The organism is Bhargavaea cecembensis DSE10 (assembly GCF_000348905.1).
GTDB lineage: Bacteria > Bacillota > Bacilli > Bacillales_A > Planococcaceae > Bhargavaea > Bhargavaea cecembensis.
Genome location: NZ_AOFT01000017.1, coordinates 1 through 54,506, shown reverse-complemented (window position 1 = coordinate 54,506; position 54,506 = coordinate 1). Strand labels below are relative to the sequence as shown.

Genomic DNA, 54,506 nt, shown 5'->3' with positions numbered 1-54,506 from the left:
GTACCGGCGATTTCCCGCGAAGGAGTGAGATTGACTCCTGCAATGAATTCAATAATAATCTGAATAAATATAAAGTCACTAAGGGGAGACAAGGACAATGAGGCCAATCCGGGAAGAAGTAATGTCCATAACAAAAAAACTCGTTCAGCAGGAGAGCATCGTGAATACAGACGGGGAAGCTGCACTTGCCCGGTCACTTCACGCAATGATTGCCGGTTTCCCGTATTTCAGAGACCATCCCGGCCAGTTGATTCTGGCCCGGACAGCGGATGATGAGCGGGAACGGTACAATGTCATGGCGTATGTACGGGGGACGAAAGGGAATAGCGGACGCACCGTGCTTCTGATGGGGCATCTGGATACGGTCGGGACCGATGACTTTGTTCATCTCCAGGAAGATGCCTGCCATCCTGACCGGCTGATGGATAAGCTCCATCATGAGGAACTTCCCGATTCTGTAAGGGAACACCTGGATTCCGGCGACTGGCTTTTCGGGAGGGGCGTACTGGATATGAAAAGCGGGCTCGCGAGCAATACGTACCTGTTGAAGTATTATTCCGAGCACCCTGAAAAGCTGGACGGGAACCTTGTATATCTTGCGGAGTGCGATGAAGAAGACAGTTCCCACGGAATCCTGTCGGCTCTAAGCATCCTCAGGCAATGGAAAGAGGAACACGGCTTCAGCTATGTGGGAGCCATCAATGCAGACTTCGTGTCCCCCCGTCACACAGAAGATCAGAATCGCTATGTCTATCGCGGAACCGTCGGAAAACTTCTTCCATCGTTCTTCATCACCGGAGCCGAAGCGCATGTAGGCTCTTGTTTTGAGGGGCTGGATCCCAACCTGATCGCGGCAGAACTGACGAGGCAGATCAGCTATAATCCGGAGCTTTGTGATGAGGCGGACGGGGAAGTGACCGTCCCGCCGGTCTCTTTGAAACAGACTGATCTCAAGGAGAGCTACACGGTCCAGACCGCCTTGTCCGCGTTTGTTTATTACAATTTCTTCGTCCATTCATGGACACCGAAAGACGTTTTGGAGAAGTTGAGAGCGCAGGCCCTCACGGCATTTGAGAATGCCTTATTGATTTACGAAGAGAGATATCGCCAATACTGCAGCGCCACCGGAGAGCCGGTCCGCCGGATTCCCTGGGCGCCAAGAGTGATTACCTATGAGGAGATGGAAACGCTCCTGATCGCTGAGCACGGCAAAGCGTTCACCGATCATAAGGAACGATTCAAAACGGAACTTCTGGAAGATACCAGTCTGGACGTCAGGATGTTTTCTGTGAGGGTGGTGGAAGAGGCCTGGAAGTGGATGGCTGACCGGTCGCCGGCGATTGTCCTGTTCTACTCATCCCTCTACTCGCCAAGGGTGCAGATCACCGGGGAAACTTCGGAGGAAGCAGCGCTGAACCGGGCATTGGACCTGGCGATTGAGGAAGTGCAGCCGATGTATCCCCATCCGATCAGGGTCAGAAACTTCTTCCCCCATATTTCCGACATGAGCTTCGTATCGATCAGTGATGATGAGGAGGGGATCGGGGCGGTCAGGGACAACAATCCTGCCTGGGGGACCAAGCATTTCGTCGATTACGGAGCAGTTCGCGAACTTCAGATCCCGGTGATCAATATCGGGCCATACGGAATGGATGCCCACAGCAAGATGGAGCGGGCTGAAATGACCTATTCATTTGAAGTGGTTCCGGCGCTGGCCCGCAGAGTCATCGAACGGCTGATCGGCGCAGATAAAACGCAAACCACGGTTGCCTTGGCGGGACCGGAAACCCATTCGTAAGTGTTCCCGGCTTTCTTAAGCCAAGTGCATGAATCAGATTGACCAACTATTGCCTTTTCCTTTCCGTTTTCGTATAATTCGAATGTCGAAGTAAAACGGAAAGAGAAGGGCCTGTCCATGATCAACTGGCTGAACGAATGGAAAAAGAAGGTCTCGGGATTTAGCCGGAACGTCCGGCTGTTTATACTGGCCAATATCCTCATCCAGATCGGGATGGGGGTATTTGCCGTTATGTACAATCTGTATATCAAGGCGCTTGGCATGCCGGAAACCGTCAATGGAAGCATCATCTCGATGACGGCCCTCGCGACGGCGATCATCCTCATACCCGCCGGGCTGCTCAGTGACCGGTTCGGCCGGAAGTGGCTGCTGATCGGCGGGTCGGCGCTTACGATGCTGACCCTGTTCTACCGATCGGTGGAGACGTCGGAAAGCGCGCTCGTGGCGGCCGCGTTCGTGACCGGCCTGACAATGGCGTTTGTCCAGGTATCCGGCGTGCCGTTCCTGGCGGAAAACTCGACCGCTTCGGAGCGGGTCCACCTGTTCAGCCTTTATTTCTCGCTCGTCACCGTGGCCGGGGTGATCGGGAGCCTTGGCGGGGGAGTGATTGCAGACGTACTGGAGAAATCATTCGGCCTGTTCGAAGTGGAGGCGATCCGCTGGTCGCTGCTGGCGGGTGCCGCAATTTTTGCGGCCGGAATCCTGCCGCTGTTTTTCCTGTCCGGCGGGAAGAAATCAGATCAGGCGGAGGTGACTGCCGACCGGATCCCCGAACCGCCCGTGCCAGGGGAACCGGATGAGGCGGCGCTCAGCCGGAACGTCCGGCTCATTTTCCATCTCGGGCTGGCGAATCTGCTGATTGGCTTCGGTTCAGGGCTGGTCATCCCGTACCTGAACCTGTACTTTGCGAACCGGTTCGATGCATCAAACGCTTATATCGGACTGATCCTGTCTCTTGGATCCGCGATGACGGCCGTTGCGATGATGATCGGCCCGGCGCTCGTCAAGCGGGTCGGCAAAGTAAAGGCACTCATCTTCTTCCAGCTCGCATCGATCCCGTTCCTGTTCCTGACGGCGTATACGATGTCTCTCGGGCTGGCGTCGCTCGGATTCCTCATGCGCCAGGCGCTCATGAACGCCGGCAACCCGATCCAGAGCGCCATCTCAATGGAAATCGTCCACGATAAATACAAGGGCCTCGCCAACTCCGTCAACCAGACCGTGTTCCAGATGGGCTGGGCGGCAATGGGCCCGGTATCTGCAGGACTGGTCGTCGCATACGGATCCTACTGGGGATACGCGTGGGCATTTACGGTTACCGGTATTTTGTATATGATTTCATCCATCTATTATTACATGGTGTTTGGCAGGAGGAAGCTGGCGGGGGAATAAGCACTACGAGAAACCATGCTACTTCCAGGCATTTTTAATGACGGCAACAACCAACCAGATCGTTCCGAGAAAAAACAGATACATGATGATGAATGGCGATAGGGTCATGAACGTTTCTATTAATACCCCTAATTTGTGCAAGATGTGATTTGTCATATTTACTTATATGCAAAAATCTGAAATGACATGTTACAGCCCCGGCAGCCATTGTATTGGCTGACGGGGCTGTGAGTTGTCTTTGTCGGCGACGACCCTAACTTGACGGGGGAGCATGTGCAACTATGTGTTAGAATAGACTGAAAATATCAAGTTCTTGTATATGGTGTCATAAGGCTCAGGGCTATCTGAGTTGAAAGCAGAGATCAGAGAGTGTGGTTTGATAAGCTGTGTACATTCAAGGCCCTCAACCGGTTCGACTAATCATCTATGCCTCTCTCATTCTGATGTTCTTTACACTTAATCTCAGACCAGTTTTGGCCGCATCAGAGCAGAAAGAGTTGGAACGTACATTATCAGATTATCTAAAGGAACATCGGGAAACGGCAGTTGGCGTAGCCGTGATTGTCGTCAATGAAGATAAACTTTCGTATTTGATGGATGGGTATGCCGATATCGAGCGGCAGATCCCGGTCGAGGAAGAAACTGTCTTTGAATGGGGCTCTGTTTCCAAGATTCTCATCTGGATCAGTATTTTGCAGTTGGAAGAGGCCGGGTTGCTTGATTTGAATGAGGACATCGCAACATATCTTCCGCAGGATTTCCCGTTGTACGACCGTACCATTACATTGCAGCATCTGATGAATCATACGGCGGGCTTCGATGACAGTTATACGGATTTAGTGATCCTAAACCCGGCCGGAAAAACGTCACTAAGAGATGCGCTGGAAGCCGCGGATGTCCGGCAGGTGTATACTCCGGGTCAGGTCGTTGCGTATTCAAATTATGGGGCGGGCCTGGCTGCTTATGTTGTTGAAGAATTGAGCGGAATGGATTTCCGTGAATATGTTCAGATGCACATTTTCGCTCCCCTTCAGATGACGAGAACCACAATAGACGCCGAACAGGATGACCATCATTGGGTGAAAGAGCAACGGAAAAAAGTACAAGGCTATACAGGTGATCTGGAGTTGATTGAACCGAACAATTATGTGATTCCCATGTACCCGGCCGGAAGTGTGATGGGTGTCGCTTCTGATCTTCAAAAGCTGATGCAGGCGATGTTGGGTGAAGATGGAGCCCCCTTGTTTCAACATCGCCAAACACTTGACTCCCTGTTCCAGCCTTCTCTCTATTATCCGGATACGAATGTGCCCAGAATCGCAAACGGGCTGTTTTTCTTGCCGTCCCAAAGCAGCCAAGTTTTTGGCCACGGAGGAAATACCGTTGCTTTCAGTTCATCATTCTACGTGGACAGACAGACACGCACCGGTGTATTAGTCATGACAAATATGGGATATGAGAGTACCTATACACTTGGGATTCCAGGTATCGTTTTTGGTGAATTTAAATATAAAGAAAGACCTAATACCTTGGAGGACTCATCTAAGTGGAAAGGAATATACGAACCTGCTCGCGTGCCTCAACACGGATTCAGCAAAGTGTATGGACTGCTTCTGCGAAGCAAAGCGGAACCGGCGGGTGAGCATGATCTCACGATGAACGGCCTGCATTATTTGCAGGCAGAACCCGGAGTTTATCTGACCGAGGACGATTTCAGTGCCTATGCGTTGGATGTTTATTCAGTGAATTCGGGCAATGAAAAAGTGTTGTCTTCCGGACAATCGGACTTGATTAACATTCCCCTTTACCGACATCTTCTGGAATGGGGAGCGATTGTTCTGGGGGGCCTCGCTGTTTTGGCGTCAATTTGTTTCTTGATTTTCTCCGTACTAAGGAGAACACGGAAGAACCTATTTTTGCAGTTCCAGCATGTTCTAAATATCCTGGCGGCCTTAAATATCATCTGGATTGGCTATCAGACAGGATTAATGACTACTTATACATCCATTCAACCATTCTTGACCGCCAATTTGTTCTATGTGGCCGGTTCATTGGTGGTTAGCGGTTTCTTGCTTCTTCAGGTGAAGAAGACGAAGATGGAAAAACGAAGTGCATTAATAAAAGTCATAACGATCATGACCGCTGTCGTACTGAGCGGGAACATCCTTTATTGGGAAGTTTATTTATAAATGAAAGCCTCCACAGCCGGCTAACCGGCTGTGGAGGCTTTTGGCGTTTATTTTCTTTGATTGTCGGCAGTATTGATCATCCGGTTCTGCTCGTTCGGCTCGCGGGCCTTGTCCTTCATGGACTCCTGCTCGCGTCGCTGCTGTTCGTTCAGCTGGTCCTTCTCTTCGAAGTTGTTCTGCGATTTGCTGTCTGCCATCGGGAATTCCTCCTTCCGGTGATACTTGGAGTATTCCCGGCAGAGGGGCAAATCAAACGGTCCTGTTCTTTTGTGATGAAAGATCAGCAAGGTGGCCGGAAAGATCAATAAGAGTCTGCGGAAGATCAATAAGGTGCCGCGAAAGATCACCAAGGACTACAGCTCATTCGTACACGTGGAACGTCATGAGTTCGTGGATCATCTTCTTGACCTGATCCTCATCCGGCGGGGTTTCGCCGGCCCAGATGATCGAGCCGTCCTGGCGGTAGTCGCCGCTGTATCGCTTGTTTTTATAATGGAAGGAAAATGTCCAGCCCGGAAGCTGGCCTCCTTCGAACATCGGCTTGTACGTGAAATGCTGCAGCATGTACCTCATCCCTTTCATGATGGCCGCCCCAAACGCATACCTTGGTGGAAAGATGACGAAAGGATGCGACCGCGTGTTTACCGATCAGCTTCGCGAGGCGATCGAGGACGAGTACAAGGCGTACTACTTCTACAAGTCGATGGCTTCGCTCACGAATGACCGGTATTGGCTCGACTTCATCCAGCATGCGATGGACGACGAAAAGAGCCATTACGAAATGTTCCAGCAACTCTATTATATGCTGACGGGCGCCTACGTTCAAAGCCTCAGGAAGCCGGGACCGGTTGACAACCTGAAGGGCGCACTCAAGCAGGCGATCCGGGACGAGCTGGAGGCAACCGATAAGTATAAGATCATGATGCTGGAATCCCCGCTGCAGGAAGGGGTCAACCCGCTGTTTATCGCGATGCACGACGAGATGGAGCATGCCATCCGGTTCTCGATGATGTACAACGCCATTTAATCGGTGGCGTTCCTTTTTCTGTATAAGACTCTGTCTGTTATAATAGGGCGGACACCAACAGGAAAAGGTGAAGCGATTGAACGCAATACTGATCATCGCGATGATGGCTGTGATCGGTGCCATCATCGGGGGCGTGACGAACCATCTGGCGATCAAGATGCTGTTCCGCCCCCACGAGGCAAAATATATCGGAAACTGGCGCGTGCCGTTCACCCCCGGGCTCATCCCGAAACGCCGCGATGAACTCGCCAGGCAGTTCGGACGCATCGTCGTGGATTACCTTCTGACGCCGGATACGTTCCGCAACAAATTGTTTACGCCGGCTGTCCGGGAAAAGGCGGAGGTGGTCATCGGCCGCCTGATCGGCAAGCATGTATTCGGCGGGGACAAGACATTGTCTGACTGGCTGGACATGGCGGGTATGCGGGATGCCGACGCGAAGATCGAGTCGGTTGCACTCCGTCTTGTAGACGCCAAGTTCGAGGAAGCCAAAGTACGGCTCCTCACCGGCACGGTCGCGGAGCGGGTACCCGCCCGCTGGATGGAAGAAGCGGAAGAAAAGCTTCCTGAAATCCGCCGCTATATCCTGTCGCGCGCCATGGAATATGTGAACTCTGCGGAAGGCCGGCAAACGATCCGGAAAATGCTCGATGATTTTCTGGAATCCCGGGGAACATTCGGCGGGATGCTCCAGTCGCTGTTCGGCAGCTCAGAGACTCTCGTCGACAAGATCCAGAGGGAAGGTCTGAAATTTCTAGCTGCACCCGGGACCGCACGTCTTCTGGATGGCCTGATCGAAGGCGAGTATGAGAAACTGAAAAATCGTCCGGTCGAGGAACTGATCGGCGGGTTTGACTGGGCCGGCCTGAAAGAAGCCGTCCTGGGGTATGTCAGGAAAGAGCTGGCAGCAGGCGAGCGGCTGGACCGTACCCTTGCGGACTATTGGCAGGATGGAGAGGCATGGGTGGCGCGCAATGTCACGCCCGCCCTTACCGACTTCGCCTTTAGCCAGGCGGAAGCGAAGATGGAAGAGGCGCTTGGCCGCCTGAAGATTGACCAGATGGTAAAAGAGCAGGTCGACTCGTTCCCTGTATCCAGACTCGAAGATCTGGTGCTGGGGATTTCCAGGAGGGAGTTCAAGATGATCACCGTTCTGGGGGCAGTCCTCGGCGGCCTCATCGGGATCTTCCAGGGAATCCTGTCGTTGCTTATTAATTGATTGGAGTGGTGAAAGTGACAGTGAATATTTACGATGACATCAACCGGCTGGAAGCGACATTCCGCAAGATGGATGAATTTGCAGCGCTTGTCCGGGCGATCGAGAACGTCAAGGCGGACGAAGAGGCACTGAACATCTTCAGGAACTTCCGGAAGATCCAGATGGACCTCCAGCAAAAGCAGATGGCAGGCGAGGAGATTGACGGCGATGTTCTGGAATATGCGCAGAAAACGGCGCAGCTTGCACAGAACAACGCGAAGATCGCCGGGATGCTGCAGGCTGAAATGCAGCTGAGCCGCATCATCGAAGAAGTCAACCGGATCCTCATGAAGCCGGTGCAGTCCCTTTACGAAGAAATCTGAATAGCAACCGCCGTCCGGAGCGCCATGTCGCTTGCCGGGCGGTTTTTGTTTTAAGGACGAATGGGTGAGGGAGTGCATTTAGTTTGAGGGCGAGTCCCCGGCAGAATTCTGCTATAATGAACGGAGATTTTCAATCCACGGAAACAAGGAGAACAGCATGAAACCGATTTATATACAGCAAACATTCGAACAGGACTGGGTCCGCATGTTCCAGAACATCGCCAACTTGTTTTATGAGGAGACCGAGATGGTGAAAGAGGCTGCAGAAGACGGCGTCTCCATCTCGCTGGACTGGTCCGAGGAGGACGGCGTGGTCTCTGGCGCGGCCGTCCTTCACGACGGAAAAGCGGAATTCACGGCAAATTATGCAGAAGCGGCAACGCACGGCGGCGATCCGAAAGCGGAAAAACGCCAGCTGAAGCGTGTGCTTTCCCACGTTTTCCTCGATGTCCTCGAGCAGTCGACGGGACTGATCCAGCCATGGGGCATCCTGACCGGCATGCGTCCGACAAAGCTGTACCATAAGATGCGCCGGGAGGGACTCACGCACGAGGAAATTGCGGATCGGCTGATCAGCGATTACCGCATCACGCCGGAAAAGATCGAGCTCATGAAAGACATCGTCGCGCGGCAGCTGAAGATGATTCCGGATCTCGACCGGATCGGCGAGGAAGTCAGTGTCTACATCGGCATCCCGTTCTGCCCGACGAAGTGCGCTTACTGTACCTTCCCGGCCTATGCGCTGCCACGGCGCGGCAACCGTGTCCAGTCGTTCCTGGACGGACTTCACGTGGAGATCGAAGAAATCGGCGCATGGCTGAAAGAGCGCGGCATCAAAGTGACATCTGTCTACTTCGGCGGCGGCACGCCGACGTCGATCGAGGCGCATGAGATGGACGCGCTTTACGAAACGCTTTACAAGTCCTTCCCCGATATCGGGAATGTCCGCGAAATCACGGTCGAGGCGGGTCGTCCCGACACGATCACGCCGGAGAAGATCGATGTCCTGAAAAAGTGGAACATCGACCGGATCAGCGTCAACCCGCAGTCTTACACCGATGAAACCCTCAAGGCGATCGGCCGGTTCCATACGGTTCAGGAGACGATCGACAAGTTCCACCTGTCCCGCGGGATGGGGATGAACAACATCAACATGGACCTGATCATCGGCCTGCCTAACGAAGGGACGGAGGAGTTTGCGCACTCGCTCGCCGAGACGGAAAAACTCCAGCCGGAATCGCTCACCGTCCATACGCTGTCGTTCAAGCGGGCGTCCGAGATGACACGCAACCGCTCCAAGTACACAGTAGCGGACCGCGATACCGTCGTCGACATGATGCATATGGCACAAAACTGGACCGCGCGGAACGGATATGTCCCGTATTACCTGTACCGCCAGAAAAACATCCTCGGCAACCTAGAGAACGTCGGCTATTCCAAGCCGGGCGAGGAAAGCATCTACAACATCGTCATCATGGAAGAAGTACAGACGATCATCGGCCTAGGCTGCGGCGCCTCGAGCAAGTTCGTCCATCCGGAAACCGGCCGCATTACCCAGTTCCACAACCCGAAAGACCCGTCCGCATACATCCTGAGCTATTCGGAGTCCATCGACAAAAAGCTTGAGATGCTCGATGAGCTCTTCGGCGGAGCGGTACCCGCAAAGTAATTCGGCAATCAAAAGCGACCAAACCATTTTGAGGTTTGGTCGCTTTTCTCATTTATTCGGGTTTTCTCCCAGATGGTCCGGATGGAACGGCGAGTCCGGGTCTTCCTCAACGACGCTGAAGGTATTGCCGTCCAGATCGAAGAAGTCAAAGTACTTCATGCCGTTTTCTTCTTTGATCGGCGTGGTGACGACTGCGCGCGTGCTGAGGTTCAGGTGCAGTGCACGGGCATCCGGCACAAGCAGATTGAAAAACACATGCCGCTCTTTTTCATCCAATAAGAATTCCGTGCCCTGATGGGTTTTCGTGCGTACGAGCGCCAGCTGTGCGGAGCCATCCGGCAGCACGTAGCCGATGCCGCCTTCCCATTCGCCGACCCGCCGGAGTCCGAGATGGAATTCATACCATTCGGCGGAGTGGTTCAAGTCCGATACCGGGACAAAGATGCTTCCGATTTTCATTGTGAGTTCCTCCCTGAGAGCGTTCATTCCACTTCATTATAGCGAACGCAGGAGTTCTGTTGGTGGTTGACCTCTTTTGCGCCAGAATAAGTTTCTTATCAATTCTGACTGAAATAAAGGGAAACGCCTGAGCGGTACCGAAAGCCTATAGTGGTGAACGACTATTCATATCTATAGGAAGAGGTGTCGTTTTTGGCTTACGAAACAATCCGTCTTGAACGGGACGGCAAGCTCGCGCGTGTCGTGCTGAACCGTCCCGATGTGATGAATGCGATGAACAGCAAGATGATGAAGGAACTGGCCGATGTATTAGAGGAACTCAAAGAGGACCGCTCCGTCCAGGTCGTCATCCTGAAAGGCGAAGGCCGTGCGTTTTCTGCGGGGGGAGACATCAAAGAGATGATCGACCCGGAAAACCCGATGGACCTGAGCGTCGTCATGAAAGACGTCAGCCGCCTGGCGATCGCGCTTTATACGCTGCCGCAGATCACAATCGCTTCGGTGCATGGCGCCGCCGCGGGCCTCGGGTTCAGCATGGTCCTTGCATGCGATGTGATCATCGCGGAAAAGTCGGCGAAGCTGGCGATGAACTTTATTGGAATCGGCCTTGTGCCGGACGGCGGCGGCCACTTTTTCCTGAAGGAGCGGATCGGCGTTCCGAAAGCGAAGCAGATGATCTGGGCGGGCGACGTCATGCCGGCCGAGCAGGCCGCTGGCTGGGGCCTTGTCGACGAGGTCGCCAAGGACGGCACTGCGCATAAGGAATCGGAAGGGATGGCACAGAAACTGCTGTCCACACCGATCAGCGCGATGATCGCCTCCAAGGGTATTCTCCACACGTCCCGCCTCGAGGAACTCCGGAGCGTCCTCGAGCTCGAAACCGATGCCCAGCAGGCGATGCGGGAAACTGCAGACCATAAGGAAGGCATCAAGGCGTTTGTTGAGAAACGAAAGCCGGCATTCACAGGCCAATAAAAACGAAACCCGCAGCATCCGTCAAAATCGGATGCTGCGGTTTTTTTGATATCACGAATGGAACAGCAGCAGTTTGCCGTCCGGAGAGGCCAGGCGGTGAGTCTGCTCGGACAATTCCTTTTCTTCGAGGATTGCACGCCCCTTTTCCTTTGCCGCGTCGTCATGTTCCGCCTGGAATGACTCCTCCGTGATCAGTTCCCCGTCCTGCTTGTATGCCGTCAGCTTGTACGTTCTCATTTCAGCATCCCCCTTTCACTTCTACCCCCATTATAGAAGATATTCTGAAAAAATGAACGAATTTTGTAAAGGTTGCTTGACGCCGTGAATAAAGTAAAGTAGGCTTTACGTAAAGTTAGGTTTACGTAAAGGAGGCTTTACCTTGCGCATACAGCGTATTGCCGTGCTGAAAACACCGGGAAAAGGCGTCTTTACCGGACTTGCAATTTACCAGTCCGCAGTGGCGGGGCTGTTCATCCTTTCATCGGTTCTGTCGGGAGAGTTTCCGGTCGGGCATGAGCTGCTGCTGGCCTCCACGGCGATCATGCTGTGGTGCCTGTCCGCGCTGCACCCGCATTTTGCAGCAGATGATGAGCGCTGGAGAAAGATCCGGGAACGCGGGATGTTCTACAACTACTTTATCCTGCTGGTGTTCCTGGCGATTCTCCTGACTGTTTTTGCCCTGACACCATTGGAGATGAGCGGTTACCAGACCGTATCCGTCATCGCTTCATTTCTCATTTCATCTGCATTTATCACATTTGTCGCCTTGTCCAGGAAGATGTAGGAGGTGGACATGATGAAGCCCAGTGAAGAAAAGTTTCTAAAGTGGTTCTTGATTGCCCTGATGATCATCATCGGATTTTGGGGCTTAGCCAGAGTGATCAGCCAGCTCCAACACGGAGAGTTCGGCTGGTTCGCGGCACTGACTCCTTTTATGATGTTGATCCCACTGTTCTACAACTTGATGGTTTTCCCGCATTGGGACATGAAGGATGAGCGATGGCGCCGGATTATCGAACGTTCGTCTTACATCAGTTCCCAAATCTTCATCCTGGTGCTCGCCGGTCTGCTTCTCGTGTTGGCAACCTACCCGACCGATTGGACGGCGCTGCAGACTGTGCTTGCCGTCTTTGTGCTTTATGGATTGACCCACACAGTGATCACGATTGTCTTGACGAAAAGGATGTAGGAGGAAGCCATGAAAAACTATATCAGGGACAATCGGTCCGAGCGCGGGATGACGCAGGATGATCTCGCCGAGGCGCTCGGCGTTTCAAGGCAGACGATCATCTCGCTGGAAAAGGGGCGGTACAATCCGTCGCTGGAACTGGCATTCAAGCTGGCCGCCGTATTCGGCTGCCGCATTGAAGATCTATTTGATCCGGAGGAGGATTGAACATGCACGAAGGATTTGAACTCGGTTCGTTTCTGGCGGGCCTGCCGATGGGTTTCCTGGTCGCGGCGATCATCCTGTTCTTTAGCTGGAGGAAAGGGAAGAAGGAGAGGCGGTTTGATGAACGCTTCCACGCCATCCACAACTGGGCCCGGTCGTTTTCCTGGGTGGTCACGACCATTGTGCTTCTCGTAACGTGGGCGGTGGTGATGATCATCGAACCGGTCGGGACCGCCTTCTTCGTCCTGATGACGGTCTATATGCTGCATATGATTTCATATATTGTCGGCGCGGCCATTGCCTCCAGAAGGTATTAACTGAAACCCGCAGTCCGGATAAACCGTAAAGAAAATGAAAGGGGAGAGAACATGGCGCTCGAATTAAATCATGTAACCAAGAAGTTCGGGGAGTTTACGGCGGTCGACGATCTGTCGCTCGCAATCGGGGAGGGAACGATGTACGGCTTTCTCGGGGCGAACGGCGCGGGCAAGACGACGACGTTCCGCATGATCCTCGGGCTCCTCAATCCGACGGACGGACGCATCACCTGGAAGGGGAAGCCGATCAACTACGGGACGAGTCATGAAATTGGCTACCTGCCGGAGGAACGGGGCCTGTATCCGAAGATGAAAGTGGAGGACCAGCTTATTTTCCTCGGCGAACTCCGCGGCATGAAACGGAACGATGCAAAAGCGGCGATCCGGAAATGGCTGGACCGATTTGAAGTCCCCGAATATCTCAACAAAAAAGTCGAAGAGCTTTCCAAAGGGAACCAGCAGAAAATCCAGGTGATCGCGGCACTCATGCACAATCCGGAGCTCGTCATCCTGGATGAACCGTTTTCCGGCCTTGATCCCGTCAATGTCGAGATGCTGAAAAGTGCAGTCAAGGATGTCCGCGACCAAGGGGCGACCATCGTGTTCTCCAGCCACCGGATGGACCATGTCGAGGAATTGTGCGAACAGCTCAGCATCGTCCATAAGGGCCAGCAGATTGTCGAAGGGTCATTGCGCGATGTCAAGCGGTCATTCGGCAGGCAGAATGTCCGGATTCGCTCCGACCATGACCTGACAGGGCTCCAGTCCGTATCGGGCGTACGGAATGCGTCCTACGCGCTTAACGGGGCGGTGTTCCAGGTGACGGACGACGAGACGGCGCATCAGCTGCTGGAGGAGGCGCTGAAGACCGGCCCGGTCCGCCACTTCAGTATCGAGGAACCTTCCCTGCAGGATATCTTTATCGCGAAAGTGGGGAATGAACATGCGTGATTTCTGGATCATCTTCAAACAGGCCTTCTTGAGCAAGGCGAAATCAAAAACCTTCCTCATCACGACAGCGGTAGTCGTCGCAGGCATCTTCCTCCTGGCGAACATCACGACGATCATCGAGGCGTTCGACGATGGTGAGGAGGAAAGCACGGCCATCCCGGTCGTTGCGGACAATGAAGCGATCGTGGACCGTCTCGGCGAGCAGCTTACGGCAATGGGCGAGGAAACCGGACTTGAAGTGACCGGTGATTCCCGCGATGAGCTTGTAGGTCAGCTTGAGGAGGGCGAGATTGATTCATTCCTGATCCTCCGGGTACCGGGCGGCGATTCGATCGAAGCGGAGTATGTGTCGGAAAGCTCGGAGATGTTCGGCTTCCCGATGATGCTTCAGGAAGCCCTGCAGTCGATGCAGACCGAGATGCGGGCAGCCGAGATGGAACTCGCACCGGAACAGGCGGGCGCGCTGTTTGAGCCGGTGGCTTTCGAACAGACGACGGTTTCTGCATCCGGCAAGACGGAAGAGGAAATGAACCAGGCCCGCATGCTCGTGTACGTGCTCATGTTCCTCATTTACTTTGCGGTCATTATGTACTCCAACATGATCGCGACGGAAGTGGCCACTGAGAAGTCCTCACGGGTCATGGAAATCCTGATTTCCAGTGTCTCACCGGTGAAGCATATGTTTGCAAAAGTGCTCGGCATCGGCACACTCGGACTCGTACAGATGCTGCTGTTCGGACTTGCCGGCTACCTGGCAATGAAGTCGTCCTCTTCCGTTTCCGAGCTGTCCGAAAGCTTCTTCTCGGAAATGGGCCTCGGAGATATCCCGGCAATGACCATCATCTATGCGATTGTGTTCTTCGTCCTCGGCTATTTCCTCTATGCAGTGCTCGCAGCGCTCCTCGGGTCACTTGTCAGCCGGACAGAGGATGTCGCCTCGCTCATCACGCCGCTGACGATGATTATCGTTGTAGGGTTCATCATTGCGGCGATGGGGCTTTCGACGCCTGATGCGGCATTCGTGACTTATTCTTCTTACGTGCCGTTCTTCGCGCCTCTCGTCATGTTCCTGCGGGTCGGGCTGCTTGATCTCCCTTGGTGGGAGCCGGCACTCGCCATCGGGCTCATGGTGCTGACGATCGTGGTGCTCGGCTGGTTCGGCGCACGCGTCTACAAAGGCGGCGTCCTCATGTACGGCCCGTCCCGCTCGCTGAAAGACCTGAAAAAGGCTTTGCAGCTCGGGAAGGAATAATTGTTTTTTGCCTCCGCTGCGGTGGGGGTTTTTTCTATTGAGCGGTGAAAGTGACGATCGGGCGTGCGAAAGTGACGAATGGGTGCTTGAAAGTGACGAAAGAGCTTGCGAAAGTGACGAATCCCGTTTTGAAAGTGACGAACGGTCTGCCGGCGGCGTCACGGTGTGATTTTCACCGGAACTTCAACTGTAAATCTCATTTCCAAGCCCTCCCCTGATATGATAGAATAGGAACAAACATTCGCTTTAAAAGGAGGTGTCCGGATGACAATCCGATTCATCCATGCGGCCGACCTGCATCTGGGGAGCCCGTTCAAAGGCTTCGCCGGGCTGCCGGGGAAGATGGCGGAAGCTGTCCGCGAAAGCACATTCACGGCGTTCCGGAACATGATCAATTATGCCGCCGGGACGCGTCCGGATTTTTTGCTGATTGCCGGAGACGTTTACGACGGCGAGGACCGGAGCCTCCGCGCACAGGAGCAGTTCCGCCAAGGGATGGAAACGCTCCGCGAGGCGGGCGTTCCCGTCTTCGTCAGCCACGGGAACCATGACCATCTTGCGGGTTCCTGGGTCCGGTTTACTCTGCCGGAAAATGTCCGTGTGTTCGGTCCGGAAGTGGAGACGGCGGAACTGACTGTCCGCGGGACCACCGTGAAGATCCATGGCTTCAGCTATCCGGAGCGGCATGTGACTGAACCGGTCATCCGGCACTATCCGGAGGCAGAGGGGGAAGCCGTCGAAATCGGGATGCTTCACGGGAGCATCCGGGGAGATGAGGCGCATGACGTGTATGCCCCGTTCTCAAAGGATGAGCTCCTGGGCAAGGGTTATGACTACTGGGCGCTCGGCCATATCCATAAGCGCCAGGTTCTTCACGAACAGCCGCCGATTGTCTATCCGGGCAGCCTTCAGGGCCTTCACCGGAAGGAAAGCGGCGTGAAGGGGTTTTACGACGTGACAGTCGCGCAGGGCGCTGCTGCACTGGAGTTCGTCCCCGCAGGGGCACTTGTCTTCGGCAAAGCAGAAGTGGACTGCCGCGGCATCCGCCATGCGGACGAATGGCTGGACCGGTGCATGGACCGGATCCGGGCATTCAGGGAAGCGAACGGCCCCGGGCTGCTTGACCTTGGTCTTACCGGAATTGACGAAGAGTCGGATGCGCTGTTCGGCGAGGCACCCGAGTCGGAATGGATGGAATTCATACGTGAAGCGGCCATGCGTGATTGCCCGGATGTCGGCATCCACCGGATCACATGGGAGCGGGCTGCCGTTCCGGCAGTGCCGGGCGGACTGTTCCGTGATGTGCTGGATGAGCTCGAAGGCTGGGATAAGGACGGCTGGAAAAGCAGACTGTCGGACCTATACGGCCACCGGCAGGCCTACCGGTTCACCGGACGGCTGGACGAGGAAAGCATCAGGGAGATCAGGGAAGAAGCGGAGCGGCTGCTCACCGATGGGCTGATGAAAGGGGGACGGGCGGAATGATGACCATCACGAAGCTCGTCATCTACGGATTCGGCAAACATAGAAATAGGACGATCAATCTTCAGCCGGGCATCAATGTGCTGTACGGGCCGAATGAAGCGGGAAAGACGACGATCCGCCAGTTTATCCTCCACACGCTGTTCGGCTTCCCGCAGCGCGGGAGCGCCCTTCTCCGGTATGAGCCGAAGTCGGGCGGCGCGTACGGCGGTCAGGTGCATGTGACCGACAGTGAGTACGGAGCCTGTGTCATTGAGCGCATCGCAGGGCGGTCCGCAGGCGAAGTGACCGTCCGGTTTCCGGACGGCAGGGAAGAAGGGGAGGAAGCGCTCGGGCGGCTCCTGAGGGGCTACGACCGGCAGTCGTTTGAATCTGTCTTCTCGTTCTCTCTCCTGCAGCTCCAGGAAATCGGCAGGATGAACGAGGAGGAACTGGGACAGGCGCTGATCGCTTCCGGTACGACCGGTGCGGAGGACCTTGCGGGGTTCAAGGCACGAATGGAAAAAGAGATGGACGGGCTTTTCAAGAAGTCCGGCCGGGTTCCCGAGATGAACATCCTGCTGAACGAGCTGAAGGAAATCGAGGAGGAGACCGCGGAATATCGGAAAAAATCGGACGCCTACGCCCCCATGAAAGAGCGCGCGGCAGAAATCGCCCGGCGTTTAAAGGATATGGCGGAAGAGGAAGCCGCACTCGCAGCCGATCAGGAGCGGCTGTCCGTCCTGAGGCAGGCGGCCCCGCTCAAAATCGAGCGTCTGCAGGTGGAGGATGAATTGCGGACAATCGGTGATGCCCCGTTTCCGGCGGAGGGGATCAGACGGTATGAAGCGCTGAAGGACCGGAAGATTGCCGCGGATGCAACAATCCGGAATCTTCAGGAACGGATTTCCGCTGTCGGAAGAGAGATGCCGGAAGAGCCGGATACGGAACGGCTTTCGAGCCTTCGGACGGTCCTCGCAGAAGAAGCCGCCTGGCATGAAGCGCGGTCGGCGGAAAGCAGTGCGGAACAGTCGATTCGTGAGCTTGCCGGCATGAGGGATGGCCTGCTTGCCCGATTGGGCCTGGAGGACGGGGAGACGGCCGCCCGGGCGGATGCATCAATCCGGAAAGAGGAAGAGCTCCACGGTCTGTCAGAAGAGCATGGCCGCGCTTCCCGCGTTCTTGAACGGCTGGATGAGCGGATTGCAGAAAAATCAGCGGATGCTCAACGGATATCATCGGAGCGAGCTGCACTTGAGGCATCCGGGCCGGATGACGAAGAGATCGGGTGGGCATCCAAATGGCCATCGTTCAGAAAGCAAATTGCGGCCGCGGAAGCCAAACAAAGTGCAGGGCAGAGCGATAGCCGGCTGCCGATCCTGATTCTCGCAGGCCTTGCCGTAATCATCATCGCGATGGCCATCTTTTCGGAGAACTGGCTGCTTGCCGGTGCGGGAGTGGCGGCGGGCGCTGTTGCTGTGTTCCTGCTCTTAAAGCAGGATGGCAGTGAGGACGGATTGACGGATGACGAGCGCCAGCTCCTCAGCCGCTACTGCGGCAGGGAAGAAGAGCTGGACCGCAGGGCCGAGCGGGTCCGCCGGCACTTCACTGAACTGGACCGGCTCATCGAGGCGGAAGAACGTCTCCGGGGCGAGATCTCGGAACTTCGTACTTCCAGGAAAACCGCTGTTGCAGACCTGGATGATACGGAAAGCCGGCTCGGCAGGTTCATTGAATCCTACGGAATCACAGGCAGGCTGCCTGCACAAATCGTGCCGGAACTGTTCCGGCTGGTCCGGGAACTGCAGGAAACGGAGCGCCGGATCCGTTCGGAACAAGAAAATCGGGACCGGGCAATCCGGACAGCCGGTCTTATCCGGAGCCGGGCACATGAACTGATCGGGCAACCTGTCCCGGATGGGCTCATGTTCGCAGCGCTTAAAGAAGCGGAAAGGGAATGGTTGAAGGCCGCCGAGAAAAGGGAGCGCCTGCTGGAAGATCAACAAAAGATGGAAGAGCAACTGGCGGAAGCAAAGAGCCTCAAGGAGGCACTCGAATCCGAAATCGGGACGCTGTTTGATGCTGCGGAAGCAGGAGGAGAACAGGAGTTTTACGAGGCGGCCGGGCGTTCTGCAAGAAAGGCGGAACTAGGGGAATCACTCGGCCGCATCGGCGAACAGCTTAAGCAGATCGGTGCACCGAGTACCTCAGGCATCCCGGACATTGAGGAAATCAGCCGGAGGATCGGACAGAACCGCGAAGCCCTGCAGGCACTTTCGGAAGAACGGAACCGCCTGCTCAAAGAACAGGCTGAACTGGAAGCCGGAATGGGTCATCTTGTGACGGATACCGCATATGATGCCCTGTTGCAGGAATTTGAGGAGAAGAAGGCAGTTTTCAGGGAGCTTGCCTTGGCATGGGCTGCCAGGAAAGCGGCCGTCACGGCAATCGACGGAGCCACAGGCAGACTCAAGGAACAGAAGCTCCCGGACGTCATCGAACGGGCTTCCGGCTGGTTCCGTGATCTCACCGGAGGCGCCCACTCGGGGCTTGTGCTGGCTGCCGCCGGCCGGATTGAGGCGGAAGGGGCCGACGGTATGCGCTTCGGTCTGCATGAGCTGAGCCAGGCGACGAAGGAGCAGGCATATATCTCCATGAGGCTGTCGCTTGCGGCTTCTCTTCTGGATTCGGCCCCGTTCCCGGTCATCATGGATGATCCGTTCGTCCACTTCGACCGGGCCCGGCTGGGCAATATGATAAACTTATTGGAAGAATTGAAGATTCATCACCAGTTCCTGTATTTCACCTGCCACAAGGAGATGGCCGGCGCCTTCAGCGGGGCAGCCGTCATCAGCGTGGCCGGAACCGGGAGCGGAAGGGGAGTGCTGAGATGAAAGGAATCGGAACAGAGATGAAAGGGATCGGAACGTATAAAACAGGCGAGCGGGTCGATCTGTTCATGCTCATCAAGCAGGCGACAAAGGGAATCACGACCACAGGAAGCCCGTTCATGACGCTCATCCTGCAGGACAAGACGGGCGATATCGAAGCGAAGCTCTGGGATGCCAAAGAGGAGCATGAAAAGATGTTCCAGCCGGCATCGATTGTGCGGGTCGGCGGGGATGTCCATGATTACAGGGGCAGAAACCAGCTCCGCATCAAGAGCATCCGCCCGGCCAAGCCGGATGAGCCGATCCAGATTTCCGACCTTGTGCCGAGCGCCGAGAAGTCAAAAGAGGAGCTTTATGAGGAGCTGTCGCCTTATATCTTTGAGATCACCAATCCGAACATCCAGCGCATCACAAGATACTTGCTGAAGCAGCACCGGGAGGCGTTCCTCGTCTATCCTGCGGCGACCAAGAATCACCATGACTACGTGTCGGGCCTGCTCGACCATGTCGTCTCGATGCTGCGCCTCGGCAAGGCCATCGCCGAGCTGTATCCTTCGCTCAACAAGGACCTTCTGTATGCCGGAATCATCCTCCACGATGTCGGCAAGGTGGTGGAGCTGTCCGGTCCGGTCGGCACCGTCTACACGCCGGCGGGCAATCTCCTCGGCCACATCACGATCATGGTCAACGAAATCGCCATGGCGGCAAAAGAGCTTGGCATCGAAGGGGAGGAAGTCGTCCTCCTGCAGCATATGGTCCTGTCTCATCACGGCAAGGAAGAATGGGGCAGCCCGAAGCGCCCGATGCTGAAAGAAGCGGAGATCCTCCACTACATCGACAACATCGACGCCAAGATGAATATGCTTAACCGCGCCCTGTCGAAGGCAGAGCCGGGAGAGTTCACAGAGCGTCTTTTCCCGCTGGATAACCGGCAGTTCTATAAGCCGACATTCGAGTAAGCAAAAAAGCCGACAGGATGCATAACGCATCCGGTCGGCTTTTTAGGTTAGGGCGGGGGCTTACCGCAAAGAACGCATCATCCGGATGCTGTTCAGTGTATGGCCGCCAAAGTCTTCTTCGAATTCATCGACAGTACTGAAGCCACTGGCCTGATAGAATCTGATGCCGTTCCTGTTCTCACGCTCGACGGTGATGTACAGCCGTTCAGCACCCGACAGTTCGCCGATCCCGCTTTCCAGCAGGGCGGTCCCGAGTCCCCGGCCCTGATAGGCGGGGAGAAGATAGATCGCCGAGAGCTCTGCATCTCCGGTATCCGGAAGGCGGGAGAAGTTGGCAAAGCCGACAACAGTATCGTGATGTTCGGCTACGTAGAGGATGGACTGCTCGAGCCGCCTCTTTAAAGACGCGGGGCTATAGGCAGCCGAGAGGAACCGTTCCCGGATCCCCCGTGGGATGATGCCTTCATATGTATCGTGCCAGCTTTCTGCTGCGACCTGCCGGACCGCAGGGATATCCCTTTCTTCCATCTTGCGGATCATGGCCGTCCCTCCCCGAATGTGTGTGGTGCGCTTGAACAAATCATAGCATAACCGGGGCTGAATACAGGTGCGTTTTCGCCACAACACGATTCCTGGGGCGATTCGTCATGTTCGGTGCCTGATACATCACTTACAGAACACGATTCATCACTTTCATGGCACCAATCATCACTTTCAACTTCATTACACCTTAGCGGTTACCGCCATATACAACAAACGGCACCCATATCGGATGCCGTTTGTTTTCGCATTATTTTTCTTCTTCGGAGTCCGAAGAAGCTTTGAACTGGTCGAGCGCGTCTTTCAGATCTTCATCTTTGATGTCGATGTCCGCGTCTTCAAGCATCTTCGACAGCTTGTCCATCAGGGCGTTCGGATCGGCCTTTTTCTGGATCAGCTCATCCTTGATTTCCGCGCGGCGCTCATCGGTGATGTCTTCCTTCTTCTCAGCGCCTTCCGCTTCGCGGGTATCGGTCACCTGGATGATGTGGTAGCCGAAGTCCGTTTTGACCGGTTCGCTGATCTGGTTCACTTCGAGGCCATAAGCCGCGTCTGTGAAGTCGGCGACCATCTTGTCAGGGCCGAACCAGCCCAGCTCGCCGCCGGATTCCTGTGCAGCCGGCTCAGTGGAGTATTCCTTCGCAAGCTCTGCAAAATCTCCGCCTTCATCAAGCTTGGTCTTGACTTCTTTTGCAGTCGCTTCGTCGTCGACGAGGATGTGGCGGGCGTTCAGTTCGGTGCCCATGCGGTCGATGTACTGGTCGACTTCTTCGTCAGTCACTTCAACGCCTTCAGTCAGGGCCTTTTCCTGGAGAAGGTTAAGTTTAATCATGTCTTTGTAGCTTTCTTCCGTGTACCCTTGCTGGGCGAGGAAGGAGTCAAACCCTTCACCGGCCTGTTCTTTCATATCGTTATATTGCTTGTCGACCTCTTCCTGGTCGACATCGTATTTGTCGTCGAGAACTTTTTCGATGACCATCAGCTGGAGCGCCTGCTCGCCGACTGTAGTCTTCATTTCCTCATACAGGTCCTGCTGCGTGATGTCGCCCACCTTGGACGAGACGATAACGTCTTCTCCTGCGTTGTTGCTGCAGGCGGAGAGGGCAAGCACCGATGCGGCGACAGTTGCCGCGATTACAGATTTCTTCATTCTAAACTCCCCTTCTGGTTGTGTAAACAAAAGTAAATATATCATAAAAACGACCTGGCTACAAAAAGGTTCCCGGCAAAAGCCCACAGACCCCTTCCACCCGCGCATACGATACGGGAGAGAAGGGAGGTGATCACATGAGCGGAGGTTTCAACTACGGCGGCGGCTTCGCCTTGATCGTCGTCCTTTTCATCCTGCTGATCATCGTCGGGGCAGCGTACGTCTACTGATGAATGAGGGCCGGCCGGCATGATCCCCCTTCGGCCGCGCCGCCTGAATAACAGCAGCGAAGGGAAGGACCGGTATGGCCGGCAGATTGTCCGGTGTGAAGATGCCGGCACGAAATACCGTCCTACCGTCGAATCAAAAACGTCCATCCTCCCGGAAACCGGGCGGATGGACGTTTATTATTTTTACGTTCAGGATATGGCAGTCATAATCTCGACAAAGAACGAGATGATTAAAATGGTGATGAGGATGTTGACCGTCTGATAAATCTTCGGCTGCTTTTCCTCGGGGATTTCCCTGACTTCACAGAGGGCATAGGTCATCTTGTTGATCTGGAACAGGTAGAAGATCGAAAACAGCACCGTGACAAGAATGATCATTCCATTTCCCCCTTTCTACACGACTATTGACTAGCATACCAGAAGAACGGTTAAAAGAAAACCGCTCAATCTGGCAGCGGAACCAGAATTTCGTAGCCGTCGTCATTTTCCTCGATGTAGGAGGATTTCGGCGAACGGGAGAGGTTCTTCACGTAAACAAAGTCGATCAGGCAGATGCCGCAATGAAACGCGAGCATTGCCGTAAAGTAATGCGAGAACACCGGCAACAGGACCCCGCCCATGACAAACAGCGGGTTGAGGATAAAGAACGGTGCCATGAGCGAGACGGCAAACCGCGTTTTCGGAATCGGCTCGCAGATGCGCAGCAGGAAGAGCGGGAAAAACGCCCAGTCGCGGTTGACGACAAGTGTGATCCGCCTGCGGTATTTCCACAGCACCATGAAATGGATTGCTTTGTGGACAGGATACAGCAGAACGACCGCGGACAGGAACAGGGCGAAATAAGAATCGGATTGCCCGGATTCCCGTGTCAGTTCAAAACTGATATAAGAAATGATGAAGACAGCAATCATCAGGATGGAAGAAAGCAGGAACAGGCGGCTGAGCCCGTAGTGCTTTTTCACGTTGATGGTCTTCCAGCATCGCATCAGCTGCATCTCCTTTAGTGGATTCCCAAATTGGACGATACATACCGTACTGCGATTTGCGATAAAAATCAACCGTTTTAAAAGAAAAATTCAAGTTTAGGATACTTCGTCCTTTTCCTTTACGGACTGCACGCTTGCTTCACCGGCATCACCGGTATGTTCTGCCTGTGCTTCTTGCCCGTACAGCTGCTCCATGTTCCTGAATCCCTGTTCGAAAATATCCATGAAGTCGTCACCGTAGATGTTGCGGATCACCGCCATGAGTTCTATGAATTCGGGGAAGCGCCCGTAAAGCTGTCGTACTGGAAGAGTCCCCTCCAGAACAGAGTGCTCCGTGTCGAAATAATGATTGTTGATCTCGAGCAGAAGGGAGTGGCCCTGCTCGGTTACTTCAACATATGTACTGCGCTTGTCGTCTTCGCGCTTGGAGAAAGACAGATATCCGCGTTCCTCCAACTTCTTGGAGAAGTTAAATGCGGTTGAAACGTGCATGACCCCGAACTTCGCCACCTCGGAAATCGTTGCGCCTTTCAGGTGTGCCGCGATCCAGAGGATATGATGTTCGTTGATGTTCAGGCCGAATGGCTTGATCCATTGCTGCCAGTCTTTTTCGACGGCTTTCCACAGCGCTTTTGAAAGCTGGGCCATCCTCTGGCTGTACAGCATGGCTTCGGGCATCGTATAAGATTGTTCCGCCAATTCTTCACCTTCTTTCTTAATGTTCGGATAGTTTGAGAATAGTATATCAATAAAACAGGTAGGAAAGAAGGGGTTCTGTAACAATCGTCACATTTTAAGTCCGAAAGAGGAAAAACAGGTCGGTTTAACGGGAAGGAACATAAGATGCGGCGGCAATAGAGAAGGACTCCCCGGCCGTACTTAACGGCTTTTGGAGTCCCTTTGCCCCGGATCAGTCACCGGTTAAATGTCCATTTTCAGGAGACGATCCGACTTAAGGATCCCGTCTCCCCATGCCGGAATATTATTCCCGGCGCTGTCTTATTTTTTAATGGAGCCGACCGCCTGTTCAAGTTCTGCGATGGAAGTCTGAATCTGCTGGACGCGCTTTTGGATTCGTTCACGGTTCAGTTCCGTATCGCGGTTCCAGACGTCGACTGACGTTTTCAGTTCATCTGCCACTTCCGGGAATCGGGCTTTCGCTTCGTTGACCAGGTGTTTGACCGAAGCCTTCAGGTCATTCGTTTTCGCTTTCACATCTTCGATCTTCGGCTTCATGTTGTCGGAGGAGCTTTTGACAGAATAGCGCAGTTCTTTGCCGGTTTGTGGGGCGCTCAGCAGGACTGCAGCTGCGCTTCCCGCGGCTCCGACAACGAGTCCCAGGAAAAATGATGATGCTTTCATGAGGGCACTCTCCCTTCTCTATATAGTTCAATATTCCTTTCCGCTCCTTTATTAAAACATGCGGAGAGAGGGAGAGACAACAGACGAACACCCCGGCCATGTCCCGGCCGGGGTGTTTGCCTGTGTCCGATCAGATGGAAGGCGCCGGCGCGTAGTTCGAGCGCTGGGCGAGCCGGAGAACGATCGGATAGATGATAAAGAAGGCGATGGCATTCATGGCAATTGCCGGCAGGACGACTGTCAGGAACAGGGCCATGAACGGGAAATCTCCGCCGAGCACGAAAATCGCGACGGACAGGAAGATCGAACCCGACAGCACCGTTCCGAGAGCAGCCAGCACGGTTGCCACGGCCAGCTTGTCGGCGAGCTTCCCGAGAAGGAGCACGACGCCGAAGAAGACGATTCCCGTCACGGTCTTGTCAATGACGTTCGGGATGAATCCGCCCGGAAACGTCGTGAACAGGCCGGACAGGATGCCGGTGGATACCGACATGACGAGTACGCTCTTGATGTCGCGGAACAGCAGGATGCCGATGAACATCATCGTCAGCATAAAGTCGGGCTTCATGCCCCCGTTGATCCCCGGAATCACCAGGTACAGCGCCGTGCCAATACCGATCAGTAAAGCCATCAGAACCAGATTTTTCGTTTTCATTGCTCATCTCTCCTCAGCTAAGCTAAATTTTGCTACCCCCGGCGTGCCCTCATGGCCGACGGCGGGTTGCGTAGTCCGATTGTACCGTTTTTGGATGAAACTTTCAATCCATCAGTTTTTGATCTGCGCGCCGATTGCAGCTGCGATTTCCTGCAGCTTTTCTTTCGGGAACTCGTCTTCTTTCGTTTCCCAATGCAGCCCGAAGCCGTCCGTCTGGCGGTCATAGCGCGGGATGAAGTGGAGGTGGAAATGGTAGACGCTCTGGCTGGCGGCCGCTCCGGTGTTGTTCAGGAGGTTCATGCCGGCCGGCTCGAACTCGGCTTTGAGTGCGCGCGCAATTTTCGGCGCGGCGGAGAACAGCTGTGCCGCTTCGTCTTCGCTGAACTCATAGATGTTTTCGCGGTGCACTTTCGGGATCAGCAGGACATGGCCTTTTGTCGTCGGCATGATGTCCATGAAAGCGAGGACATGCTCATCCTCATAAACTTTGGCTGCGGGGATTTCCCCTTCCACCATCTTGCAGAAAATGCATTCGGTCATCGGTCAACATCTCCTTTTCATATCCTGACAACAGGATATCATATATTCAGAAAATAGAGGACAGGCATTCGAGGCATAAGCGGTCCGGATTTGCTAAAATGGAGGCATGAATGGGGTGGAATCATGAACGTATTGGAAGTGGAAAAGATCACCGGCGGCTATACGCGCAAGCCGGTGCTTCACGATCTGTCATTTGAAGTCGGCCCCGGCGAACTGGTCGGGCTGATCGGGCTGAACGGCGCCGGGAAAAGTACGACGATCAAGCACATCATCGGGCTCATGGAGCCGTCGGAAGGAGAGATCCGGATCGGCGGAACGGCTTTCCGCGACGATCCCGAGAAATACAGGAGCTCGTTTTCCTATATCCCGGAAACACCGGTCCTCTATGACGAGCTGACGCTCCGCGAGCATCTTGAGCTGACGGCGATGGCCTACGGCATCCCGAAAGATGTGTTCGAGGCGAGATCCGCCGCGCTCCTCAGGGAGTTCCGGATGGAAAAACGGCTGCGCTGGTTCCCGTCGCATTTTTCAAAGGGCATGCGGCAGAAGGTCATGATCATGTGCGCGTTCCTCGTGAACCCGTCGCTCTACATCATCGACGAGCCGTTTGTCGGGCTCGACCCGCTCGGCATCCGCTCCCTGCTCGAGCAGATGAGCGAGAAAAAGGCGGACGGGGCGTCCGTCCTCATGTCGACGCATATCCTTGCGACTGCCGAGAAGTACTGTGACCGGATCCTGCTCCTGCATGAGGGCAGGATGCGCGCTGCGGGAACGATGGACGAACTCCGCGAACAGTTCGGCATGCCGGGCGCGACGCTTGATGATCTCTATATCGAGATGGCAGGGGAGCCGGACGATGGGCAGCCTGCGTGACGTGTGGCGCAGCCGCTTCACCCATTACACGGAGGAGCTGCAGCGCTACACAAAGTTCATCTTTACCGGGCATCTCGCCATCGTCCTCGTGTTTCTGATCGGAGCAGGAGGCTATGCGTACAGCGGCTGGCTCAAGACCGTTGCCGGGGACTTTCCGGCCGCACCGCTGGCAGGCATCATCCTTGCCGCGATCCTGGCTTATGCACCGCCTGTCACACTGCTGAAAGAAGCGGACGCCGTCTTTTTCCTGCCGATGGAAGAAAAGCTCGGCGGCTACATGCAGAGCGCGCTTAAGTGGACGTCCGTCTCGGGGATCCTGCTGCCGGTCATCGCCTTTATCGTCTCGATCCCGCTCCTGAATGCGGTGTACGGACTCAAAGGGATCGGGCTGCTCGCCCTGGTGCTCGGCATTGCCGCACTCCATATATTGAATGTGCGCACCGAGTTTGCCCACCGCTGGGCGGAGCAGGGAGAAGGGGCGTGGGGCGACCGCGCCATCCGCTTTGTCCTGACGGCGATTCCCCTCATTGTTGCCATGTACGGCAAGTGGTGGCTCGGCGCAGCGCTTCTGATCCCGATCGTGGTGTACGGCGTGCTGAAGCAGCGGACGAGCGAAGGCAAGCCGTTCCCGTTCCTCCACTTTATCGAGCTGGAGCGCGGCCGCATGAGCCGGTTCTACCGGTTCGCCAACCAGTTCACGGACGTCCCGCATCTGCGCGGTGCCGTCCACAGGAGGGCGTGGCTCGACTGGGTGTACGGAAACGCTGCGTTCGAATCGCATGCTGCACCGCGCTACCTGGCGATGCGGACATTTATCCGGTCGGATGACTTGTTCCTTTTGTGGGTCCGCCTGACGGCGATCTCGATGGTCGGTGCGCTCTTTATCCCGATGCCGGCGGTTGCCGCCGTCTTCAGCGGCGCGCTCGCCTTCGCGACGACCTATCAGCTGCGTGATGCCCTCGCCAGCCAGCACGAGTTCCGGATGGACCGGCTGTATCCGGTGACGGAGGCGGTGCGCGCATCCGCGGTGCGCCGTACGGTCCGCAGCGCGCAGGCGGTCCAGGCTGTGCTTGTCCTCATTGCGGCATGGTTTCAGTACGGGATGGGGGCAGGGATGCTGCTGCTTGCCATTGCCGTGTTGGTCATCTCGGAAGTGACGCTCCGGATGTCGGGGAAGAAGTGAATAAGAAAAACTGGCTTCGCAGTGCGCGAAGCCAGTTTTTTATGTGGATAAAAGCGGTTCGTCAACGTCTCAGTGAAGTTAATCAACGTTTCACCAAAGATCGTCAACGTCTCAATGAAGTTCATCAACGTTTCACTTAAGATCATCAACGTTTAGTACAGAACCCGCTTAGTTCCGAAGCTTATCCATGTACGCAAATCCGATGTCCGTGTCGACGTGTCCCGTGATCGTCCGCCGCTCCGTGTCTTCACCCCGGAGCCAGCGCCCGAAGTTGAATTCGACCGGATCGGTATCGCCTCCGAGAGCGAACCAAGCGGTGAGCGTCTCCGGGAAGTAGGCGGAAGTGTGGATCGTGCCCGCCCAGCTCCTGTAGTTGTCGGCGAAGACGCCTTTGTCGGTGTCGTTCAGGAGGCGCCATGCCCGATGTGCGTCCGACAGGGCTTCCGGCAGCTCTTTCATGGCGTCCATCCGCTCGATGGAGTCTTTCAGGTAGCGGCGGTTTTCTTCGGTCTGCTGCTCAAAGTGGTTCGTGCAGTACGGGGACTCACGCACAATGACGCCGCGCGGTCCCGCTTCGACAAGTGCCCGCTTGCCGGTTTTGTCGAGCAGGTTGTAGCTGAACGACCCGCGGTGGGGGAGGTCCTGCAGAAATCGGACGGCTTCCTCCACATCTGCGCATGTCTCAAGGATCAGGCGTCCGACCATCCAGCACACGAATCCGTCGCCGGGCCGCTTCCGGTTCGTAAAGTTGTAGCCCATCGCCAGGCCCTTCTCGTTCAGGCCGTCCATCCGTCCGGTAATCCGCTGTGCGGGGCCGATGATGGCGTTGCCTCCGTCGTCTGGCTGGAAGACGGTATAAAGCCCTTCGTACGTATTCGGGTGGAAATCATAGTTCCGGACGATAAAGTCGCTGCCGGTCAGGACCGAGCAGCCTGCGCGGACGGTTTCGGTCCGGTAGCCGCCGAAATCCCGGAGTATCTCCTCCATCGGCAGGTCGAGCGCGTCCCGCATGCCGTTCAGCTCATCCCACAATTGCGGGGCAAACCGGCAGAAGATGTCTTTTGCTTCCCGGATATCGATTTTGAAGCGGGGTTTCATCGTCCGCCATTTTGTCCTGCGGTTATGGAGCGTCAGGGAATCGCGAAGGCGCTCGCCCTGCAGAAAACCAAAGTCATAGTGCGAGCCGCGGAACTGAATCACGTCGCTGTAGATTTCTCTCATCTGATTCATCCTTTACAACAGTCGTCTTTGTCCATCTTGGAACAGCATGCATCAGGGGTCAAGAATTCAACCGCCATAGAAAAATCCGGACCCCTTTCAGGAAGAGGTCCGGATGGTGCTGTCCTTATTCGCCCTGGTAGCCGGTTGCGGCGGCACCGAGGATCTTGGCTGCCTGTAGCATCGCCCGCTCGTCAAAGTCGAAGCGCGGGTGGTGGTGCGGATACGGCTCTTCCGGAGCGGCGCCGGTGAAGAAGAACGTGCCAGGCACGTTCTCGAGGTAGTAGGCGAAGTCTTCGCCGCCCATCTGAGGCGCGCCCTCGACAGCCTCTACACCTTCGAGTCCTTCAATCGTCTTCACGAGGAAGTCCGTCTCAGCCGCATGGTTGACGACTGCCGGGTAACCGCGGAAGTATTTGCAGTCGATTTCGCTGTCCGTCGAGATGGCGGTTCCTTCGACGACACGGGCAATCTCGGTCTCCATGAGGTCACGGATTTCCGGCTGGAACGTACGGACTGTGCCTTTGAGCTCAGCGGAGTCAGCGATGACATTAAACGCGTTCTCGGCTACGAACGAACCGACTGAAAGCACGGCCGATTCGATCGGGTCGACACGGCGGGAAACGAGCTGCTGGAGGTTCTGCACCAGCTGGGAGCCGATGACGACAGCGTCTTTTGTCTGGTGCGGGTTCGCGCCGTGTCCGCCGCGGCCCTGTACTTTGATCTCGAACCGGTCGGCTGCCGCCATGATCGGGCCGGTGCGGTATTCCACTGTGCCGTAAGGCGTCTGGGACCAGAGGTGCGTGCCGAAGATGGCATCGACGCCGTCCAGGCAGCCGTCCTCGATCATCGAGATGGCGCCGCCCGGGGCAAATTCCTCCGCGTGCTGGTGGATCATGACATACTCGCCGGCCAGCTCATCGCGCAGTTCATGGAGCGCTTTGGCAAGTGTCAGGAGCGTGGCTGTATGGCCGTCATGTCCGCATGCGTGCATGACGCCGTCAACGGTCGACTTGTATTCGACATCTTTCTGGTCCTGGATCGGCAGGGCATCGAAGTCGGCGCGGAGTGCGACCGTCTTGCCCGGCTTGGCACCCTTGATGCGTGCGACGACGCCGTTGCCGCCGACATTCGCCCGAAACTCAACGCCGAGTTCCTTATAGAAATCCTGAATATATTGTGCGGTCTTGTATTCCTTGAATGAAAGCTCCGGATGCATATGCAGGTAGCGGCGGATCTTGATCATGTCCTCATTGGAAGCTTCCAGCTTGGAGAAAAGCCGTTCCTGCAAATTCTCGGTGCTTACTGTCTGTTCGGTCATTGGAATCCCTCCGGAAAGCGAAATAATTAGAATGTTATTTATTATAGACCTCATCCGGAAGAAGAGCAATAGCACGTGACCAGACAAAAAGTGTCACACCCAAGGGGACGCGCGAAAACAGGAGTGCTTCGGGGGGATGCGAACGAAAAATCCCTCGCCCCGGGGTTCGCGTGCGAATCTGGGAAGTTTGCGTGCGAAAAATCCGTGGCACCTGGAGTTTGCGTGCGAATCCAAGAAGTTCACGTGCGAAAAACTCCACGCCCCGGGGTTCGCGTACGAATGGGAGAAGTTTGCGTACGAAAAATGCCTCACCCCCCGGAAGCTCGCGTACTTAAAACCTTCACACCCGCCCACATCCTCCTCCAACAAAAAAACGGCGCCGGGGCGCCGTTCTGTCAGCCGGCTCAGAGCTTTTCGTCTTCCGGCTTTTCCGTTTCATATTCAGTGATGTAGGAGGCCGCGCTGAAAATGTTCTGCACCTTCTCCGCAGGCGGCGTCTGTTCTTTCCGTTCATGCGCGCCCTTGAATGCCTGCGAGCCTTTCCACAGTTCGTAGTGATCCTTCGACTCCCAGGCCGTCACGACGCGGTATGTGTCATCCTTGACCGGACGGAGAAGCCGGAAGGTGAGGAAGCCCGGCTGGCCGTCAACCATGTTTGCCCGGTTCTGGAAGCGGTGCTCAAAGATCGGCCGGCCTTCGTCGGTGACCGGGATGTTGTTTACGATGTAATAGCCGTGCTTGGCGAGCTGCCCGCTTGCGCCGATCACTTCATAGCGTTTTGGCGTCTGGAAAACGGTCTTGCCCTCCGTTTCGTGCAGAAGAAGCGAGTTGCCCGCTCCGTGGAGCAGCACCATGTTTTCCCCGCTGTGTTTTTCCTTGATTTTCTCCATGAATTCCGGCGTGCCGGATGTGGTGTACAAGTTCATTTGACATACCTCCCGTATCTGCCTGTCCTTGCCTTAATTTTCCCACAGCCGGGCCCATTAAAACAAGTGTGACCAATCCTTGACAGGAAGTGTGTCCGAAACGTGTCGGGAAAGGTTAAATCCTATGACATTTGCCTGCCCAATCTATACAATAAATATTGGACAGCCTATAGTTAAAACGGAATGATTACGGAGAAAGTAGGAATCATCACATGACCAAGTTTAACGACACGCTGCTTCGCGCAGCTCGCGGGGAGAAAACGGAACACACACCGGTCTGGTTTATGCGCCAGGCGGGACGTTCCCAGCCGGAGTACCGGAAGCTGAAGGAAAAGTACTCGCTGGAGGAAATCACACACCAGCCGGAGCTTTGTGCCTATGTGACGAAGCTTCCGGTCGACCAGTACAACGTCGATGGGGCGATCCTTTATAAGGATATCGTCACACCGCTCGCAGGGATCGGGGTGGATGTAAAGATCAAATCCGGCGTGGGCCCGGTGATCTCCAACCCGATCCGCTCGCGTGCGGACATCGACCGCCTCGGCGAGTTCCATGCCGAAGAACAGGTGCCGTACGTGCTTGAAACCATCAAAATCCTGACAGAGGAACAGCTGGATGTGCCGCTGATCGGCTTCGCGGGTGCGCCGTTCACACTGGCCAGCTATATGATCGAAGGCGGCCCGTCCCGCAGCTACAACCTGACAAAATCGTTCATGGTGTCGGAGCCGCAAGCCTGGCAGGCGCTCATGGACAAGCTCGGTGACATGACGATCGCTTATCTGAAGGCGCAGATCGCGGCAGGCGCGAAAATCGTCCAGATCTTCGACTCGTGGGTCGGCGCACTCCATGTCGCGGACTACCGGGCGTTCATCAAGCCGACCATGACCCGCATCGTTTCCGAAGTGAAAAAGACGGGCGTGCCGGTCATCACATTCGGTGTCGGGGCAAGCCACCTCGTCAACGAATGGCATGACCTTCCTGTTGATGTCGTCGGACTCGACTGGCGCATGCAAATCCGCGAAGCGGAAGAGCGCGGCATCACGAAGCCGGTCCAGGGCAACCTCGACCCGACGCTTCTCATCGCGGACTGGAACGTCATCGAGGAACGGGCAAAAGACATAGTCGAGCAGGGCGTCGAGCACGGTGCGCACATCTTCAACCTCGGCCACGGCGTCTTCCCGGACGTCCAGCCGGCGACACTGAAAAAGCTGACGGAGTTCGTCCATACGTACTCTGCACAACTGCGTAAGTAACCCAAACTCCTTAATCGGAAGGTGAAACAAATGGCGAAAAAGACGATGGGCCTGCTCGTCATGGCCTATGGAACCCCTTATAAAGAAGAAGACATCGAACCGTACTACACGCATATCCGCCACGGCCGACCGCCTGCGCCGGAACAGCTGCAGGACCTGAAGGACCGCTACGAGGCGATCGGCGGAATCTCCCCGCTGGCCAAGACGACCGACGAACAGGCGGAAGCCCTCGGCAAGCGGCTCAACGAAGTGCAGGACGACATCGAGTTCAAAGTATATGTCGGCCTGAAGCATATTCACCCGTTCATCGAGGACACGGTGGAGAAGATGCACCGGGACGGCATCACCGAAGCGGTCACGATCGTTCTCGCGCCGCACTACTCGACGTTCTCCGTTGAGTCGTACAACAAGCGCGCGAAGGAAAAGGCAGCGGAGCTCGGCAACATGCAGATCCATTCGGTCAAGGACTTCTACCGCCAGCCGAAGTTCATCCAGTACTGGGAAGAGAAGATCCGCGAAGCGTACGGTTCGATGACTGATGAAGAGCGCGAAAACGCGTGCCTCGTCGTCTCCGCTCACTCGCTCCCTGAGAAGATCAAGGAGCACGGCGACCCGTATCCGGACCAGCTGGACGAAACGGCAAAGCTCGTCGCGGAAGCGGCAGACGTGAAGACCTACGCGGTCGGCTGGCAGTCCGAGGGCAACACGCCCGACCCTTGGCTCGGCCCGGACGTCCAGGACCTGACCCGCGACCTTCATAAGGAACACGGCTACAAGGCATTCGTCTACACGCCGCTCGGATTCGTTGCGGAGCACCTTGAAGTGCTTTACGACAACGACTACGAGTGCAAAGTCGTCTGCGATGAAGTCGGCGCTTCCTACTACCGTCCGGAAATGCCGAAGACGCACCCGCTGTTCGTGGATGCGATGGCGGATGCGGTCATGGACGTATTGAAATAAGAATAGGAATGGATCGGGAACGGCTTTGTGCCGTTCCCGATTTTTTGTTGGGGGAGCGTGAAGGGTCAGCCGGGTGCTTCGAAAACAATCCGAATGCTCTGTATGCACCTTCGAGCGCCTCGAAAAGAAGTCTGAGTGCGTCTGTTTGTCTCTCCAGTGCTTTCTAAGACAGGGAAGTATGGTAAGCTGCGGGTGGGACGGCTTAGGGCTGTTCCCGATTTTTTATTGGTCCAGAAACTTTTTCTCTATTAAGATGGTCATGACAGAGATAGGAGGAGATGGCGATGATTACTGAGGTGGATCTGAAGCATTTAAAGCGCTGTGTGGAGTTGGCGGAAACCGCGCTGGAAAAAGGGGACGAGCCGTTCGGTTCGGTCCTTGTCTCTTCAGACGGGGAAGTGCTTGCCGAAGACCATAATCACGTGGCAGGGGGGGACCACACCCAGCACCCGGAATTCGCGCTGGCTCGTTGGGCGGCTGAAAACCTGACTCCGGATGAAAGAAGCGGGGCGACCGTCTACACCTCAGGTGAACACTGCCCGATGTGTGCTGCGGCCCACGGCTGGGTCGGGTTGGGCCGGATTGTCTATGCTTCTTCATCGGAACAGCTGGCCGAATGGCTCGGTGAACTGGGCGTTGCCCCGTCACGCGTCCGGAACCTTTCCATACAGGAAGTGATCCGTGATGCCGAGGTGGACGGGCCGGTTCCGGAACTGGCGGAGCAGGTCAGGGAGCTCCAACGAAAGTTTCATAGTAGGGCTGGAAGGTGAGAAGGAGTTTTAGCGATTTTTACTTTAGCGGGCTGCGGTTTCGTCATTCACGGTCGCAGTCTCGTCATTCGTGGCCTCAATTTCGTCATTCGCCCGGCCGGACTTATCGAATGACGAGATTAATGGGATGAATGGCGAAATCATACGGTCGAATGACGAAACCTAACCGATGAATGCGGGAACCGGCGGTATAATCCATTGCGGAGACTGGATGAACCCGCCTGTAGCAAGATATAACCCACCCATAAGGAGGCTGGTGGATGGAGCAGGTGATGGGATTTTTGTTGGGTACCCTGCAACTATTCTTTCCATTGATCGTCATGTCGGCAATCGCATTTGTCCTGGGACTGATTTTGCGCTCGTGTTTATGGATGCTGGCTAGTGCGGTCCTGATTTATCCCGATGCCTGGTATCTCGGGGCGACTCCGGCCTTTCCGTGGGCGGTCTATCTCCCGCTCATTCAGGTTTTCACGGCAATATGGATATACCTCTCAAATAAACGCAACATGCGGTCTGCCCAGAAAACTAAATAACATGATGAACGCCGTTCCGTCTGCCACGGAACGGCATTTTTTCAATTCAGAATCCGAGAACTTTCCTGAGCGTGGGGGCGTGGGTCTGGCTGACGGGAATTTCCGAGCCGTCCGATGTCGTGATGAGGAGTCCAGAGGTGAAGTCGTCTTTGCGGATGCGGCTGATGAAATCTGTGTTGATCAGATAGGAGCGGTGTACCCGGAGGAAGGAAGCCGGCAGTTCCGCCTCCAGCTGCTTGAGTGTCCGGGTGGAGGCGAATTCCTCCCCGTCGGCGTAGAACCAGGTTTTCTTGTCGGCGCTTTCGATGTGGGTGATGCGGCTGACGGAGACCGGGACCCAGTCATCGTCATTGCGGCCGGTCAGATAGCGGATGGGGGCGGCCTTTTTCCGTTCTTCGGGAAGAAGGACGATGACGGCGCCGGGAAGCGTGCCGATCTCGACCGGGTAGCCGATTCCATAATAGGAAGTGTTCTGATCAGGGAAGGACAGCCGGTCTTCCGCTCGCCGGCCTGTCTTCATCACTTGATGGGCGATATCCCCGGGGATGACGGGATGGCCAGCGGCGAGCGGAATGTCCAGGCCCCGCTGGTCGAGGTGAATATACTGCCCGTCTGCCGCCACGGCAAATGCCGCTTTTTCCGGAATCCATTCACAAGCAAACTGCGCCAACTGTTCTAACACACCGTTGTTCATCTGATCTCCTCCATTCATCGGCGAATCGCCCATGTTCATCAAAGAATTTCCCCTTTTAGTCCGAAAACCCAGACAAAAAAGACAATTCTGTTATATAGTAATTTACAACAACAACAGCTGTTATGAAACAGTCAGAAAGAACTATTTTATAACAGCGCTTATAAAACCCTCTGAAAGGTGTGTATCGGATGACAACAAAACAGGCGGAAATCGAACAGATTGAAATGGGATGGCAGGATGAGCGCTGGAACGGAATCACACGGCCCTACACGGCGGAAGATGTGTACCGCCTCCGCGGCTCCGTCCAGATTGAACATACACTCGCAAAGCGCGGAGCGGCACGGCTCTGGAAATCCCTCCAGGAGGAACCGTTCATCAACGCACTGGGCGCCCTGACCGGAAACCAGGCGATGCAGCAGGTCAAGGCAGGGCTGCAGGCCATCTACCTGAGCGGCTGGCAAGTCGCGGCGGATGCGAACATCGCGGGCCAGATGTACCCGGACCAGAGCCTGTACCCGGCAAACAGCGTGCCGCACGTGGTCAAGCGCATCAACCAGGCGCTCCAGCGCGCCGATCAGATCGACCGCGCGGAAGGCCGTGAAGGATTCGACTGGTTCGCGCCGATTGTCGCGGATGCGGAAGCCGGATTCGGCGGCCCGCTGAACGTCTTTGAACTGATGAAGGGCATGATCGAGGCGGGAGCAGCGGGCGTCCACTTCGAAGACCAGCTTGCATCCGAGAAGAAATGCGGCCACCTCGGCGGCAAGGTTCTCCTCCCGACGCAGAACGCGGTGAAGAACCTGATCTCCGCCCGTCTTGCGGCAGATGTCATGGGCGTCCCGACGATCATCATCGCCCGCACCGATGCGGATGCGGCGGACCTCATCACAAGCGACATCGACCCGGCAGACCACGAATTCATCACCGGAGAGCGCACGCCGGAAGGCTTCTACCGCACACGCGCCGGCATCGACCAGGCGATTGCACGCGGCCTTGCCTACGCACCATATGCCGACCTGATCTGGTGCGAGACGTCCAAACCGTCGCTTGAAGAAGCGAAAAAGTTCGCCGATGCGATTCACGAGAAGTTCCCGGGCAAGATGCTCGCGTACAACTGCTCACCTTCATTCAACTGGGAAGCGAACCTCGACAAGGAAACGATTGCCGAGTACCAGCGCGAAATCGCGAAGATGGGCTACAAGTTCCAGTTTGTCACGCTCGCAGGCTTCCACTCGCTGAACCACAGCATGTTCGAACTGGCAAATGCCTACAGGGACGAAGGCATGGCGGCCTACTCCCGCCTCCAGCAGGCCGAGTTCGCCTCCGAAGAAAAAGGCTACACGGCGACACGCCACCAGCGCGAAGTCGGCACCGGCTACTTCGACGAAGTCGCGCAAGTCATCTCAGGCGGCCAGTCGTCCACAACCGCGATGGCCGGATCCACGGAAACCGCGCAGTTCGCATAAGGAAAGGAGAGTGTGCACATGACGACAAACGAAACGGCAAGGGAGCGGCAGGTCAACGTCACCGGCAGCCGGACGCCGTCATCGGACGTGATCCTGACCGAAGACGCACTCCGATTCATCGGCGAACTGCATGAACGGTTCAACAACCGGCGGCTTGAATTGCTTGAAAAGCGGATGGAGCGGCAGGCGAGGTTCGATGCGGGGGAGCAGCCGGACTTTCTTCCGGAGACGGAACAGATCAGGGAGGGCGATTGGGAAGTCGCCCCGATCCCTGACGACCTGAAGGACCGCCGGGTGGAAATCACCGGGCCGGTCGAAAGGAAAATGGTCATTAACGCGCTGAACTCCGGCGCGAAGACCTTCATGGCTTGCTTCGAGGACGCCACCTCCCCAACATGGGAAAACATGATCGAGGGCCAGAAGAATATGCATGATGCCGTGCGGCGGACGATTTCCTACACCCGTCCGTCCGACGGCAAGGAATATCGATTGAACGAGGAGACTGCGGTCCTGATCGTCCGACCCCGCGGGTGGCATCTGGAAGAGCGCCACGTGACGGTCGGCGGGGAGCCGGTATCCGGCAGCCTGTTCGACTTCGGGCTGTTCTTCTATCACAACGCGAAAGAACAGATTGCACGCGGGACGGGGCCGTATTTCTACCTCCCGAAGGTGGAAAGCCACCTGGAGGCGCGCCTATGGAACGACGTCTTCACCTATGCGCAGGAGCGGCTCGGCATCCCGCACGGCACGATCCGGGCGACGGTCCTGATCGAGACGATCCTTGCCGCGTTCGAGATGGATGAGATCCTTTATGAACTTCGCGACCACGCGGCAGGACTGAACTGCGGACGATGGGACTACATCTTCAGCTTCCTGAAGCGGTTCCGGAACCAGGACGATGTGCTGCTTCCTGACCGCGGACAGGTCACGATGACGGCGCCGTTCATGAGGGCCTACACGCAGCTCTGCATCAAGACATGCCACCGGCGGGGCGCCATGGCGATCGGCGGCATGGCCGCACAGATTCCGGTCAAGGGGGATGAAGAGGCAAACGCCGATGCTTTCAGCAAAGTCGCCGAAGACAAGCGGCGCGAGGCGACCGACGGCCATGACGGCACTTGGGTCGCGCATCCCGGCCTCGTCCCGGTCGCGATGAACGAATTCGATGCCGTCATCGGAGAGGGGCAGAACCAGGTGGACCGCAAGCGCGAAGACGTCCAGGTGACCGGCCGGGATCTGCTTCAAGTGCCGGAGGGCACGATCACTGAAGGCGGCATCCGGACGAACATCAACGTCGGCATCCGCTACATTGCAGCCTGGCTGTGCGGCAGTGGAGCGGTCCCAATCAACAACCTGATGGAGGACGCCGCGACGGCAGAGATTTCCCGATCGCAGATCTGGCAGTGGATCCGCCACCCGGAAGCCCGCCTGGATGACGGCCGAGAAATCACGGAAAGCCTGTTCCGGCAGCTGCTTCAGGAAGAACTGTGGAAAATCCGGAAATCGGAAGGCGCGGAACGGTTCACAGAAGGCCGTTTCCAGGAAGCCGCAGACCTGTTCAAGGAACTCACGGAAAACGACGACTTTGAAGAATTCCTAACCGTGCCGGGCTACGGCCGGCTGGCATAACCCCAAACCCATAAGGAGGAGATCTAAATGATGAAAAACCAGCAGAAGATCGAAAAGTCCCGGAAGATCTGTGTCGAGTGCGGTTGTGAAATCGTTGAGAAAGTCGAGTCCCTCCATCACGAATGCGAACGCTGCGTCGGGAAATCGGAGCAGTAATTAAAATAAAGAGGAGCCGTCATCCTGGATGACGGCTCCTTTTGATTCCAACATAAAGGGAAAGTCTATATGGGACCAGAATGCTATTATGAAACACTTTAACTAAAGGAGGGTTTCTTATGGAGAGCCTACAAGCCTGGCAGCCCGTCACTTATTTGAAAGGAAGAAGTCTGGGGGACTTGGGCTTTTTTGAAGTACTCACCCATTTTGATTACCTGAAACTCTCGTTCAGTGACTTGGCAGACACGAAAGTCGAAGTCATTTACGACCAGCCCGTGCCGCCTGTCGAGTATTACGTTTGGTCTAATCGGTTTTCAACCGAATATGGCAGGTTTGATTTGCTCAGCAAGGAAATGGATCTATCCACCGTAAAAGACGAGAGTTCGCTGTATTTCTATAAAGTCCTGAACTCGGAGTATCTGAAGTGGTTCGATCACAATCCGCTCATTAACAGAAAGACGCACCCGAAGCTGGAACATCATCTGTATATGAACGGTGATCAGGTCTTTGAAGTCTTGTCCGAGTACGAACCGAGGTTTATCAAAGTGTAACAACCTCAAAGGTAGCTGCCCATGATTAGTCATGGGGCGTCCTCTTGAGGTTGTTTTTGTGTTTATTGTTCCTTCACAACCGTTCCTGAAATCCGGTCGTGGGGGAAGAGCGCTCCGTCCTGTGCTTCGAAAGCTTCACGGTCTTTCAGGTACTGGAATGTGCTGATGGTGTCCCGGTAGGCCATTCGCTTAACGATCTGGCCGGGCGTCGGTTCGGTGCCGTCCGCGTTTTCGAGGGCCAGTCCCATTGTCTTGTAGCCGATGGTCCGTCCGCTGTTGCGCAACTGTGCATATTCCAGCGCCCACATGACGGCAGTCGGAGTGACGAGCGCGTGGAAGGCCTCGCTTTTGATTTTCTTCCTTAGGACATATTCGACACCTGCAGTTGCGGCGGTTGATACGGCCAAGTCAATCAGGTAGGCCTTGAATCGTTTTTTGGTGATCGGTTTCACGGTGATTCCTCCAATTCGGTTCTTGTATGTATGGAATACGTAAAAACAGGATGATTGGTTTCACACAGTGAAACGGATACAGGGAAAGGACTAAATCTATCAATCCGTTCTATCAGGAGATTTTACTGTCTCGTCGCGGAATATCCTGTTTCATCGAAAATTAGCAGGACAAACTGTACTGATACAAAAGGATTCTATCTGTACTATAAAAGCGCTTTCATCTCTGTGTTGAAACAGAAAAACGCCCCGGACAGAAGATCCGGGGCGCCGTTAAGGTCAGTGGCTTTTAGTTATTCGCAGTTGCATTTGTCGCACTTATTGCTGTAGCACTCGTGTTGTTCCTCGATTTTTTCACCGCATTCAGCACACATTTTCGGAGGCAGGTTCTTGAAGAACTCAACGACACTTTCCATCTTTCCGCATTCTCCTCTCGAGGAAGTTTTGTTGGTTAACTTCTGTTGTTGTACACAGTGTATTATAACAGTGTGGAGGGTGTCAATGGTTTTCACCTAATTTTATAAATATTTTTTCAGATTGCTTCCGGTCCCTTTCGGGCAGTCTAATCTCGGGAGCGTTTCGGGGGTGTGTGATAAACTGAATGAAGGAAAAAGACAGGAGGCCGATCCAATGAAATTCATCGACAACAAGGGCAATCATGACCCGTACATCAACCTCGCGATCGAGGAATACATCCTGAACACATTCGATACGGACAAGGATTCTTATCTGCTGTTCTACATTAACGGCCCGTCCATCATCGTCGGCCGCAACCAGAACACCATCGAGGAGATCGACGCGGGCTACGTCGATAAAAACGGCATCAAGGTCGTCCGCAGGCTGTCCGGCGGCGGCGCGGTGTACCATGATCTCGGCAACCTGAACTACAGCTTCATCACGAAGGATGACGGCGAAAGCTTCCGCAACTTCAGGAAGTTCACGCAGCCGGTCGTCGACGCGCTCAACAATCTCGGTGTAAAGGCCGAGCTCCAAGGGCGCAACGACCTGCTCGTCGAAGGGCGCAAGATCTCGGGGAACGCCCAGTTCTCCACACAGGGCCGCATGTACAGCCACGGCACGCTCATGTTCGATACGGACATCGGCGAAGTCGTAAACGCCCTGAAGGTCAAGAAAGACAAGATCGAATCCAAGGGCATCAAGTCCATCCGTTCCCGTGTCGCGAACATCTCCGAATTCCTTGAGGAGCCGATGACGATCGAAGAGTTCCGGCAATACATCCTCGAGCAGATCTTCGGCGGCAAGGACAAGATCGAGTATATCGAGCTCACGGAAGACGACTGGGAAAACATCAAGAAACTGTCCGAGAAGCGCTACGGCAATTGGGACTGGAACTACGGCAAGTCGCCGAAGTTCAACATGTCCCATTCCAAACGCTTCCCGGTCGGCGGCATCGATGTGAAGCTGGATGTAAACAAAGGCCAGATTGAAGACGCGGCAATCTTCGGCGACTTCTTCGGCGTCGGCGAGGTGGCCGAGATCGAAGAAGCACTGAAAGGCGCGCAGTACAGCACAGAGGGCATCGAGAAGGCGATTGAGGGCATCGACATCGAGAAGCTGCTCGGCGGCATCACGAAAGAAGAATTCATCGATCTGATCTACTGATCAGCCGATGCCCATACAAAGGGGACCCGACAGACGCCGGGTCCCTTTTCTGCTATCATAAAAGCAGTGAAAATCATGGATTTTGGCCGGTTTTATCGGCCGAAACCGGAATTGGAAAAGAGGGACTGAACGTGGAACAACACCGGATCCTCATCATCGAAGACGACCGGAAGATCGCCTCGCTGCTTGCCGAGACGCTCCGGAAATACCATTACAATGTTCGGGCGGCAGATGACTTCGACCGGATTTTGGAGGCGGAGGCCGAGTTCTCTCCGCACCTCATCCTGCTTGATATCAACCTGCCGTCCTATGACGGCTATTACTGGTGCCGCCAGCTGCGCCAGCGGACGACCGTTCCGATCCTGTTTATCTCGGCACGCTCCGGCGAGATGGACCAGGTGTTTGCGCTCGAGAATGGAGGGGACGACTTTATCACGAAGCCGTTCAACTATGAGATCGTCCTGGCAAAGATCAGGAGCCATTTACGGCGGTCGTTCGGCGAATACGCGCCGAAAATGGAGGAGCGGACAATCCGTCTCGGCCGTCTGGAGCTGTACCCGGAGCGGATGGAACTGCATGCTCACGGACAGGAGATCCCGCTCCAGAAAAAAGAGTGTGTCATCCTAGAATTGCTCCTATCTGAGTCGCCGAAGGTCGTGTCGCGGGAACGGTTCCTCGAGGAACTGTGGGATGACCAGGCGTTTGTCGACGAAAACACGCTGAACGTCAATATGACCCGCGTGCGCAAAAAGCTCGCCGACTACGGCATCCAATCCCAGATTGAAACGGTGCGCGGGGCGGGCTACCGGTTTATCGCCGCTCCGGAGGAAGCATGAAGGCGCTTCGTTTATTTATCCGGGAGCACTCCGCCTATCTCGTGTTCCATATACTACTGACCGTCTTTGTCCTGTCGCTGTATTGGCTGGACGGTTTTCGGAACGTGGATACGGCAGTTTATTCAGTTGTGATGGTCCTCATCCTGACTACGCTTTTCCTGGCGGCCCGATTTATCGGCCGGAGGGCGTACTACAACCGGATCCTGAAGCAGCCTGCCAAGATGGAGGACCTGCTCATGCGAACTTCGAAATCTCCGGAAACATCCGAAGCCGAGCGCTTCGGCCATGAGGTATACGGCATCTATCAGAAGGAAGTGCAGGCGCTGCGCTCGGAAAACGAGCGCCATGAGACGTTCATGAACCAGTGGGTGCACCAGATGAAAACCCCTTTGTCGGTCATCTCACTGCTCCTGCAGGAAGAGGAAGTGGACCGGGAAGCGATCGGTGAAGAGGCTGACCGGATCCGCAGGGGCCTTGAGACCGTCCTATTGAATGCACGGCTCGGCACATTCGAGCGGGACATGCAGATTGCCCGTGCGGATTTGGCATCACTTGTGCGTGAAGTGATCTCGGAGCACAAGAAGCTGTTCATCACAAACCGGGTCTACCCATCCTCCTCGATCGAAGAGGGACTCATCGTCACGACCGATCCGAAGTGGATGAAAACGATCATCGCCCAGTTCATCACAAATGCCGTGAAATACACGCGCGGTGAAGGCAAGCACGTCTACTTCAGCGCGGACCGGACAGAAGACGGCATCCGGCTCACCGTCCGGGACGAAGGAATCGGCATCCCGGCATCTGACCTGAAGCGCGTGACCCACGCATTCTTTACCGGGGAAAACGGAAGGCTGACGGGCGAGTCCACCGGGATGGGGCTCTTTATCGCGAAGGAAGTGTGTGACCAGCTCGGGCACGGCCTGGAGATTGAATCGGAACCCGGTGAGGGGACGGCGGTGTCCGTCCTCTTCAGGGAGAAGAAGGAAGAAGGAAAGGAAGAGGCGCATGCCGATCGTCAGCATTGAAGACGTCATCAAGATCTATGAGGGGAAAGTGACCCACCGGGCGCTTGACCGGCTCAGCTTCGACGTGGAGGAGGGGGAGTTCCTTGCTGTCATGGGACCTTCCGGAAGCGGCAAGACGACGCTTCTGAACCTGATCTCCGGCATCGACATGCCGACATCGGGAAAAGTGCTCATCAAAGGCACCGATCCGTCGGCGCTCCGGCCGGATGACCTGGCCCGTTTCCGCCGCCGCGAGCTCGGTTTCGTCTTCCAGGACTTTAACCTGCTCCGTATGCTGACCGTCGAGGAAAACATCGTTCTGCCGCTGACACTCGACCGGCTCCCCGTCGCGGAAATGGACGCTCGGGTCAAGGCGATCACGGCACGGCTCGGACTTGAAGGCATCCTTCACAAGCGTCCGGATGAAATCTCGGGCGGCCAGGAACAGCGCGTCGCGATCGCGCGCGCCCTCGTCCACCGGCCCTCGATCGTGCTGGCCGACGAGCCGACGGGAAATCTCGACTCAAACGCGGCACGCGAAGTACTGGACCTGCTCGGGACGATCAACCGGGAAAATCGCACGACATTCATCATGGTGACCCATGACCCGATTGCCGCCAGTTACTGTGACCGGGTGCTCTTTATCAAGGACGGCGCCTACTACAATGAAATCCACAAGGACGACCGGCGCAGGACATTCTTCCAGCGCATCCTGAACATGCTGTCGCTTCTGGGGGGCAACGTCGATGACCTTTCGTCAGTTCGCCTACCGTAACGTCGTCCGCAACCGCCGGATCTACGCGGCTTTCTTCCTGGCTAGTGTCTTTTCCGTCATGGTGTTTTTCCTGTACTCGATGCTCATGTTCCATCCGGGCATCGGGGAACGGTTCATCACCGGCATCACGCTGATCGGGATGACTGCGGCGGATGTCGTCCTGTATGTGTTCATGCTGTTTTTCCTGTTTTATTCGATGCGGGCGTTTATGCAGGCGCGTTCGGGTGAATTCGCGCTGCTCCTCCAGATCGGCATGGAGCGGCGGCAGCTCGGAAAACTGCTGCTTCTTGAGATGCTGCTGCTTGGTGCAGCGTCTACCGCGAGCGGCATCGTGCTCGGCTTCGCGTTTTCAAAGTACTTTTTCATGATCGTCCGGGAACTGCTCCAGCTGCCGACCCTGCCGCTCTATGTGTCTTGGGAACCGTTCCTCATGACCGCGGGCGCGTTCTTTAGCCTGTTCCTCCTGATCGGACTGCTGTCCGCCTATATCGTCTCCAACCGGGACATCTCAGAATTCAGGAAAGGGATTGGCGGCGAAGCGGATCCGTTCGGCTACTCACCGGGAAGGGCGGCGGCCGGCATCCTCCTGCTGCTGTCGTCCTACGGAGCGGCGCTGCTCGCCGGTCGGGTAAACGTCCTGTACCTGTCGGTGCTGCTTCCGCCGGCGGCCACACTCGGGACGTATTATTTCTTCTCGCACTCGATTTTGTATCTGCTCGACCTGTTCAGGGACCAGAAAAGCCTATATTGGAAGCGCACAAGGCTGGTGTCGCTCGCCGAGACAGCGGCGAAGCTCCGAGACAATGCGAACATGTTCTTTATCGTCGCAATCGTCTCGACGGTCGCATTCCTTTCAGTGGGGACGCTTGCGAGCCTGGCCACCTACACCGCCCAGTACCGGGCGCTGAATCCGCTCGGCCTCGTTTACGAAAGCTACCCGGGCAACCCGCATGAATATGAGCATGTGACCGGGCTGATGAAGGAGCTGGAAAACGCGGGTCTCGAGTACACCCACGTGCCGCTCACCGTCGCCAGGGAGGAGTCGTCCTTCTCGGGGCAGCCCATCAATATCCTTCGTGAGGGTGAGGTGAACCTGCTCGCGGAAACGCTGGGCGCGGGCCCGGTGCAGTTAAGGCCGGGCGAAGCTGTCTTCCTTCCCTATTCGACGGAAGCCGCCCCGAGACTGCAGGATGCGGACATACAAACGGAACTTGAGGAAAGCGGAGTCGAAGTCCATGTGAAGGGCGTAGTCGGCGGCCTGCTGCTGCCCGCATACAGCCTCGGGACAAATTCAGTCGTTGTCAGCGAGACCGACTTTGTGAAAGTCGCCTCCGCCCAGACTGACAGCCTGCTCCACATCCATGCATTCGACGTGCCGGATTGGGAAGAGACTGTCGGCATCGGACTGTCGATCGAGCAGGCGATGGTCATGTCTGAAATCCAGCAAGGAGAGGCACTGCCGTATTACTTCAAGAATCCGGGGCTCGACTATTCGATCATCCGGTCGACGTTCCACTTGCTGCTCCTGACCGGCCTGCTGGTTGCCATGGTCTTCCTGCTCGCCGCGGGCAGTTTTATCTACTTCAAGCTCTACACGATGCTCGACCGTGACCGTCGCCAGGCGGCCGTTCTGAAGCGGCTCGGCATGACGGAGCGCGAGTTCATCAAGATCGTCAACCGCCAGCTGATCCCGCAGTTTTTCCTGCCTTGGGGGATCGCGATGCTTCACAGCACATTCGCCTTCATCTCCCTTCAGGCCATCTGGAAGGAGTTCGCCGACATTTCGATCCTGAACGAGATGGCCCTCGTCCTTGTGGGCTTCACGGTGATTCAGCTGCTGTATTTCTATCTGATCCGCTGGCGATATCTGGCGCATGTAAAAGGACCGGCCTGAGCGGTCCTTTTTATGTGGATTCAAGTGGCGGCTGATTGGCCTCCCGGCAAGCCCGCTTGGTCTTTCAGTGCGTATATTTGGTCTTTCATGCATCTTGTCTGTGCATTCAGCCGGCTGTATTAAATTTCTGTTCTTCCGGTTGTCCGGTCTATATTATTGCTCTATAATAGTTAATGGGGATAGTGAATGACTATTCATTCAATTCGAACAAGGGGGATGGCTATGAATCTCGTGAAGCGCGTCCATCATACAGCGCTCGAGGAACCACAGAAGATTGCCTATCATTTCATGGGGAAAGACACGACTTACGCAGAGTTTGACCAGACGGTCGGGCTGCTGGCGGCCGGTTTGCAGAAAATCGGCATCGGCAAAGGGGACCATGTCGTCTTCCTGCTCGGCAACACGCCGCACTTCCTGGTCTCGCTGTATGCCACGATGCGCATTGGGGCGACGGCGGTGCCGGTCAACCCGATCTACTCGCCGGAGGAGATCTCGTTCATCGTCCGAAACAGCGACGCCAAGGCGGTCATCGCACTGGACAAGCTGCTGCCGCTGATCAGGCAGGCCTCGGCCGCGTTCCCGGCAGTGGAAAGCTATGTAATCTGCGAAACCGAGCCGGGGACGGAAGAAGAGATCGCTTCTCTGCCGGAAGATGTCCGCGGAAAAGTGAAACCGTTTACACATGTGGTGGCATCCGGCGGGGTTCCGGCTGAAGCGGTCGAAGTGGATGACGATGATACAGCAGTCATCTTGTACACTTCGGGCACGACCGGGAATCCCAAGGGTGCCATGCTGACGCACAAGAACCTGTATTCCAATGCGCGTGACGTCGCGGACTATCTCCAATTCAACCCGGATGACCGGGTCGTTGCTACACTTCCGGTGTTCCATGTGTTCGCCCTCACGGTTGTCGTGAACGCGCCGCTCCTGCGCGGCGCACAGATTCTGCTTGTGCCGAAGTTCAGCCCTGCGGACGTCTTCCGGATCATCCGCGAAAAGGAAGCGACGATTTTCGCCGGCGTTCCGACGATGTACAACTTCCTGTATCAGTATCCGGAGAGCAACCCTGAAGACTTCAAGTCGATCAAGCGCGCGATCTCCGGCGGCTCGTCCCTTCCGGTCGCACTGCTCCATAACTTCGAGGACAAGTTCAATGTCAGCATCTCGGAAGGGTACGGCCTGAGCGAAGCGTCCCCGGTCACCTGCTTCAACCCGCTTGACCGCGAGCGCGTCCCGGGCTCGATCGGCACGAACATCGTCAACGTAGAAAACAAGGTCGTCAATGAGTTCGGCGAAGAAGTGCCGGACGGAGAAGTGGGGGAACTCATCGTCCGCGGACCGAACGTCATGAAAGGCTACTACAAGATGCCGGAAGAGACGGCAGTCGCGCTCCGTGACGGCTGGCTCTACACGGGCGACCTTGCCCGCCGTGACGAAAACGGCTACTTCTACATCGTCGACCGCAAAAAAGACCTCGTCATCGTCGGCGGCTACAACGTCTACCCGCGCGAAGTCGAGGAAGTGCTCTACGCGCATCCGGACGTGGTCGAAGCCGCGGTCGTCGGCGTTCCGGACTCCAACTATGGCGAGGCCATCCAAGCCTATGTTGTGAAGAAGGAAGGATCTGCCCTGACGGAACACGACCTGAAAGCCTTCAGCGCGGAAAAACTCGCGAAATATAAAATCCCGGCATCCATCGAATTCCTCGATGAACTGCCGAAAAACACCACCGGCAAAATCCTCCGGCGTTCGCTGAAGGACATGGCGGTGAACAGTAAGTGATCGTTGGTCAGGCCCGCCTTTTTGCGGGCCTTTTGTTTGTGCGGGGATGAAAGTGACGAATCGGGCTGCAAAAGTGATGAATGAATGATTCCTGGGTTTACTTATCTGATAGGGGGCTGCCTTGAAGTATCTTGAAGAAACGATCTTGATCGTATCCGCCGCCTGGATGCTGATCTATTTCTTTTATCCGGCCGGTTCCCGGCTGCTGCAGCTGGCATTATGGGCCATCCCGTTTGCCATAATCTGCACGGCAATTCTGATGATTGTTGTTAAGCGGAAACGGGAGAGGGCGGGCAGTAAAGCCGTTCAAGGCAACCCGAGCCAATATGGCAACGTCTCAGTGAAATATCGCAACGTTTCTACGAACCCTGAATGAGAGAACCATATTGTTCCGCAAGTCGAAATAGTTTAGACTTATCAGTAGGTTTTGTTAAAGGGGGAGTTACTGATGAGCAAGAAGAACATTACGGCTGAATCGCTGTTTGACCTTTATTCCGTCGCGAATCCGAATCTGTCGCCAGCTGGCGACCGGGCGGTGTTCGTGCGGACGCATATGGACAAGGAAGAAAACAAGTACGTTTCGAATCTGTTCCATGCGGATCTGGCATCCGGACAGGTGACTCAGTGGACGTACGGCAAGAACCGGGTGAGCAGCCCGGCGTGGTCCGCTGACGGCAGCAAGATCGCTTTCCTGTCCGACCGTGACGGCAAGAATCAGCTTTACGTGCTCAGCGCTGCCGGCGGAGAGGCGGAGCGGGTGACTGACTTCGCGAACGGGGTATCGGCGTTTGCCTGGTCGCCGTGCGGCAAGAAGGTGTGGGTGAACGGAGCGGTTAAGAAAGACAAGTCGTTCACGGACAAGGAAGAGGAGAAAAAGGACAAGAATCCGGAGCCGGTCGTCATCGAGAAGATGAAGTACAAGGCCGACGGGCTCGGGCTCCTTCCTCAGGACCTATTCCGTCAAATTGGTATCGTGGACCTTGAATCTGAAGAGGTAACTCAATTTACGGAAGGCGACCATCAATACGGACTGAATACAGTGTCTCCTGACGGCAAGAAGATTGTCTTCAGCGTCAACCGTGCTGAAAACCAGGACTTCGAGTTCCGCGGTGGGCTTTACCTAGCGGATGCAGAGTCGAAAGAAGAGAAGGCAATCATCGACCAGGACGGCTATTACGGTGGTGCGATGTTCTCGCCGGACGGCAAAAAGATTGCCTTTATCGGTGCGGATCGCAGGCTTGAAAATGCGACTCATGCAGATGTCTACGTCTATGACGTGGCATCCGGTTCGCTAACCGTTCTCACGGAATCACTTGACGCGCCGGTCGGTGACCTCGTCGCGGCCGATTTCCAGCAGGGGACCGAAACGCCTGCCGCCGTCTGGGCGGGGAACGATGCGCTCTATTTCCAGGTGTCCGTGATGGGTGATGTCCGCCTGTACTACGCGACACTTGAAGGGGAGCTTTATCCGGCAACTCCTGAAAACGAGCACGTCTATGGCTATGACGTTACAAAAGACGGCAAGACCGCGCTGATCACCGCGAGCAATCCGGTCCACCCGGGCGAGCTGTATGCCCAGGAAATCTCGACAGGCGAACGCAAGGCACTCACTTCATTTAACGCAAAGTTCATCGAAGAACATGAAATCGCCAAGCCGGAGCCGATCGTTTTCAAGGGCCCTAAAGATTGGGACGTCCACGGCTGGATCATGAAGCCGGCCGGATTCGAGGAAGGGAAGAAATACCCGCTCATCACGGAGATCCACGGCGGGCCGCACACGATGTATGCGAACACGTTCTTCCATGAATTCCAGGTGCTCGCCTCCAAAGGATACGGTGTTCTGTTCGTCAATCCGCGCGGCAGCCACGGCTACAGCCAGGAATTCGTCGACGCGGTGCGCCGTGACTACGGCAATGGCGACTACCAGGACATCATGGCGGGTGTCGACTACGCGATCGAAAACAACGACTGGATCGACACCGAGCGTCTCGGCGTCACGGGCGGCAGCTATGGCGGATTCATGACAAACTGGATTGTCGGCCACACCGACCGGTTCAAGGCAGCCGTCACCCAGCGGTCGATCTCGAACTGGATCAGTTTCTTCGGTGTCTCTGACATCGGTTACTACTTCAGCGAATGGCAGCACGGCGCAGTCATGGATGATGTGGAAGGGCTATGGGACATTTCGCCGCTCAAGTACGCGGCCAACGTCAACACGCCGCTCCTCATCCTCCACAGCGAGAAGGACTTCCGCTGCCCGATCGAGCAGGCGGAACAGCTGTTCATCACCCTGAAGCACATGGGCAAGGAGACGGTCTTCGTCAGATTCCCTGAAGCCGACCATAACCTGTCGCGCACCGGCAAGCCGAACCTGCGCATCGAGCGCCTGGATCAGATCACTGGATGGTTCGAGAAGTACCTGTAAGAAAGGGACGAATCAGTTGACCTACACCGAAAACGGCACGACGATCCGCCCGGTCAAAGAGGCGGATCTGCGCCGCATGTGGGAACTCAGCTTCCGGGATAAAGACCCGGAATGGAAAAAGTGGGACGCGCCTTATTATCCCCACGAGACGATGGAGTGGGAAGCGTTCTATGAGAAGAAAGACAAGCTCGTTGACCAGGACGACTACTGGCTGATCGAGCATGAAGGCACAATCGTCGGCATGGTCGGCTATTACTGGGAGCATAAGCCGTCCATGTGGCTCGAGATGGGCATCGCCATCTATGACCCGGCCTATTGGAACGGCGGCATCGGAACGGCCGCCTTCAAGATGTGGCGGGATCATCTGTTCAACACGATGCCGCTTGTCCGGACCGGATACACCACCTGGTCGGGCAACGAGCGAATGATCCGGGCCGGCGAAAAGCTCGGCTTCAAGATGGAAGCCCGCATCCGCAAAGTCCGCTACTGGAACGGGACGTACTACGACTCGATCCGGATGGGGATGCTGCGGGAAGAGTGGGAAAAACTGCGGATAGAATAAAGGGGACAGGCAGCGCATTCAGGCGCTGCCTGTTTCTGTTTGCTTTGTATTTTCAGGGAGACGAGGATAGCATCCGGGATTTTGAATTGGGTATGAAAATCATTCTCAATTAAATTTATTTATTCTCAACTAGTTTGACAATGGCACTCGAAAGTTCTATTATTATTTATAATGATTATAAATAAGGAGGGGTGAGATGACAGAGGATATTTCGATGTACCAAAAAAATAAGATGCTATTTATTTGGGTAGCCTCTTTAACCTTGTTTTTTGCAGCAGTTGAGATCATCTACGGATTTATTTCCGGATCCCTGATGATGATGGGTGACGGGGTGCACATGAGTTCGGACGCCATCTCACTGATCCTCTCACTCATCGCAACCATTATGGCGACAAAGGCCGCGACAAAAAACAAGACATTTGGCTACAAGAGATTTGAGCCAATCGCCGCATTTATTAACGGATTATCGTTAGTGATGATCCCGGTATTTATCATTGCCGAAGCCATCAGCAGGATAATCAGCCCGATAGAAATCATACCGAATCAAATGCTGGTCGTAGGTACAATCGGCTTGGTGATCAATGGAATTGTCGGGTATATATTAACTAAGGCGAGTTCCAATCTGAACGTAAAAAGTGCCCTGCTTCACGTTTTGGCTGACTTAATTACCAGTGTGAGCGTCGTCATTGCTGCATTAGGCATCAAATATTTCGGGTTCACGTGGCTGGATCCCATCGGAAGCATCCTCACATCCATCATCATTATTGCCGGAGGATACAAAATCACGAAGGAAGCATTCAATATTTTGATGGAAGGAACCCCTAAGGGCTATTCAGTAGATGAAATAGGAAAAATTGTTAAAAGTTCCGGACAACCTATACACCTGAATACGATAAAAATCTGGTGTATTAACGAATCCGAAATATACACGTTAGTCGATGTGACCTCTCCATCCCGGGAAGAAAACGCCTTGGCCAAGATTCGGGAGAAAATAGCGAGCGATACAGACATCCCGCTTGAAAATATTTATGTGAATATGAGCTGAAAGCAAACAGGCAGTGCAACGTTGCGCTGCCTGTTTTTGCGGATACCTTTAACGGTCTGTCGGAACACGATCTGCAGGGAAAAGTTCACTGCAGCCGGAGGCGCAAACAACAATCTGATAAGATAGTAATAAAATAGATAGGGGAAAAAATAGAATGCTTGCCGCTTTAATTCATGGGATTGTCCTGGCGTTCGGGCTGATCCTGCCGCTCGGCGTACAGAATGTATTTATCTTTAACCAGGGGGCAACACACCGCAGGTTTTCGAGGGCTTTGCCTGCCGTTGTGACCGCCGGAATCTGTGACATGCTGCTGATCCTGCTCGCGGTGATGGGCGTGTCCCTGATCGTCTTCAGCTTCGCCTGGCTCAAGAACCTGATTTTCCTCGTCGGCTTCGTTTTCATGGTGTATATGGGCTGGTCGATTTTCAGGAGTGCTCCCGGAACCGGAGAGGGAAAGCGGGAGGCGCTTTCCCCAAAACAGCAGATCCTCTTTGCCGCTTCGGTCTCGCTGCTTAATCCCCACGCCATCCTGGACCTGATCGGCGTGATCGGGCCGAGTTCTCTGGCCTACGAAGGGGACCAGCTCGTTGGGTTCACGGCGGCGTGCATCGGAGTGTCCTTTATCTGGTTTTCCGGCCTGGCAGTGGCCGGCCGGATGGTCGGCAGGCTGGATGCCAATGGGCAGATCCTCAGGCGGTTTAACCAGGTTTCGGCGCTGATCATCTGGGCGATCGCTATCTATTTGGGCATTCAACTTTTGGAAAGCCTGTAGCTCATGATCATGATGAAGTGGTTTCCCGATATAAAAGAGGCAGCGCATCGCATGTAACCCGTTCAGTTGAGTGGTGCAAACAGGCGAATTAGCAAAGCAATTAGCAGAGGTTTTAGCAAGACATTAACATCGTTTTCAGCACCCAGTCGGGTGTTTTTTTGACCATTAGAAACGCTTTTTAACACAGTAAATAGTGGTCGGATAGGAGAGAGAAAATAATTTGCTTATAGGGACATTTTGGCCCATATAATACTCTACCGCCTACTAATTTTGAAGAATAACCATAAAGAAACTTCATCTAATGAAAATTCAACAAAAAAGTTCATTTGATAGAAGGTATTTGGGATACCCAACTAGAATGTTGTAAGGAAATAAAGCACTACTTACTTGGTATGAACAAATGTTGGTGTATTGAAACAAGGTCTTATGGTGAGTTCGGACTAAAAAATTCATTGGTGCAACAAATTGGAAGGTGGTTAAACAATGAGGAAACTAAAGTATCTAGTAGTTGGGATGGCTGTATTGACGTTGATAGGCGGTTCATTTGCATTTGCAAGCGACAATTCAAATGAATCACTGATTAACAAACAGTCCAACACGGTTGCAGAAACTGAAACAAAGGCAGACAAAGCAGATATAGTTGAATCCGAAACCTATGAGTCCATGGAGAATGAAACTCACCTATTGCAAGAAATCAAAAAAGTCAATTTAAGCTATATAGAAGAAAAAGAGGACTCCGTTTTGATTGATCATTCCAGTAATGTTCCTGCGGTTGACGCTGAATATTACAATAAAGCCACTCAGGAAGAAATTTTTACTTCGCAGTCACCTAATCAGTTAGGGAATGCAGAAGAGTATCAATCGATTATCATGAATGAATGGTTCGTAGGTGATGAAACATCAGTAGTGGAAGAAACCACAATTAATGGTCATGCTGCAGTTGTAAGACATTCTGACTTGGGGGCAAACGCTCTGTATGTTATTACAAATGAAAACGTGTACACATTCGCAGATGCTAGTTATGATACCTTGCGAGATTTGGCCGAACACCTCGATTATAAATAAGTACCTAGCGACATCTAAGTTCGGCTCACGGTTAAAGCAGTGCTTAACAATAAATAACAGAGGTTAAGTCCAGTAGTCCCTACAAAAAGCACCCGTTATTGGGTGCTTTTTTGCGAAATACTATCGTTTGTATATGATGTCGTATCCGTATTCCTTTCAGCAGTAATTAGCGGTCGTTTTAGTAACAAAATTAGCAACAATTTCAACAGGAATTTAGCAACGTTTTAGCAGTCGTTTTTGCACGAATTTTCGATCGTACAATAATTTTTGTGCGTTTGTCAAAGCCCATGCTAATTAGCATTTTAAAAGCATGTCAAAACGGGCTAAACCCATGCATATCAACAAAAAAAGACCACCGCAATCATGAACTGAACCCTATAAAGCGGACAGTTTAATAAAAGACCCTGCTTATGCGGCGATGAGATGACTCCGGTATTGTGCCGGAGTCATCTTTTTTAGATTCCATTGATATCGGTGGTTGTTGTACTCGAAAATATACTCATCCACCAGTTGTTTGAGCTCATCGAAGGTTTGGCATTGCCTGTAGTCAATTTCATCTTTCATATGACCGAAGAAGGATTCCATCGGCGCATTGTCCCAACAATTTCCCTTTCGGGACATTGATTGTTTGATGTTGAGATCCTTGAGGCGTTTCTGATACTCGGGATGGGTGTAGTGGAACCCTTGGTCTGAATGAAGGACGATTTCCGGATGTAGATTCTCTCCAAGAGCTTCTTCAAGCTTGTCCAGCGTCCGGTACACGATTGGCATGGAAAGGCTGGTCGTCAGTTCATAAGCGAGGATTTCCTTGGTCGCCACGTCCTTCACAACCGATAGGTAGGAAGGTTGGCCTTTGCCGTGATACAGATAAGTAATATCAGTCAGGAGGACCTTACCCGGCTCATCCTGCTGGAACTCACGATTCAGGTGATTAGACACCGTACGGTGTTCCTGTGTCGCCTTT

General features: G+C 54.8%; 60 protein-coding genes. 41 read left to right on the top strand and 19 right to left on the bottom strand.

The genetic code is table 11. From position 1 onward, the window contains the following. Positions 1-97: 97 nt before the first annotated feature. From C772_RS13415 to C772_RS13405, 3 genes are all read left to right on the top strand, one after another. Positions 98-1,798 carry a M20/M25/M40 family metallo-hydrolase gene (locus C772_RS13415; protein WP_008300806.1) on the top strand — a complete coding sequence of 567 codons (1,701 nt, stop codon included), beginning with the start codon at positions 98-100 and terminating at the stop codon, positions 1,796-1,798. Between the two features lie 117 nt (positions 1,799-1,915). Continuing rightward, entirely contained in the window at positions 1,916-3,190 is a 1,275-nt protein-coding gene (locus C772_RS13410; protein WP_008300805.1) for an MFS transporter, read from the top strand. Between the two features lie 497 nt (positions 3,191-3,687). Next, positions 3,688-5,379 (top strand): serine hydrolase domain-containing protein, encoded by a 1,692-nt coding sequence (locus C772_RS13405; RefSeq protein WP_160162850.1) that lies wholly within the window; start codon positions 3,688-3,690, stop codon positions 5,377-5,379. 47 nt (positions 5,380-5,426) lie between these two features. Here the strand turns inward: C772_RS13405 and C772_RS16685 are convergent, their stop codons facing one another. Continuing rightward, positions 5,427-5,576 carry a hypothetical protein gene (locus tag C772_RS16685; protein ID WP_160162849.1) on the bottom strand — a complete coding sequence of 50 codons (150 nt, stop codon included), beginning with the start codon at positions 5,574-5,576 and terminating at the stop codon, positions 5,427-5,429. Between the two features lie 163 nt (positions 5,577-5,739). Then, positions 5,740-5,943 carry a YheE family protein gene (locus C772_RS13400; protein WP_035002440.1) on the bottom strand — a complete coding sequence of 68 codons (204 nt, stop codon included), beginning with the start codon at positions 5,941-5,943 and terminating at the stop codon, positions 5,740-5,742. Between the two features lie 73 nt (positions 5,944-6,016). Between C772_RS13400 and C772_RS13395 the strand changes: the two genes are divergently transcribed. From C772_RS13395 to C772_RS13380, 4 genes are all read left to right on the top strand, one after another. Beyond that, the gene (locus C772_RS13395; protein WP_008300798.1) at positions 6,017-6,406 is read left to right on the top strand and encodes a ferritin-like domain-containing protein; all 390 of its coding nucleotides are present in this window, start codon (positions 6,017-6,019) and stop codon (positions 6,404-6,406) included. A 67-nt stretch (positions 6,407-6,473) separates the two neighbouring features. Continuing rightward, on the top strand, positions 6,474-7,625 hold the full coding sequence (locus C772_RS13390; RefSeq protein ID WP_326977103.1) for a DUF445 domain-containing protein: 1,152 nt from the start codon (positions 6,474-6,476) through the stop codon (positions 7,623-7,625). Positions 7,626-7,639: 14 nt separating this feature from the next. Next, positions 7,640-7,987, top strand: coding sequence for a YlbF family regulator (locus C772_RS13385; RefSeq protein WP_008300795.1), 348 nt, complete (start codon positions 7,640-7,642; stop codon positions 7,985-7,987). A gap of 157 nt (positions 7,988-8,144) precedes the next feature. Further along, positions 8,145-9,656: a coproporphyrinogen III oxidase gene (locus tag C772_RS13380; protein WP_008300793.1), complete on the top strand. Its 1,512-nt coding sequence runs from the start codon at positions 8,145-8,147 to the stop codon at positions 9,654-9,656. A 48-nt stretch (positions 9,657-9,704) separates the two neighbouring features. On the opposite strand, the gene C772_RS13375 is transcribed toward C772_RS13380, so the two are convergent. Then, on the bottom strand, positions 9,705-10,115 hold the full coding sequence (locus tag C772_RS13375; RefSeq protein ID WP_008300790.1) for a VOC family protein: 411 nt from the start codon (positions 10,113-10,115) through the stop codon (positions 9,705-9,707). Between the two features lie 192 nt (positions 10,116-10,307). Here C772_RS13375 and C772_RS13370 point away from each other — a divergent pair, with 192 nt between their 5' ends. After that, the gene (locus C772_RS13370) at positions 10,308-11,090 is read left to right on the top strand and encodes an enoyl-CoA hydratase (protein ID WP_008300788.1); all 783 of its coding nucleotides are present in this window, start codon (positions 10,308-10,310) and stop codon (positions 11,088-11,090) included. 51 nt (positions 11,091-11,141) lie between these two features. Here the strand turns inward: C772_RS13370 and C772_RS13365 are convergent, their stop codons facing one another. Next, complete coding sequence (locus tag C772_RS13365; protein WP_008300786.1) at positions 11,142-11,327, bottom strand: YhzD family protein; 186 nt, start codon at positions 11,325-11,327, stop codon at positions 11,142-11,144. Positions 11,328-11,469: 142 nt separating this feature from the next. Here C772_RS13365 and C772_RS13360 point away from each other — a divergent pair, with 142 nt between their 5' ends. The 10 genes from C772_RS13360 (at position 11,470) to yhaM (ending at position 20,314) form a co-directional block, all read left to right on the top strand. Beyond that, positions 11,470-11,874 carry a hypothetical protein gene (locus tag C772_RS13360; protein ID WP_008300783.1) on the top strand — a complete coding sequence of 135 codons (405 nt, stop codon included), beginning with the start codon at positions 11,470-11,472 and terminating at the stop codon, positions 11,872-11,874. 12 nt (positions 11,875-11,886) lie between these two features. Continuing rightward, on the top strand, positions 11,887-12,279 hold the full coding sequence (locus tag C772_RS13355) for a DUF2178 domain-containing protein (protein ID WP_035002435.1): 393 nt from the start codon (positions 11,887-11,889) through the stop codon (positions 12,277-12,279). A gap of 9 nt (positions 12,280-12,288) precedes the next feature. Beyond that, positions 12,289-12,486, top strand: a complete 198-nt coding sequence (locus C772_RS13350; protein WP_008300780.1) for a helix-turn-helix transcriptional regulator — start codon at positions 12,289-12,291, stop codon at positions 12,484-12,486. A 2-nt stretch (positions 12,487-12,488) separates the two neighbouring features. Next, positions 12,489-12,800 (top strand): hypothetical protein, encoded by a 312-nt coding sequence (locus C772_RS13345; RefSeq protein ID WP_008300778.1) that lies wholly within the window; start codon positions 12,489-12,491, stop codon positions 12,798-12,800. A 51-nt stretch (positions 12,801-12,851) separates the two neighbouring features. Then, positions 12,852-13,751, top strand: a complete 900-nt coding sequence (locus C772_RS13340; protein WP_008300776.1) for an ABC transporter ATP-binding protein — start codon at positions 12,852-12,854, stop codon at positions 13,749-13,751. Continuing rightward, positions 13,744-15,003, top strand: coding sequence for an ABC transporter permease (locus tag C772_RS13335; RefSeq protein ID WP_008300774.1), 1,260 nt, complete (start codon positions 13,744-13,746; stop codon positions 15,001-15,003). Before C772_RS13340 ends, C772_RS13335 begins: the two co-directional genes overlap by 8 nt. A gap of 37 nt (positions 15,004-15,040) precedes the next feature. Further along, on the top strand, positions 15,041-15,172 hold the full coding sequence (locus tag C772_RS16950; protein ID WP_268743615.1) for a hypothetical protein: 132 nt from the start codon (positions 15,041-15,043) through the stop codon (positions 15,170-15,172). A 95-nt stretch (positions 15,173-15,267) separates the two neighbouring features. Next, positions 15,268-16,488 carry a metallophosphoesterase family protein gene (locus C772_RS13330; RefSeq protein ID WP_008300772.1) on the top strand — a complete coding sequence of 407 codons (1,221 nt, stop codon included), beginning with the start codon at positions 15,268-15,270 and terminating at the stop codon, positions 16,486-16,488. Beyond that, a complete protein-coding gene (locus tag C772_RS13325) occupies positions 16,485-19,358 on the top strand; it encodes an ATP-binding protein (RefSeq protein ID WP_008300769.1) in 2,874 nt (957 codons plus the stop codon). Before C772_RS13330 ends, C772_RS13325 begins: the two co-directional genes overlap by 4 nt. A gap of 17 nt (positions 19,359-19,375) precedes the next feature. Beyond that, the gene (gene yhaM, locus C772_RS13320; protein WP_035002443.1) at positions 19,376-20,314 is read left to right on the top strand and encodes a 3'-5' exoribonuclease YhaM; all 939 of its coding nucleotides are present in this window, start codon (positions 19,376-19,378) and stop codon (positions 20,312-20,314) included. A 60-nt stretch (positions 20,315-20,374) separates the two neighbouring features. Here the strand turns inward: yhaM and C772_RS13315 are convergent, their stop codons facing one another. Then, the gene (locus C772_RS13315) at positions 20,375-20,854 is read right to left on the bottom strand and encodes a GNAT family N-acetyltransferase (protein ID WP_008300764.1); all 480 of its coding nucleotides are present in this window, start codon (positions 20,852-20,854) and stop codon (positions 20,375-20,377) included. Between the two features lie 250 nt (positions 20,855-21,104). After that, a complete protein-coding gene (locus tag C772_RS13310; RefSeq protein ID WP_008300762.1) occupies positions 21,105-22,004 on the bottom strand; it encodes a peptidylprolyl isomerase in 900 nt (299 codons plus the stop codon). A gap of 137 nt (positions 22,005-22,141) precedes the next feature. Here C772_RS13310 and C772_RS16440 point away from each other — a divergent pair, with 137 nt between their 5' ends. Beyond that, the gene (locus tag C772_RS16440; protein WP_008300760.1) at positions 22,142-22,234 is read left to right on the top strand and encodes a YjcZ family sporulation protein; all 93 of its coding nucleotides are present in this window, start codon (positions 22,142-22,144) and stop codon (positions 22,232-22,234) included. 189 nt (positions 22,235-22,423) lie between these two features. On the opposite strand, the gene C772_RS13305 is transcribed toward C772_RS16440, so the two are convergent. The 6 genes from C772_RS13305 to C772_RS13280 form a co-directional block, all read right to left on the bottom strand. After that, on the bottom strand, positions 22,424-22,612 hold the full coding sequence (locus tag C772_RS13305; protein WP_008300758.1) for a hypothetical protein: 189 nt from the start codon (positions 22,610-22,612) through the stop codon (positions 22,424-22,426). A 65-nt stretch (positions 22,613-22,677) separates the two neighbouring features. Then, a complete protein-coding gene (locus C772_RS13300) occupies positions 22,678-23,220 on the bottom strand; it encodes a DUF3267 domain-containing protein (protein WP_008300757.1) in 543 nt (180 codons plus the stop codon). A gap of 96 nt (positions 23,221-23,316) precedes the next feature. After that, positions 23,317-23,919, bottom strand: a complete 603-nt coding sequence (locus tag C772_RS13295) for an HTH-type transcriptional regulator Hpr (RefSeq protein ID WP_008300756.1) — start codon at positions 23,917-23,919, stop codon at positions 23,317-23,319. 300 nt (positions 23,920-24,219) lie between these two features. Continuing rightward, positions 24,220-24,582, bottom strand: a complete 363-nt coding sequence (locus tag C772_RS13290; protein ID WP_008300755.1) for a YtxH domain-containing protein — start codon at positions 24,580-24,582, stop codon at positions 24,220-24,222. Between the two features lie 130 nt (positions 24,583-24,712). Then, the gene (locus C772_RS13285) at positions 24,713-25,237 is read right to left on the bottom strand and encodes a tryptophan transporter (RefSeq protein ID WP_008300754.1); all 525 of its coding nucleotides are present in this window, start codon (positions 25,235-25,237) and stop codon (positions 24,713-24,715) included. A gap of 111 nt (positions 25,238-25,348) precedes the next feature. Continuing rightward, entirely contained in the window at positions 25,349-25,777 is a 429-nt protein-coding gene (locus C772_RS13280) for an HIT family protein (RefSeq protein ID WP_008300753.1), read from the bottom strand. Between the two features lie 123 nt (positions 25,778-25,900). Here C772_RS13280 and C772_RS13275 point away from each other — a divergent pair, with 123 nt between their 5' ends. After that, positions 25,901-26,650, top strand: coding sequence for an ABC transporter ATP-binding protein (locus C772_RS13275; RefSeq protein ID WP_008300752.1), 750 nt, complete (start codon positions 25,901-25,903; stop codon positions 26,648-26,650). Further along, complete coding sequence (locus tag C772_RS13270; RefSeq protein ID WP_008300750.1) at positions 26,634-27,833, top strand: ABC transporter permease; 1,200 nt, start codon at positions 26,634-26,636, stop codon at positions 27,831-27,833. Before C772_RS13275 ends, C772_RS13270 begins: the two co-directional genes overlap by 17 nt. Before the next feature lie 168 nt (positions 27,834-28,001). Here the strand turns inward: C772_RS13270 and C772_RS13265 are convergent, their stop codons facing one another. The 3 genes from C772_RS13265 to C772_RS13255 form a co-directional block, all read right to left on the bottom strand. Next, positions 28,002-29,054, bottom strand: a complete 1,053-nt coding sequence (locus C772_RS13265; protein ID WP_008300748.1) for a C45 family autoproteolytic acyltransferase/hydolase — start codon at positions 29,052-29,054, stop codon at positions 28,002-28,004. Between the two features lie 124 nt (positions 29,055-29,178). Continuing rightward, on the bottom strand, positions 29,179-30,372 hold the full coding sequence (locus C772_RS13260) for a M20 metallopeptidase family protein (RefSeq protein ID WP_008300745.1): 1,194 nt from the start codon (positions 30,370-30,372) through the stop codon (positions 29,179-29,181). Positions 30,373-30,776: 404 nt separating this feature from the next. After that, positions 30,777-31,298: an antibiotic biosynthesis monooxygenase family protein gene (locus tag C772_RS13255; protein WP_008300744.1), complete on the bottom strand. Its 522-nt coding sequence runs from the start codon at positions 31,296-31,298 to the stop codon at positions 30,777-30,779. 212 nt (positions 31,299-31,510) lie between these two features. On the opposite strand from C772_RS13255, the gene hemE reads away from it, so the two are divergent. The 4 genes from hemE (at position 31,511) to C772_RS13235 (ending at position 34,814) form a co-directional block, all read left to right on the top strand. Continuing rightward, positions 31,511-32,551: a uroporphyrinogen decarboxylase gene (gene hemE / locus C772_RS13250; protein ID WP_008300743.1), complete on the top strand. Its 1,041-nt coding sequence runs from the start codon at positions 31,511-31,513 to the stop codon at positions 32,549-32,551. Positions 32,552-32,581: 30 nt separating this feature from the next. Next, entirely contained in the window at positions 32,582-33,511 is a 930-nt protein-coding gene (gene hemH / locus C772_RS13245; protein ID WP_008300742.1) for a ferrochelatase, read from the top strand. A 284-nt stretch (positions 33,512-33,795) separates the two neighbouring features. Continuing rightward, complete coding sequence (locus C772_RS13240; RefSeq protein WP_008300741.1) at positions 33,796-34,281, top strand: nucleoside deaminase; 486 nt, start codon at positions 33,796-33,798, stop codon at positions 34,279-34,281. Between the two features lie 260 nt (positions 34,282-34,541). After that, entirely contained in the window at positions 34,542-34,814 is a 273-nt protein-coding gene (locus C772_RS13235; protein WP_008300740.1) for a hypothetical protein, read from the top strand. 46 nt (positions 34,815-34,860) lie between these two features. On the opposite strand, the gene C772_RS13230 is transcribed toward C772_RS13235, so the two are convergent. Continuing rightward, positions 34,861-35,508 carry a LytTR family DNA-binding domain-containing protein gene (locus tag C772_RS13230; protein ID WP_008300736.1) on the bottom strand — a complete coding sequence of 216 codons (648 nt, stop codon included), beginning with the start codon at positions 35,506-35,508 and terminating at the stop codon, positions 34,861-34,863. A gap of 188 nt (positions 35,509-35,696) precedes the next feature. On the opposite strand from C772_RS13230, the gene aceA reads away from it, so the two are divergent. From aceA to C772_RS13215, 4 genes are all read left to right on the top strand, one after another. Further along, positions 35,697-36,974 (top strand): isocitrate lyase, encoded by a 1,278-nt coding sequence (gene aceA / locus C772_RS13225; RefSeq protein ID WP_008300734.1) that lies wholly within the window; start codon positions 35,697-35,699, stop codon positions 36,972-36,974. Positions 36,975-36,992: 18 nt separating this feature from the next. Further along, complete coding sequence (aceB, locus tag C772_RS13220) at positions 36,993-38,603, top strand: malate synthase A (RefSeq protein ID WP_008300731.1); 1,611 nt, start codon at positions 36,993-36,995, stop codon at positions 38,601-38,603. Positions 38,604-38,630: 27 nt separating this feature from the next. Further along, complete coding sequence (locus tag C772_RS16755) at positions 38,631-38,759, top strand: hypothetical protein (protein WP_008300729.1); 129 nt, start codon at positions 38,631-38,633, stop codon at positions 38,757-38,759. 119 nt (positions 38,760-38,878) lie between these two features. Continuing rightward, positions 38,879-39,310: a hypothetical protein gene (locus tag C772_RS13215; RefSeq protein ID WP_008300727.1), complete on the top strand. Its 432-nt coding sequence runs from the start codon at positions 38,879-38,881 to the stop codon at positions 39,308-39,310. A 62-nt stretch (positions 39,311-39,372) separates the two neighbouring features. On the opposite strand, the gene C772_RS13210 is transcribed toward C772_RS13215, so the two are convergent. After that, positions 39,373-39,762 carry an RDD family protein gene (locus C772_RS13210; RefSeq protein ID WP_008300725.1) on the bottom strand — a complete coding sequence of 130 codons (390 nt, stop codon included), beginning with the start codon at positions 39,760-39,762 and terminating at the stop codon, positions 39,373-39,375. A 290-nt stretch (positions 39,763-40,052) separates the two neighbouring features. After that, a complete protein-coding gene (yhfH, locus tag C772_RS16435; RefSeq protein ID WP_008300723.1) occupies positions 40,053-40,175 on the bottom strand; it encodes a protein YhfH in 123 nt (40 codons plus the stop codon). 214 nt (positions 40,176-40,389) lie between these two features. On the opposite strand from yhfH, the gene C772_RS13205 reads away from it, so the two are divergent. The 12 genes from C772_RS13205 to C772_RS13150 all read left to right on the top strand — a co-directional run bounded on the left by C772_RS13205 (position 40,390) and on the right by C772_RS13150 (position 53,542). Beyond that, positions 40,390-41,382, top strand: a complete 993-nt coding sequence (locus tag C772_RS13205) for a lipoate--protein ligase (protein WP_008300721.1) — start codon at positions 40,390-40,392, stop codon at positions 41,380-41,382. 131 nt (positions 41,383-41,513) lie between these two features. After that, entirely contained in the window at positions 41,514-42,218 is a 705-nt protein-coding gene (locus C772_RS13200; protein ID WP_008300719.1) for a response regulator transcription factor, read from the top strand. Continuing rightward, positions 42,215-43,243, top strand: coding sequence for a sensor histidine kinase (locus tag C772_RS13195; protein ID WP_008300717.1), 1,029 nt, complete (start codon positions 42,215-42,217; stop codon positions 43,241-43,243). The genes C772_RS13200 and C772_RS13195 overlap by 4 nt, the downstream gene beginning before the upstream one ends. Further along, positions 43,224-43,997 (top strand): ABC transporter ATP-binding protein, encoded by a 774-nt coding sequence (locus C772_RS13190; RefSeq protein ID WP_008300715.1) that lies wholly within the window; start codon positions 43,224-43,226, stop codon positions 43,995-43,997. Before C772_RS13195 ends, C772_RS13190 begins: the two co-directional genes overlap by 20 nt. Further along, on the top strand, positions 43,969-45,891 hold the full coding sequence (locus tag C772_RS13185; RefSeq protein WP_008300713.1) for an ABC transporter permease: 1,923 nt from the start codon (positions 43,969-43,971) through the stop codon (positions 45,889-45,891). The genes C772_RS13190 and C772_RS13185 overlap by 29 nt, the downstream gene beginning before the upstream one ends. A 222-nt stretch (positions 45,892-46,113) precedes the next feature. Continuing rightward, a complete protein-coding gene (locus C772_RS13180) occupies positions 46,114-47,673 on the top strand; it encodes a fatty acid--CoA ligase family protein (protein ID WP_008300711.1) in 1,560 nt (519 codons plus the stop codon). Between the two features lie 121 nt (positions 47,674-47,794). Further along, positions 47,795-48,049, top strand: coding sequence for a hypothetical protein (locus tag C772_RS13175; protein WP_008300709.1), 255 nt, complete (start codon positions 47,795-47,797; stop codon positions 48,047-48,049). A gap of 72 nt (positions 48,050-48,121) precedes the next feature. Beyond that, positions 48,122-50,098 (top strand): alpha/beta hydrolase family protein, encoded by a 1,977-nt coding sequence (locus C772_RS13170; protein ID WP_008300708.1) that lies wholly within the window; start codon positions 48,122-48,124, stop codon positions 50,096-50,098. A 16-nt stretch (positions 50,099-50,114) separates the two neighbouring features. Further along, complete coding sequence (locus C772_RS13165) at positions 50,115-50,660, top strand: GNAT family N-acetyltransferase (protein ID WP_008300707.1); 546 nt, start codon at positions 50,115-50,117, stop codon at positions 50,658-50,660. Between the two features lie 196 nt (positions 50,661-50,856). Further along, positions 50,857-51,705 carry a cation diffusion facilitator family transporter gene (locus tag C772_RS13160; RefSeq protein WP_008300706.1) on the top strand — a complete coding sequence of 283 codons (849 nt, stop codon included), beginning with the start codon at positions 50,857-50,859 and terminating at the stop codon, positions 51,703-51,705. 154 nt (positions 51,706-51,859) lie between these two features. Then, a complete protein-coding gene (locus tag C772_RS13155) occupies positions 51,860-52,477 on the top strand; it encodes a LysE/ArgO family amino acid transporter (protein WP_008300705.1) in 618 nt (205 codons plus the stop codon). Between the two features lie 483 nt (positions 52,478-52,960). Further along, complete coding sequence (locus C772_RS13150; protein ID WP_008300704.1) at positions 52,961-53,542, top strand: hypothetical protein; 582 nt, start codon at positions 52,961-52,963, stop codon at positions 53,540-53,542. A 408-nt stretch (positions 53,543-53,950) separates the two neighbouring features. On the opposite strand, the gene C772_RS13145 is transcribed toward C772_RS13150, so the two are convergent. Further along, positions 53,951-54,506, bottom strand: a 556-nt coding sequence (locus tag C772_RS13145) for an IS3 family transposase (protein WP_035002430.1), incomplete at its 5' end; no start/stop codon positions are given.

Bases quoted from the DNA above. Each gene is read 5' to 3' on its own strand.
- C772_RS13415 (WP_008300806.1), top strand. From the start codon at position 98: ATGAGGCCAATCCGGGAAGAAGTAATGTCCATAACAAAAAAACTCGTT.
- C772_RS13410 (WP_008300805.1), top strand. From the start codon at position 1,916: ATGATCAACTGGCTGAACGAATGGAAAAAGAAGGTCTCGGGATTTAGC.
- C772_RS16685 (WP_160162849.1), bottom strand. From the start codon at position 5,576: ATGGCAGACAGCAAATCGCAGAACAACTTCGAAGAGAAGGACCAGCTG.
- C772_RS13400 (WP_035002440.1), bottom strand. From the start codon at position 5,943: ATGCTGCAGCATTTCACGTACAAGCCGATGTTCGAAGGAGGCCAGCTT.
- C772_RS13380 (WP_008300793.1), top strand. From the start codon at position 8,145: ATGAAACCGATTTATATACAGCAAACATTCGAACAGGACTGGGTCCGC.
- C772_RS13375 (WP_008300790.1), bottom strand. From the start codon at position 10,115: ATGAAAATCGGAAGCATCTTTGTCCCGGTATCGGACTTGAACCACTCC.
- C772_RS13365 (WP_008300786.1), bottom strand. From the start codon at position 11,327: ATGAGAACGTACAAGCTGACGGCATACAAGCAGGACGGGGAACTGATC.
- C772_RS13355 (WP_035002435.1), top strand. From the start codon at position 11,887: ATGAAGCCCAGTGAAGAAAAGTTTCTAAAGTGGTTCTTGATTGCCCTG.
- C772_RS13350 (WP_008300780.1), top strand. From the start codon at position 12,289: ATGAAAAACTATATCAGGGACAATCGGTCCGAGCGCGGGATGACGCAG.
- C772_RS13345 (WP_008300778.1), top strand. From the start codon at position 12,489: ATGCACGAAGGATTTGAACTCGGTTCGTTTCTGGCGGGCCTGCCGATG.
- C772_RS13340 (WP_008300776.1), top strand. From the start codon at position 12,852: ATGGCGCTCGAATTAAATCATGTAACCAAGAAGTTCGGGGAGTTTACG.
- C772_RS13335 (WP_008300774.1), top strand. From the start codon at position 13,744: ATGCGTGATTTCTGGATCATCTTCAAACAGGCCTTCTTGAGCAAGGCG.
- C772_RS13330 (WP_008300772.1), top strand. From the start codon at position 15,268: ATGACAATCCGATTCATCCATGCGGCCGACCTGCATCTGGGGAGCCCG.
- C772_RS13325 (WP_008300769.1), top strand. From the start codon at position 16,485: ATGATGACCATCACGAAGCTCGTCATCTACGGATTCGGCAAACATAGA.
- yhaM (WP_035002443.1), top strand. From the start codon at position 19,376: ATGAAAGGGATCGGAACGTATAAAACAGGCGAGCGGGTCGATCTGTTC.
- C772_RS13315 (WP_008300764.1), bottom strand. From the start codon at position 20,854: ATGATCCGCAAGATGGAAGAAAGGGATATCCCTGCGGTCCGGCAGGTC.
- C772_RS13310 (WP_008300762.1), bottom strand. From the start codon at position 22,004: ATGAAGAAATCTGTAATCGCGGCAACTGTCGCCGCATCGGTGCTTGCC.
- C772_RS16440 (WP_008300760.1), top strand. From the start codon at position 22,142: ATGAGCGGAGGTTTCAACTACGGCGGCGGCTTCGCCTTGATCGTCGTC.
- C772_RS13305 (WP_008300758.1), bottom strand. From the start codon at position 22,612: ATGATCATTCTTGTCACGGTGCTGTTTTCGATCTTCTACCTGTTCCAG.
- C772_RS13300 (WP_008300757.1), bottom strand. From the start codon at position 23,220: ATGCGATGCTGGAAGACCATCAACGTGAAAAAGCACTACGGGCTCAGC.
- C772_RS13290 (WP_008300755.1), bottom strand. From the start codon at position 24,582: ATGAAAGCATCATCATTTTTCCTGGGACTCGTTGTCGGAGCCGCGGGA.
- C772_RS13285 (WP_008300754.1), bottom strand. From the start codon at position 25,237: ATGAAAACGAAAAATCTGGTTCTGATGGCTTTACTGATCGGTATTGGC.
- C772_RS13280 (WP_008300753.1), bottom strand. From the start codon at position 25,777: ATGACCGAATGCATTTTCTGCAAGATGGTGGAAGGGGAAATCCCCGCA.
- C772_RS13275 (WP_008300752.1), top strand. From the start codon at position 25,901: ATGAACGTATTGGAAGTGGAAAAGATCACCGGCGGCTATACGCGCAAG.
- C772_RS13270 (WP_008300750.1), top strand. From the start codon at position 26,634: ATGGGCAGCCTGCGTGACGTGTGGCGCAGCCGCTTCACCCATTACACG.
- C772_RS13265 (WP_008300748.1), bottom strand. From the start codon at position 29,054: ATGAGAGAAATCTACAGCGACGTGATTCAGTTCCGCGGCTCGCACTAT.
- C772_RS13260 (WP_008300745.1), bottom strand. From the start codon at position 30,372: ATGACCGAACAGACAGTAAGCACCGAGAATTTGCAGGAACGGCTTTTC.
- C772_RS13255 (WP_008300744.1), bottom strand. From the start codon at position 31,298: ATGAACTTGTACACCACATCCGGCACGCCGGAATTCATGGAGAAAATC.
- hemE (WP_008300743.1), top strand. From the start codon at position 31,511: ATGACCAAGTTTAACGACACGCTGCTTCGCGCAGCTCGCGGGGAGAAA.
- hemH (WP_008300742.1), top strand. From the start codon at position 32,582: ATGGCGAAAAAGACGATGGGCCTGCTCGTCATGGCCTATGGAACCCCT.
- C772_RS13240 (WP_008300741.1), top strand. From the start codon at position 33,796: ATGATTACTGAGGTGGATCTGAAGCATTTAAAGCGCTGTGTGGAGTTG.
- C772_RS13235 (WP_008300740.1), top strand. From the start codon at position 34,542: ATGGAGCAGGTGATGGGATTTTTGTTGGGTACCCTGCAACTATTCTTT.
- C772_RS13230 (WP_008300736.1), bottom strand. From the start codon at position 35,508: ATGAACAACGGTGTGTTAGAACAGTTGGCGCAGTTTGCTTGTGAATGG.
- aceA (WP_008300734.1), top strand. From the start codon at position 35,697: ATGACAACAAAACAGGCGGAAATCGAACAGATTGAAATGGGATGGCAG.
- aceB (WP_008300731.1), top strand. From the start codon at position 36,993: ATGACGACAAACGAAACGGCAAGGGAGCGGCAGGTCAACGTCACCGGC.
- C772_RS16755 (WP_008300729.1), top strand. From the start codon at position 38,631: ATGATGAAAAACCAGCAGAAGATCGAAAAGTCCCGGAAGATCTGTGTC.
- C772_RS13215 (WP_008300727.1), top strand. From the start codon at position 38,879: ATGGAGAGCCTACAAGCCTGGCAGCCCGTCACTTATTTGAAAGGAAGA.
- yhfH (WP_008300723.1), bottom strand. From the start codon at position 40,175: ATGGAAAGTGTCGTTGAGTTCTTCAAGAACCTGCCTCCGAAAATGTGT.
- C772_RS13205 (WP_008300721.1), top strand. From the start codon at position 40,390: ATGAAATTCATCGACAACAAGGGCAATCATGACCCGTACATCAACCTC.
- C772_RS13195 (WP_008300717.1), top strand. From the start codon at position 42,215: ATGAAGGCGCTTCGTTTATTTATCCGGGAGCACTCCGCCTATCTCGTG.
- C772_RS13190 (WP_008300715.1), top strand. From the start codon at position 43,224: ATGCCGATCGTCAGCATTGAAGACGTCATCAAGATCTATGAGGGGAAA.
- C772_RS13185 (WP_008300713.1), top strand. From the start codon at position 43,969: ATGACCTTTCGTCAGTTCGCCTACCGTAACGTCGTCCGCAACCGCCGG.
- C772_RS13180 (WP_008300711.1), top strand. From the start codon at position 46,114: ATGAATCTCGTGAAGCGCGTCCATCATACAGCGCTCGAGGAACCACAG.
- C772_RS13170 (WP_008300708.1), top strand. From the start codon at position 48,122: ATGAGCAAGAAGAACATTACGGCTGAATCGCTGTTTGACCTTTATTCC.
- C772_RS13160 (WP_008300706.1), top strand. From the start codon at position 50,857: ATGACAGAGGATATTTCGATGTACCAAAAAAATAAGATGCTATTTATT.
- C772_RS13155 (WP_008300705.1), top strand. From the start codon at position 51,860: ATGCTTGCCGCTTTAATTCATGGGATTGTCCTGGCGTTCGGGCTGATC.
- C772_RS13150 (WP_008300704.1), top strand. From the start codon at position 52,961: ATGAGGAAACTAAAGTATCTAGTAGTTGGGATGGCTGTATTGACGTTG.